Here is a 56,165-nt window from a genome sequence, read left to right as displayed (position 1 = left end):
GCAGATGCTCACCATCGCGCGCACGCTGATGGGCAATCCCTCGCTGGTGCTGCTCGACGAGCCTTCGGAGGGCCTGTCGCCGAAGATCGTGGAGCAGATGGTCGATGCCATCCTGACCATGAAGAAAGAGGGCGTCAGCATCGTCGTTTCCGAGCAGAACCTGCATTTCGCGCGATTGATCTCCGACCGCGCCTACATCATCGAGCGCGGCCGGATCTGCTTCGGTGGCACCATGGCCGAGCTCGACGCGCGTCCTGATATCCGCGACGCGCATCTGTCGTTGTGAGAGCGGGGAACGGATGGCGAGAAGCGTGACGGCGAAGAAGAACGTCAAACCGGCCAAAGCGTTTAACAGGCCGCCTTACGTGCTCGACGAGCAGGTCGGTTTCATCCTGCGCCAGGTCTGGCAGCGCCATAGCTCGATCTTCGCCCGCGACATCGGCACCAATCTGACGCCGACACAATGGGCGGCATTGTCGAAACTGGCCGAGACCGGGCCGTGCTCGCAGAACCAGCTCGGGCGGCTGACGGCGATGGACGTCGCCACCATCAAAGGCGTGATCGATCGTCTCACCGCGCGCGGCCTGACCGAGACCAGCCAGGATCCCGATGATGGGCGGCGGCTCCTGGTCAGCCTGACGCGCGCGGGTCAGCAGCTTGCGGAGAAGCTGGCGCCCAATGCGCTTGCGATCACGCGCGAGACGCTGGCACCGCTCGACGCGAAAGAGCGCGAGACGCTGATGGCACTATTGAACAAGCTGCGGTGATGTCGGTCTCGTAGGGTGGGCAAAGGCGCGCGAGCGCCGTGCCCACCATTTCTGCGGCTGGAGAAAGAATGGTGGGCACGCTTCGCTTTGCCCACCCTACAGGAGCGGTGAATTCTGCTCTCTCACCGTCACCCTGAGGTGGCCGCTTCTTCAGCGGCCCTCAAAGGGCGACGGCCCGGCTGCATCTTGGCCGTTCATCCTTCGAGGCTCGCACACGGCGCCATCGCGCCGCGTGCTCGCACCTCAGAATGACGGGTCTGGCTTTCGTCCAATCCTACTTCGCCACCACCTCCGGCACCTTCCCGGCCGGCGGGGTGTTGCGGCTGCGTTGCGTCCGCACGATGCCGTCGATGATGGTCATGCCGATGCCGGGGAGGTCGCCGAGCTGGACGCTCTCCAGGATGTTCTTGCCCGGCGAGTGCTGGGCCTTGTCCATGATGACGAAGTCGGCGGAACGGCCGACCTCGATCAGGCCGCAATCGAGCTGCCGCATCCGCGCAGTGTTGCCGGTGGCAAGGCAGAAGGCGAGTTCGGCCGGCAGATCGCCGAGCGAGGACAGCATCGAGACCATGCGCAGAATGCCGAGTGGCTGTACACCGGAGCCGGCGGGCGCATCGGTGCCGAGGATGACGCGATGCAGATCGCCCATCTCGCGCGCGGTGCGCAGCGTAAACAAGGCCGAGCGCTCATTGCCGTTGTGCACGAGCTCGAGCCCGCGCTTGCAGCCCTCGCAGATGCAACGGATCTGGTCATCGGGCAGGGCGGTGTGGCCGCCATTGATATGGCCGACAACGTCGGTGTCGGCTTCCAGCACCACGTCCTTGTCGATCAGGCCGGAGCCGGGGATCGAGGGACCACCGGTGTGGATCGTGCTCTGGATGCCGTATTTGCGCGCCCAGCCGACCATCTTCCGCGCTGTCGGGCCGTCCTTGACGCCGCCGAGGCCGACCTCGCCGAGCAGCTTGACGCCGTTGGCAGCCATCTCCTTGAAATCTTCCTCGACCATCTCGCATTCGATCACCGGCGCGCCGGCGTGAACCTTCACGCCGCCGGGACGCAAGGTCCAGAATGCGCGCTGGGCGAACACGGCCATGGCCTTCAGGCCGACGACGTCGCGGGGCCGGCCGGGCATGTGAACCTCGCCGGCGGAGATCATGGTGGTGACGCCGCCATGGAGGTAGCTGTCGATCCAATTGATCTGGTTCTGGCGCGGCGTCCAGTCGCCGGCGACGGGGTGGACGTGACTGTCGATCAGGCCCGGCGCCACCGTGGTGCCCTGGGCATCGACGATGGTGGTCGCGCCTTCGACGTTGCAGTCCTTGAAGCGGCCGATTGCGGTGATCTTGCCGTTCTCGGCGACGATGGTGTCGCCGTCCAGGATCGGCTTTTCCAAAGCGCCGGACAGGATCAGGCCGATGTTCCGGATCACGAGCTTGGATGGTCCGGTGGCCTGGGGTGCGTCATGCGCCATGGAAGGGGCTCCTTATTCCTAACTGCAACGCTTTCGATCTTGGGCAGCCTTGACCGCGGGATCAAGCAGGATTATTCATTAGTATACGAATGATCGTGTACAAATGACGCATAGCTGACCGCCTCGGGACCGCGAGCAAGCGACACGGAAGGGTGAGATGAGCAATTTCAATCAGGAAAGCGTTTTGAGCGTCCACCACTGGACCGACACGCTGTTCTCGTTCAAGACCACCCGCAGCCCGACCTTCCGCTTCCGCAACGGCGAATTCACCATGATCGGGCTCAAGGTCGGCGAGAAGCCGCTGCTGCGGGCCTACAGCGTCGCCAGTGCCAATTACGAGGACACGCTGGAGTTCTTCTCGATCAAGGTCCCGGACGGCCCGCTGACCTCGCGCCTCCAGCATTTGAAGGAAGGCGACGAGATCATCGTCAGCCGCAAGGCCACCGGCACGCTGGTGATCGACAATCTGGAAGCGGGACGCAACCTCTACCTCATCGGCACCGGCACGGGCCTCGCGCCTTTCCTGAGCGTGATCAAGGACCCCGAGACCTATGAGCGGTTCGAGAAGGTCGTGCTGCTGCACGGTTGCCGGCACGTGAAGGAGCTCGCCTATGGCGAGATGATCACCGAGCATCTGCCAAAGGACGAGCTGCTCGGCGAATACATTCGCAATCAGCTGATCTACTACCCGACCGTGACCCGCGATCCCTTCCGCAACCGTGGCCGCATCACGGACCTCATCACGTCAGGCAAGCTGTTCACCGATATCGGCCTGCCGGTGCTGGAAGCCGCGCATGACCGCGTCATGATCTGCGGCAGCCCTGCGCTGGTCGCGGACACCCGCGTGCTCCTGGGCGAACGCGGCTTCGCCGAGGGCAATCACGGCGAGCCGGCCCAATTCGTGGTCGAAAAGGCCTTCGCCGAGCGGTAATCTCGCAATTCCCGCGCGATAAGACCGTATTTTCGCCGCGTGGGGCCCGTTGCGGCGCCGATTCGGCGCTTGATACACTGTGGGAGCGAATCAGCGGAGTTCCCACATGGTTGCGGACAGCGACAGCAACATCGCCTGGCACCGGGTTCAGTTGAAGAAGAACCGCGCCGAGTTGAAGGCGCTGGAGACCGCGCGCTTCACGATGGGCGAGATCGCCTCATCGAAGCGGGACGGCCAGACCCCAAAGTCGATCGCGGAACTCAAGCGTAAGATCGCACAGTCGGAGCGCGCGATCGCCGATCACGACAAGCGCACGCGCCGTCCGCTCGCAACCGACCTGCAGAGCCTCAGCAATGGCAGCTGGAGCCATTGGGACGCCTACACCCAGCAGCGCAAGACTGGCCAGCGTTCGCCCGGGCGCGGATAGGGGCATCTCCCCCACGTGTGCGGTCGATGACAAGGCGCCCCTTGCGCCGGCCGCGCCGTGCACCATCTCGGTGATACGCTACCAATCGCTCCGGTGATCCCATGACAGCACGCCTCGATTTCACCAACGAGGCCTTCTTTCGCGATCCGCCCAAGGCCATCGCGACGTTGCGCATGTCCGGCCCGGTGGTTGCGACGCGATTCCCAATCGTCGGCGATGTCTGGATCACCACGACCCATGATGCGACAGCACAGGTGCTGAAGGACGGCACGACCTTCACGCTGCGCAAGGAGGACGGCGACGTCGCGGGTCTGCGCTGGTGGATGCCGAGATACGTCAGGACCATCGCCAACAACATGCTGACGATGGACGAGCCGGATCACACGCGGCTGCGCAGCATCGTGGACGAAGCGTTTCGCCGCCGCGCGATCGTTGCGATGGAGCCGCGCATCCGTGCCATCGCCGACACGCTTGCGGACGAGCTGTTCGCAGCGGGAAGCCCGGCCGATCTCGTCCAGCGCTATGCGCGCATCCTGCCGCTCGCGGTGATCTCGGAACTCCTGGGCCTGCCGCCGGCCGATCGCCCGAAGTTCATCGCCTGGGCCAACGAAATGTCCTCGCTGACGAATGTCGTCAGCTTCTTCCGCTTGCTGTTCGCGTTCCGCAAGATGCGAGTCTACCTCAGGCAACAGTTGCAGATCGCGCGCGTCAAGGGCGGCGAGGGCCTGATTGCCGAGCTGATCCAGGTCGAGCGCGAAGGCGGTCAGATCACGCCGGACGAGATGGTTTCGATGGTGTTTCTGCTGCTCGCGGCGGGATCCGAGACGACCACTCATCTCATTAGCGGTTCGGTGTATGAGCTTTTCAGGAATCCCGGCTTGCGTGACTGGCTGGAACAGGACTGGAGCCGCGTCGGGCTTGCGGTTGAGGAGTTCCTGCGCTTCGTGTCGCCGGTGCAATTCTCCAAGCCTCGCTATGTGCGCCGCGACGTCGAGGTCGGAGGCGTGCGCTTGAAGAAGGGCGATCGCGTCATGGTGATGCTCGCCGCCGCGAACATGGATTCCTCGGTGCACGATCGTCCCGAGAATCTCGATCTCGAGCGGAAGCCCAATCGACACGTCTCCTTTGGAACAGGAATCCATTTTTGCCTCGGCCATCAGCTTGCGCGCATCGAGGCGGCCTGCGCGCTGGAAGCGCTGTTCGTGCGATGGCCGAAACTCGGTCTTGCCGTCGATCCCGCCGAGGTCCATTGGCGCAGGCGGCCGGGCTTGCGCGCGATCGCGAACCTTCCTGTCACGGCTGAGAGCCGTGGAACACCGGAGCGCGCGGGAGCGCGCCTTGGGCGTTCCCTCACCGCGGCGAGTTGAGATCCGCGTCCCTTCGGAAAATCTTTGCCGCGCGCGATCAGTCAGGAACGGTGTGCCGCTGGACCTGTTGTCTCCTGGACGCGCGGCTACGAATTCTTGGCCGTGCCTGTCGCAGATCGACGTCTTAACGGGAGACAAGATCATGACCAGCAAGATGCCACCTGTTCCGCCGGACAATCAGAGCCGCAAGGGAACTGGCGACAGCAAGCAACCGTCCGCCGATCAGGCGCCACACGGCCAGCAACGTGCTGAGAATCCGGACCAGCAGGGACAGCAGGGCAACATCAAGCAGAACACGACCAATCAAGGCTACCAGCAGGGTCGTTGAGGAGAGCGACATTCCATTCGACATCCGCCGAGACCCCGAACAGCATCCGCCAGGGCGGACCAGGCGCATCGCATGAGAATGCCAAGGCGCCATTGGAGGATTAAGAAGCCGCCGGGAAAGCGATCACGACAAGCACAACGATCCCGGTCAGAGCGGGCACAAACCGAAACCGATGCCGGCGCAACAGAAGCACTAAGTCTTTGGAAGGTCACTGCAAGAGGAGAGACAAATGCCAGGTGGACATGGCAGCAAGACGCATTTCAGATCGGGCATGCATGGCAAGGGCGACGGCACCGGCGGACTGACCGACGTACCCAAGGATATGATCGGCGACAACATGGTGCTGTCCAACCGTGACAAGAAGCAGCATTCGGACATTCGTGGCATGGACGGAAAGTCCATTCAGACTGAACAATATCAGGACCACGCCGCGAACCGGCTCGACGGGACGCCGGAGGCTGACGAGACCTGAGATTGTTCCTCCCGCCAACTTGCGGACCGGTGTTCAGCCGGTCCGCTTTCTCGTGGGCGCAAGATCGCGCTCCCAGCCGAACACCGAACGGCCATCGAGATCCGGGGAGGCCGCGCGCTCGGTGGCAATGAGAGCCTCAACCGAAGGGCCGCGCGCGGTCCGCTCCAGCCGCCGCGCCTGGTCGTCCAGACGCTTGATCGCATGCATCTCTTCCTCGCGTCCGAGCTTCGCGTTCTGGATCGCGCCCTTCAGCACCCGGATGGTCTCGTCATAAACCTTGATCGGAACGGGGTAGGGATGTCGGTCCTTGCCGCCATGGGCGAGCGAGAAACGCGCGGGATCCCTGAAGCGATAGGGTGCGCCGTGCACGACCTCGGCGACCATCGCGAGCGAACGCACGGTGCGCGCGCCGACGCCCGGCGTCAGCAGCAGTTCCGGGAAATCGACCGGGCCCCGCTCGGCTGCGGCGGCCAGCGTACCATGCAGGCGGCGCGCGAATACGTCCTTGGGACGGACGTCGTGATGGGAGGGCATGATCAGATGCGGCAGCGTGCCTTGCGCCGGCGTGGACTCGGTCCCGATGAGCCGTTCGAATTCGGAGACGATGCGATCGGGGCCGAGATCGCAGAGTAGTTCGAGCTGCGCCGTCCGAGAAATGTCGGCGCGATGATCGGTGAGATTGACGATCTCCCCCTGCTGCGGCCCGTCGATTGCGCTGTGCGGCGCATCGACAAAGCTCTTCAGCGCCTCGGAATGCCAGTGATAGCGTCGCGCCTGCCGCTTGTCGCCGTTCATGCCCTGCTGCACCACCGTCCATTTGCCGTCGGCCGTCACGAAGAAGCCGTGCAGGTAGAGGTCGAAACCGTCCTGGACCGCGGCGCTGTCGACCTTGGCCACCAGGCGGCTGGCGCGCGTCAGCTTTGCGCCGTCGAATCCGACGCGGTCGCCGAGTTGCAACAACTCGTCCGGCGTCTTGCGCGAATGCTGACCTCGGCCGCCACAGACATAAATTCCGAGCTCGTCCTGAAGCGGTCCGAGCCCGCGCTTCAGCGCGCCGATCACGGAGGTGGTGATGCCGGAAGAGTGCCAGTCCATGCCGATCACGGCGCCGAACGACTGGAACCAGAACGGATGCGACAGCCGTTGGAGGAACGCATCGCGGCCGTAATGATGCACGATCGCCTGGGTGACGATCGCTCCCAGCGACGACATGCGACTTGCCAGCCACGGCGGAACCCGTCCGGTGTGAAGAGGGAGATCGGCGCTGCCGGTTCGTCGAGTCATGCGGTTCAATCTAGCGCAATTCGGCGACGGTTGCATCAGCGGGATGCTGCGTTGCACTGAACGGGGGAGCCAAGCCGGCCGGGAAGGCGTTGAGCGCGCTGGTGCGCATGCAATGACGGGGACAGCAATGAATTGGCAGGCCCTCATGGCCGACATCGACAGGATGTTCGGCTGGATACCCCAATGGTTCATTGGCCTCAGCCTCGTTGCCGGCGCGATCCTGCTCGCCTTGTTGGTCTATCGGGTCGCCATATGGCTGCTTGGCCGCGCATTCGGCACCCGCTTTCCCCTTCTGAGCGTGTTCATCGATCGGACCGCGGGCCCCGCCCAACTCGCTCTCTGTCTCGCCGCCGTCGCACTGGTGCTGCCGCTCGCGCCGCTGGACGACGCGATCCGCACGCCGCTGATGCGGCTGTTCGTCGTGGCCTTCATCGCGCTGATCGGCTGGATCTCGATCCGGATCGTCGACATGAGTGCTGCACGCTATCTCCAGAACTTTCGCGACGTCACCGAGAATTTCGTCGCACGCAAGCACGTCACGCAAGTGCGCGTGTTCAAGCGCGTCACCGATACCATCATCGTCGTCATCACGATCTCTGCCGCGCTGATGACGTTCGATTCGGTCCGGCAATACGGCGTCAGCCTGTTCGCCTCCGCGGGCGCGGCCGGTATCATCGTCGGTCTCGCCGCCCGCCCGCTGCTGAGCAATCTGATCGCGGGCCTGCAGATCGCGATCACCCAGCCGATCCGCATCGAGGACGCCGTGATCATCGAGAACGAATGGGGCTGGGTGGAGGACATCGCCTCGACCTATGTCGTGATCCGCCTGTGGGACTGGCGCCGCATGGTGGTGCCGCTGTCCTATTTCATCGAAAAACCGTTCCAGAATTGGACGCGCGACACCGCATCCCTCATCGGCGTGATCGCGCTTCATGTCGACTATCGTGCCGACGTCCAACGCATCAGGAACTGGCTGGAGCAGGCGGTAAAGCAGTCAAAACTGTGGGACGGCGAGGTGGTCAATCTCCAGGTGATCGATGCCGACGCGCGCACCATCGAGCTTCGGGCGCTGGTCAGCGCCAGGAATGCACCGCAGTCCTGGGACCTCCGCTGCGAGATCAGGGAGAAGCTGGTGGCCTTCATCCGGGACGAGATGCCGGAGGCGCTGCCGCGCGAACGCGCGATCCTGATCCCGTCTGGCGACGATGATGCTGATTTCGTGCGGCGCGTCACGCCGCCGGAGAAGATGCGGGCAAGCGGGCGCAATTGACTCCGCCATCAGCCGGCGCCGACCACGGCTGCGTCGGCCCGCCGATCCGCGCGCCGGCTCGGCTTGCGCAGCTTCCGCCGGGCCCAGATCAGGAGCCCCGTCGACAGCAGCGTCAGAAGGGCGATCGAGGTGATGACGTTGAGAGGCGAAGCGATCAGGGCCGACCAGTTTCCCTCATGGATCAGCCGTGGCCAGTTGCGCGGCAACGGCGCGACCCCGCTCGAATTGACGGCGTAAGCGCGCAGTTCTCCGTCCTCGTTGAGTCGCGCCATCACGCGACCGCCGCGCGTACCGATCGAGATCACATGCGAGAGGTCGTGCTGGTCTGCGACCATGCGAACCGCCTCCGGCAGGCCAACGGGACGTCTGCCGTCCGCCGGAGCGGCTCCGCCCTGCAGTGTCAGCCCAAAGGCCATGCACAGGCCCGTCAAAGGACTCAGCAGGATCAGCGGCAGCGCGAACCATGCGGTGCCCTTGTGCCATCCGGAGAGCGTGTTGCGCAGCCGCGGCAGTCCCATGAGAATGCCCAGCAGCATGATGACGACCAGGGCAACGGTCGACGTCGTCACCAGCCAGCCCTGGCCAAGCAACCGCTCGTGCGTGACGCGTGCCCAAAGGAAGATATCGGAGAGGGCGGAGCCGCTGATAGCAGCTTCGCCGGTCGCGAGGTCGATCGCCGGCACGCCTGCGCCTTGCAGCGTCATCCGCTGGAGGGATGCATCGAACGAGAGGCCGCGCGCCTTGTTGTCGGGATCGTACTGCTTCATCAGTCCGATGACGCGAGAAGACTCGATCGCCGGACCGCCGGTGCGACTGACTTGCACCATGGGCTCGAACGACAGGATCAAGCCGGTGACGATGATGACAAGCAGGGGCAGCGCGAAAACCAGGGTGATCCAGCGATGCAGAGTCAGCATTGCGGGCTTGCTCATTCGTCATCTCCTTCATCCTGCGATCGTGCTCGTGCAGCATGGCGAAGACAAATGACGCTTTGTCCATGTTGTTGCGTTGATTTACAGCAACCGCGGGCAAGCTGGCCGGATGTCATCTGACATCTCCAGCTACTGGTGGAGCATCTAGCGAATGCGACCTATTCGCGTTCTGCCTTGGTCAAGCCGGCCTGCTGTCCGCCGCCAGGAGCCTTGCTTCGCCGTCAGCGCGGGCGGGCGCAGCAAGCGAAGCAATGACTTAAGATGCAAGCAGGGCGGTGCGTGCGATGCACCTGGAAGTGTGCAGAGCCTCACTGCGCGCGGATGTTGGCGGCCTTCAGCACCGGCTCCCATTTGGTCGCCTCGGCGTGCATGTAGGCGTCGAACTCCTTGGCGGAGGAGCCGACCGGCGCTGCGCCGATTTTGCTGAGCGTCGATAGCACGCCGGGATCCTGCAGCGCGGCCTTCAGATCGGCTTCGAGCTTGGACACGATCTCCGGCGGCATGTTTGCCGGTCCAAGAACGCCCCACCAGACCGAGACGTCGTAGCTGGGCACGCCGGCCTCGGCGATGGTCGGAACATCCGGCAGCGCCTTCGAGCGTTCGGCGGAGGTCACCGCCAGCGCGCGCACCGGGCCGCCCTCGAGCTGGCCGATCGCTTCGGCGAGGGGATTGATGCTGAGCGGGATCTCGCCGGCGATCACGGCTGTCAGCGCCGGTGCGCCGCCCTTGTAGGGGATCGCGACGATCTTGGCGCCGGACATGTATTTCAGCAGCTCGCCCGCAAGATGCGCCGAGGTGCCGTTGCCGGACATGCCGTAGGAGAGCTTGTCCGGCTCCTTCTTGGCGGCGGCAAGGAGATCGCCGAGCGTCTTGTAAGGGCTGTCCTTGGCCACCACGATCGCGAGCGGGGACGAGGCGACTTCGGTGATCGCGGTGAAATCCTTGAAGGTGTCGTAAGGTACGCTTGGATAGATGAACTGGTTGAGCGGATGGCCGCTCGCGACCAGGATCAGCGTGTAACCGTCAGGCGCGGACTTGGTCAGCGTTTGCGAGGCGACGATGCCGCCCGCGCCGGGACGATTGTCGATCACGGGCTGCTGCCCCCAGGTCTTCGCCAGCGCCTGGCCCAGCGTGCGCGCGAGCACGTCGACTGCTCCGCCCGCTGCATAGGGCACCAGGATGTGGACCGGCTTGCTCGGATAGTTGTCGGCTTGAGCTGCGCCCGCTGCCAGCAGCAATGTGGCGCCCAGCAGCAGGCGGCCGATCTTCTTGTTCAAATCCAACATATTCCCAGCACTCCATAGGCGGTGTTCGCGTTCCAGCGGCGCTCTTTCCAGGCCGACTAAACCCTGCCATCGTTTTTGTTGACGAGACCTGATCTTTTGTACGATAGTACAAATCACATGATACGCAAGCCCACCAGCAGGGAAACAGCCCGCAAGCCGAACATGCGCGAGGCGATCCTCGCCGCGGCCGAGGAGCTGTTCGCCACCAACGGCTTCAATGCCGTGTCGGTGCGAGATATCGCGCATGCCGCCGGGGCCAATCCGGGTAGCGTGACCTATCATTTCAAGACCAAGGACGGGTTGCTGCTGGAGATCTACCGGCGCCATTGCGGGCCGATGAACCTGCGCCGTTCCGAGTTGCTTGCCGCTGCCAGGCGTGTGCGCGATCTCCAGGACCGACTGGAGGCGATCGTGCGCGCCTATGTGGTACCGGCCTTCACCTCGGGCAGCGATCTCGCTGGCGGCGGGGCGCGCTTCACGCGGCTTCGCGCGGTGATGTCGGCGGAGGGCAACGAGGTCGCGCGAAAAATCATCGCGCAGACCTTCGACGACACCAGCCACGCCTTCATCGACGCGATCCACGAGAGCCTGCCGCACATTCCGCGTACGGACATCGTCTGGCGCAGCCACTTTCTGCTCGGTGCGCTCTATTATTCGCTGGTGACGCCGGAGCGCGTTTCGCGCTTGTCGCGCGGCGAGGCCGACGGCAGCGATGCCGCAGGGGCCATCGAGCAATTGGTGCAGGCCATGGTCGCCGCATTCCAGGCACCCGCGCTCGATCAAGCTGCGCCGGCGCGGCGGCGGCCGGTCATCAGCAGCAAGCCTTGAAACAAGCGGTCTCGCTTCGGCGGGCTCACCTGACGACGATGATGTACACGCCAACCATTCCGCCGCCCGATCCAAACACGCGCACGCCGAAGTTCAAGCTGCCGAAGCTGTCTTGCGATGCGCATTGTCACATCTTCGGGCCCGGCGCGAAATATCCTTACGCGCCGGATCGCTCCTACACGCCGCCTGACGCGCCGCTGGAGGATTTTCGCGCGCTGCACGCCAAGCTCGGCGTCGAGCGCGCCGTCATCGTCAATGCCAGCGTGCACGGCACCGACAACACGGTGGCGCTCGATGCCATCGCGCAGAGCAGCGGCGCCTACCGTGCCGTCGCCAATATCGACGACACCATCACCGAACGCGGGCTCCGCGTGCTGCATGACGGCGGCTTCCGCGGCTGCCGCTTCAATTTCGTTCGCCATCTCGGCGGCGTGCCCGACAGACATGTGTTCGACCGCATCGTCGCGATGGTCACGCCGCTCGGCTGGCACATCGATCTGCACTTCGATGCGATCGACCTTCCGGAATACGCCGACATGCTGACAAAGCTGCCGCTGAGCTACACCATCGACCATATGGGGCGGGTGAAGGCTGCCGACGGGCTAGATCAGCTGCCGTTCAGGATCCTGATCGAGCTGATGCAGCGCGATGAGAAGTGCTGGGTCAAGATCTGCGGCTCGGAGCGGGTGTCCTCGGCCGGTCCGCCGTTCACGGATGCGGTGCCGTTCGCGCGAAAGATCGTCGAGACCGCGCCGGATCGCGTTATCTGGGGCACGGACTGGCCGCATCCCAACGTCAAGGTGATGCCGAATGATGGCGACCTCGTCGACCTGATTCCGCTGTTCGCACCCGAGCCCGAGTTCCAGAAGAAGATCCTGGTCGACAATCCCGCGCGCCTGTTTGGCTTCGACCAATGAAAGGGCTCCGATCAATATGATGCCTACAAACGAAAGAAGGGAGTTCGTCCCATGAAAACAGGTCTCGTGATCACCGCCCATCCCGGCGATTTCGTCTGGCGCGCCGGCGGCGCCATCGCGCTGCATGCGAAGAAGGGCTATCGCATGAAGATCGTCTGCCTGTCGTTCGGCGAGCGCGGCGAGAGCCAGTTCGCCTGGAAGGAGAAAGGCGCGACGCTTGAATCGGTCAAGGCCGGCCGCAAGGACGAGGCGGAGCGGGCCGCAAAGCTGTTGGGTGCCGAGATCGAGTTCTTCGACTGCGGTGATTATCCGCTCAAGCTCACCGAGGCGCATTTCGACCGCATGGTCGACATCTACCGCGAGCTCAATCCGAGCTTCGTGCTGACGCACGCGCTGGAAGATCCCTATAATTTCGACCATCCGAACGCGGCGCATTTCGCGCAGGAGACGCGCGTGGTCGCGCAGGCGATGGGCCACAAGCCCGGCGCGCAGTACAAATATTCCGCGCCGCCGGTGTTCCTGTTCGAGCCGCACCAGCCGGAGCAGTGCAACTACAAGCCGGACCTCCTCCTCAAGATCGACGAGGTCTGGAAGGAGAAGTACGAGGCGTTCCAGATCCTTGCCGCGCAGAAGCATCTATGGGGCTATTACGAGCGCGTCGCGCTCAACCGCGGCATCCAGGGCAGCCGCAACACCGGCGTGCCCATGACCTATGGCGAGGCCTATCAGCGCTTATTTCCGACCGTCGCCGAGGAATTGGCATGAAGCCAGTCGTCGTTTGCAACATCAAGCGCGCCGATCCCGCCGGGATGGCAGAATACGGTGTCTCAACCGTGCACGAGGCCTATGGCCGCATCGGCCTGATGAAGCCTTACTTGCGTCCGGTCTGGGCGGGCGCGTCGATCGCCGGACCGGCGGTGACGGTGCTGGCGCAGCCCGGCGACAACTGGATGATCCATGTCGCGGTCGAGCAATGCAGGAAGGGCGACATCCTCGTCGTCGGCTGCACCACCGACAACACCGACGGCATGTTCGGCGAGCTGCTTGCGACGTCGCTGCAGGCGCGGGGCGTCCAGGGATTGATCATCGACGCCGGCTGTCGCGACGTCAAAGCGCTGCACGAGATGCGCTTTCCAGTGTGGTCGCGCGCGGTATCGGCCAAGGGCACGGTGAAGGCCACGCTCGGCTCGGTCAACGTTCCCGTGGTCTGCGCCGGCGTCAATGTCGATCCCGGCGACATCGTCGTGGCCGATGACGACGGCGTGGTGGTGGTGCCGAAGCGCTATGCGGCCGAGGTCGCCGAGAGAGCGAAGAAGCGCAACGCGGAGGAGGGCGGCAAGCGCAAGCGGCTTGCCTCCGGCGAGCTCGGTCTCGACATGTACAGCATGCGCGAGGCGCTGACGAAGGCCGGACTGGTGTATGTCGACAATCCCGAGGACGTCTGAAGCGACGGAAAGCGGAGCGGGCGGATGGATCGTCTCAAGCTGAAAGCCGTTCTCGGCAGCCACCCTCATGTCCAGGCGGTGAAGAGCGGCGAGCTCCGCTCTGATCTGTTCGATTTGGACTTCATCACGTATACGCCGACCAACACGGCATTCAAACCGATGGTGCGCGAGCAGGCCTTCGACGTCTGCGAGATGGCGATCGTCACCTACCTGATGGCGAAAGCGCACGGCAAGCCGCTGGTATTGCTGCCGGCGACCATGCTCGGGCGCTTCCAGCATGCCTACGCGCTCTACAATCCTGAAAGGGGGACGCTCGGGCCGACCGATCTCGAAGGCAAGCGTGTCGGTATCCGCTCCTTCACGACCACGACGGGCGCCTGGATCAGGGGTATCCTCGCCAACGACTACGGCGTCGATCTCGACAGGGTCCACTGGGTGACCTTCGAGGATCCGCACGTGGCCGAATATGTCGACACCACCGAGCACGCGCCGAAGGACAAGAACATTCTCCAGATGCTGATCGACGGCGAGCTCGATGCCGTGCTCGGCGAGACTTCTGACAACCCCAAGCTGAAGCCGCTATTCCCTGATCCCGCCGCCGAGGCCGCCAAATGGTACGCCCGTCGCGGCGTCGTACCGGTCAACCATCTCGTGGTCGTGACCGAGCAGCTTGCCAAATCGCGTCCTGACGTGGTCGCGGGCGTCTATGATCTGCTCAAGCGGAGCAAGGAGCGGGCAGGGCCTGCGGCAACGCCGGACCTCGTTCCGTTCGGGATCGAAGCAAACAGGAAGCCGCTCGAGCTGATCATCGACTACGCATTCCAGCAGGCGCTGATCCCGCGCCGCTATGCGGTCGAAGAACTGTTCGACGAGACGACACGAGGATTGAACTGATGGCAGGTGATCCCAGGCGCTGGCAGATCGGGCTGGTCGGGTATGGCGAGGTCGGGCGGATTCTGGCCGAGGACTTGCGTCAGCAGGACATCAGGGTCTCCGCCTATGACATCAAGCTCGGTGGCGAGCAGGGTGCGCCGCTGAAGGAGCATGCGGCAAAATTCGGCGTGGTGCTCGCAGGGTCTCACGCCGAGCTGACCGCGAAATCCGATCTCATCATCTCCGCCGTCACCGCAAGCCAGGCCGTTCCGGTCGCAAAGGCCTGTGCCGCGGCGATCAATCAGGGCACCTGGTTCCTCGATTTCAACTCGGCTTCTCCGGGTGCCAAGCAGCGCGCCGCCGCCCTGATCGACGGCGCTGCCGGGCGCTATGTCGAGGGCGCGGTGATGACCTCGGTGCCGCCCTATCGCATCAAGGTGCTGCTGCTGCTCGGCGGGCCCGGTGCGAGGGAGCTGGAGCCGCTGTTGAACGCGATTGGTTTTGCCGCGAAGGTTGCGAGCGACAAGCTCGGCGTTTCCTCTGCGGTGAAGATGTGCCGCAGCATCATGATCAAGGGCCTGGAAGCGATGGTGATCGAAAGCTTCACCACCGCGCGCGCCTATGGTGTCGAGGACGCGGTGCTGGCCTCGCTCGCGGAAACGTTCCCTGGCATCGACTGGGAGAAACAGGGCGCCTATTGCTTCCAGCGCGTGATCGAGCACGGCCGTCGCCGCGCCGAGGAGGTGCGTGAGGTCGCCGAAACCGTGCGCGAGGCGGGTTTGACGCCATGGTCCGCGCAAGGCACTGCCGAACGGCAGGCCTGGGTGGCCGATCTCGCCGATGAAGGGCTGTTCGGCGCCAGGGGCACGAAAGAGTTCGCCCGCAGCGCGGATTGGCGGACTGAGGCGGACCGAATCCTCGCGAAGATCAACCGCACCAAGTAATCAGCTCAGGACCGCGCGGCTTTCCTGAAAGCGCACGACCTGATCGCGGGCGCGTTCAATCAGGTCGATCAGATTTCTGGATTTGCGGACCAGCTGTTCCGTGGCCGGCTGCGTGCGGAACTCCGCCAGCACGGCGCGAACGCACTTTGTGGCGGCGTCGAGCGTCCAGAGCGTGCGGTTCATGTCGTCCTGCGTCTGGATCGCCGAGATATCGAGACCCGAAAGAACGTGGCCGATGCCGTCGAGCCGCTTCACCGCCGTGTCGGTGGGCGTTTCACAATCGATGCTGCTGAATGAGCTGAACATACCGATACTTCCCCACTGAACGCAGATGGTCAGGGCGGATCGTAGTTATGGTCGGCGTCGCCGGCCTCGCAACGCGTTCGGCTACGGTCCGGGATTCTACCGGTCTCGGGCGGGCTCGGTCCGGCGGTAAAATAAAACTCCATGGCCAGGCAGGTGTCCGGACGTCGTGATGACCGACTCGGAACGCCCGCGTGCAGCATCGCGCGATGTTCGGGATATGAGCAGAACCGCTCTCAGCTCCTGCGAGTGAACAGGGTAGGCCGTTGCCGTGCAAATGTCTGTCGGCCGCCTTTGAAGCCCATCAGGACATCGGGCAACTCGGCGACAGCGAAGCGGCTGTCTTGCGTATCGAGCACGATGAGGTCGGCGGGATTGCCGACCTTGATGCCGTAATCGCCAAGGTTCATCAGCCGGGCCGGCAGCTCGGTCACCAGATCGAGGCAGGTGTCGAAATCGCTCACCGAGGCGTGTGCGACATTGGCGTAGAAATTCGCCATCCGCAGCAGCGAGGCGTCGCCGAACGGCGTGAAGGGATTGAGGACGTTGTTGGTCGCGACCGAGCACACGACGCCGTCGCCCGCAAGCTTGTGGGCGAGCGTCAGTCCGCGCGGCGCGTTGTGGGTGGCCTCGCGCCCCATCAGATAGAGATCGGTCGCGGGCAGCACGGTGACGGCAACGCCGGCCTTCGCCAGCTGCGCGGTGGCAGCTTTCAGCGGCTCCGGCGGCAAAGCCGACAGCTTCGTAGCGTGGCCGATCGCCACGCGTCCCCCGTAGTTGCGCCGCTCGGTCTGGCGGCAGACCTCGTCGAGATGCCACCAGGAGGGGTCGAGGTCGAAATCGAGATGGAGATCGACGTCGACGTCGAATTCCTCAGCGAGATCGAAGATGCGCGCGAGATGCGCGTTCGGGTCGGTGTCCATGTAGGGACAGCCGCCGATGGCCTCGCCGCCGTTGCGCAGCGCCTGGATCAGCAGTTCCTCGGCTCCGGGATCGTTGGTCAGGCCCTCCTGCGGAAAGACACAGAGTTCGAGATCGACCGCCCAGGCGTAGTCGCGCTTGAGCGATTTGATCGCCTCAAATCCGCGCAAGCCGATGCGCGGGTCAATCTCGACATGCGTGCGCATGCGCGTGGTGCCGTGCACGATGGCGCGTTCGAGCACTCTTGCGCCGCGCGCGTAGACGTCCTCGACGGTGAAATCCTTCTTCATCCCGGCGACGGCGCGGATCGCTTCCGAGACGCTGCCGTGATCGTGCCCGCAGCGGCCGAGCAGGCAGGCCTTGTCGAGATGGATGTGGGTATCGACAAAGCCGGGCAGGGCGAGGTGGCCGCCGACCTCGACCTCGACGGCCTCGCAGCCAAGCCCTTCGCAGGTCAGCTTCGGCTCGATCGCGGCGATGCGGCCGCCGTTCACGCCGATATCGACGGGTGCGGCGGATGAGCGCAACAGCGCGTTGCGGAAGATCAGGTCGAAGGCGGGCTCGGCGGTCATGGCGTCAAATTCAGCTTTGGCAAGCTAGCCGAAGCTGGCGGAGCAGGCAGCTCCAGATTGTGTGCACTTATGCCGCTCGAATGTTCAAAAAATGTGCATGCACTTTGGCCCATGGATCGTAAGATATCTCCCGCTTGGAGAACCCGCCATGTCCGCCCCCGCACAAGCCGAACGTCCGATGACCGACGCCGAGATCGTCGAAGCCTATCTTACGGCGTCGATGATTCCCGATCCCGATGCCGCGGCGGCCTATATGAAGCCGGGCACGGTGATCACGTTTACCGGCGGGCGCGAGTTCGATCATCCGCGCGGGCCGACCGGCTTCAACGCCAGGCGCTATCGCTGGGTGAAGAAGATGGACCGCTTCGATGTCTGCCCCGGTACGGACGAGACCGTCGTCTACAGCGTCGGCACGCTCTACGGCGAGTGGATGGATGGCACGCCATTCGAGGGCAATCGCTACGTCGATCGCTTCGTCGTCCGGGGTGGTCAGATCGTGAAGATGGACGTGTGGAACGACAGCGCCGAGCGCATCCTCGTTCAGCGCGGCATCGAGGCTTAGCCCCTCCGCGCGATTTTCGGCAGCTTGACGACGCGATCGCTGGTCACCTCGTCGGCATAGGGGGCGAGGATATCGAGCAGATCCCGGCCGCGCTGGGGGGTAGGGGCCACCAGCGCGCGATTGGCCACGGAATCCAGGTGATGATGCATCAGCTCCATCACCTTGGCCTCGTCGCCCTTGGCGAGCGCGGCGATGATGGCGCGGTGCTCGTTGATAGCACATTCGCTGGAATGCGGCCGGCTGTAGAGCGACAGCGTCAGGCAGCAGCGATAGGCGACCTCGCTGACATAGCGCACCAGGATCGGACTGTTCGTCATGTGCGCGAGCAGGATGTGGAATTCGGTGGCGAGCCGGATCGAGACCGCATCCGTGCCGCCGCGCGCGCGATCCTCGGCGTCGACATGGGCGTTTAACTCGGCGATCTGCGCCTTGGTCAGCTTGCCCGCGAGCTGGCGCACGACGAGCCGTTCGAGCTCGATGCGGATGTCGAAGGCATCGCGCGCCTCCTGCCAGCTCGGCGTTGCCACCACCGCGATCCGGTTGCGGCGCAGCTCGACGAGGCCTTCCGCTGCGAGCTGGCCCAGCGCATGGCGGGCAATGGTGCGGCTGACGCCGAAACGCTCGCCGAGTGCATCCTCCGGCAGCTTTGCGCCGGGCTCCAGCGCCTGCTCGATGATCGCGCGCCTGAGCGCGCGGCAGATCACGCTGACCTTGTCCGACGATTCAGAAGTCTTGCTGCTGTGGCGCGCCGCCATCGGCGAATCCTTGGGGTGGGTCGAAGCCTCTCTTTAGCACAGTCCTGCAGCGATCCGGCGCTCCAATTGCATGCAGTTTGATGCCGAGATTGCTTAAATGGAATCCGGCCGGGCACCGCGGACATTTGGCAAATCATTGAATTTGCGGGGACCGCAGACTGGCACCCAGCTTGCATGCACTTTTGCTGTGATGCGCATGCAACCCAACGCCCAGTTCGACGGCCAGCCCGTTCCCGAAGGCGCCACGGCCATCGAGCTGTCCGAGGCTTCCGTGACCTTTGGGCGCGGCGACCGCGCCGTGCCCGCCCTGTCCAAGACCACGCTGAAGATCGCCGACGGCGAGTTTGTCGCACTGGTGGGCCCATCAGGATGCGGCAAATCGACCATTCTGCGTCTCGTCAGCGGCCTCGTGCAGCCGACCAGCGGCGTCGTCATCGTGGGCGGCCGCGAAGTCGCGGCGCGCGCGATGCGGGTCGGCATGGCCTTCCAGAATCCGACCATGCTGCCGTGGATGACGATCGAGCGGAACATCATGCTGCCGCTGAAGATCGTCGAGCCGTTCCGCTCGAATTTCCGGAAGCTGCGCAGGACGGAATTCCGCGACAAGGCCAACGCGCTGCTGGAGCAGGTCGGCCTCAAGGGCTTTGGCAGCCGTTACCCCTGGCAGCTCTCCGGCGGCATGCTCCAGCGCGCCAATCTCTGCCGCGCCCTGATCCACGAGCCGCGCATGCTGCTGCTGGATGAGCCGTTCGGCGCGCTCGACCAGTTCACCCGCGAAGAGCTGTGGGCGATCCTGCAGAACCTCTGGATGACGCACAAGCCGACTGTGCTGCTGGTCACCCACGATCTGCGCGAGGCCGGCTTTCTCGCCAGTCGCATCTGCGTGATGAGCGCGCGTCCCGGCCGCATCCTCGACGACAGCCGCGTCGAATTTGCCCGGCCGCGCACGGTCGCCATGACCTTCGAGCCGGAATTCGTCGCGCTGAACCAGAAGCTGCGGACCTTCATCGAGGATGCGCGCAGCGCGGCTGAGCAGGGGACAGGCTGATGTTCGGGATCGATGTCAGGCAGAAGGCGTGGTCGGCGGGGCTGATCGTGTTGTTCTTCGTCGCCTGGGAGCTGTTCTGCCTGATGACCGGCATGTCGGATCTCGTGCTGCCGCGGCCTTCGCAGGTGTTCTTGACGTTGTACCAGCGCTTTCCGGTGCTTTGGCCGCACATCGTGCAGACGCTGGCGACCACGATGTTCGGCTTCGTCCTCGGTGTCGCGCTCGGCGTCGCCCTCGGCGCCATCATCGGCGTGTCGAAGACGGCCTATGACACCTGCTATCCGCTCTTGATCGGCTTCTCCTCGATCCCCAAGGTCGCGGTGGTGCCGATCTTCGTGCTGTGGTTCGGCTCCGGCACGGTGCCGGCGGTGCTGACCGCGCTGTCGATCTGCTTCTTCCCGATCGTCGTGAATATCGCCACGGGCCTTGCGACCACCGAGCCCGAACTCGAGGACGTCTTGAAGGCGCTCGGCGCCAGCAAGCTCGACATCCTCTGGAACGTCGGCCTGCCCAGGACCATGCCCTTCTTCTTTGCCTCGCTGAAGGTCGCGATCTCCTACGCTTTCGTCGGCGCGGTGCTGTCGGAGACCGTCGCCTCCAACCGCGGCATCGGCAACGTCATGATGACCGCGTCCTCCAATTTCAACGTGCCGCTGGTCTTCGCCGGCCTGTTCGTGCTCGCCGGGCTCGGCGTCGCACTCTACGTCGTGTTCTCGCTGATCGAGGGGCGGGTCACCGGCTGGGCCACGCGCAAGAACGACGTGATCGCAACCTGAAATTCCTGAACCGTCATGCAATGAAGCTGAGGAGGTCTCGATGTTGAGGAAGTTAAGTGCGGCGCTGGTGGGATTGGCGCTGTCCGCAGGAGCCGCCACGGCGGAAGAAACCACGATCAAGTTCACGCTGGGCTGGAAGACCCAGGGCAGCGACGCCGCGTTCTTCTATGCCAAGGACAACGGCTTCTTCAAGGAGGAAGGCCTCAACGTCATCATCGACCAGGGCGAGGGCTCCGGCGCCACCGTCACGCGTGTGATGTCCGGCGCCTATGACGCCGGCTTCGGCGACGTCAATGCCATCATCCAGAACGCCTCGACCAAGCCGCAGGAGGCGCCCGTCATGGTCTACATGATGTGGAACCAGCCGCCGTTCGCGATCGTCGCCAAGAAGACCAGCGGCATCAACACCATCAAGGATTTCGAAGGCCACACGCTGGGCGGCGCGCAGGGCACGCCGACGACGCGCCTCCTGCCGGTGTTCACCCGCAAGAACGGTCTCGACGGCGAGAAGATCAAGATCTCCAACATGGCGCCGAACCTGCAGGAGCCGATGCTGATCAAGGGCGACATCGATGCTGCGCTCGTCTTCAACATCACCAGCTATTTCAACCTGGTGCTCAATCGTCAGGATCCGGACAAGGATTTCAAATGGTTCTCGTTCGGTGAGTACGGCCTCGATCTCTATTCGAATGGTGTGATGGTCTCCCGCAAGCTGATCGCCTCGAACCCGAAGGCCGTCGCGGGCCTGGTTCGCGCCATCAACAAGGGTGCGATCGCGGTTGCCAAGGACCAGAATGCCGGCATGAAGGCGGCGATGAACTATGACAACCTCATCAACGCCGATGTCGAGAAGCGCCGGCTGCAATATTCCTTCGAGAAGCTGATCGTCTCGCCGGAGATGAAGGAGATAGGCATCGGCGACATCAAGGATGACCGCATGGCACGCGCCATCGGCATCGTGGTCGAGGGCTATCAGCTCGCCCGTGCGCCGACGCCGGCGGAGGTGTTCTCGCGCGAATTCCTGCCGCCCCGCGCGGAGCGGGAGCTGATGTATACGGCCAACTGATCCTGGAGCGACGGCCATGGCCACGGAGATTTCGGCAAGCTGCCTGTTTCGTGGCCTTGAACTCGGTGTCAGCGACAACGTCGTGCTGCGGCACGATGGCGGCGTCATCACCGAAATCGCGGAAGGAGCGGGTCCGGGACCTCGCTCCTTCGTCATCCCGGCCTTCGTCAACGCCCATGACCACGCCCGTGCCACCGCATCGTCCTTCGGCGCGGTCGGCATGCCCCTGGAAAGCTGGATCCTGCGCACCGCGCTGGGCACGCCTGTTGATCCCTATCTGACCGCGGCCTCCGCATTGGCGCGTTCCGCCAGGGCCGGCTGCGCGGCGATGATGGTCCACTACACGCGTCCGAGCGGGACGATGCCCCTGGTCGACGAGGCGAAAGCCATCGCGAAGGCTGCGTCAGACGTCGGCATCCGCATCGCGTTTGCGATGGCCGTGCGTGACCAGAATCCGATCGTCTACGGTGATGCCGAGCCGGTGCTCTCGGGTCTCTCCGGCCATGATCGCAAGACCGTCGAGGAGCTGTTCGTCCGCGCGCCGATGTCGCCAAAGGCGTACATTGAACTTACGGACGCCATTGCCGCGGCCATCGCCGGTCCGATGGTGGACGTGCAGCTCGGGCCTGCCGGCGTCCAATGGTGCTCGAAGCCGCTGCTGGAAGCGGTGGCGGAGAATTCGGCGCGGACCGGTCGCCGGATCCACATGCATCTGCTGGAGACCGTGTACCAGCGCGCCTGGGCCGATCAGAATTTTCCGGACATGGTGCGCTGGCTACGCGACATTGGCTTCCTCTCAGAGCGGCTGACGCTGGCGCACTGTATCCACGCCCGCGCGGATGAGCTGGAGATGATCGCGGCCTCCGGTACGCGCATCGTCACCAATTTCAGCTCGAACATGCATCTGCGTTCGGGGCTCGCTCCGATTGCCGCCGCGCACAAATGCGGCTGCGCCATCGCTGTCGGCGTCGACGGGCTGGCGCTGGACGAGGACGACGACATCCTGCGAGAAATGAGGCTAGTGCAGATGGCCCATGGCGGCCTCGGCTTCAAGCAGACGTGGACGCCGGCCGAGATGTTTTCGCTGGCCATCCGCAATGGGCGTCGCGCCACCGGCGCGCCCGGGAGCGGCGAGCTCGATACCGGAAGCCCGGCCGACTACGTCGTGATCGATCTCGAGCGGCTCGACCGCGACCGGATCATGCCGGTCGACCCCATGGCGCTGCTGTTCGCGCGCGGCAATGCGTCCCTGGTGAAGGAGGTCGTCGTCGCCGGCAAGACGATCGTGAGGGACGGAGTCTGTTCCGGCGTTGACCTGCCGGCCATCGAGCGGGAGTTGCGGGCGCTGTATCGGACCGGCGTGGGCAAGCTCGTGAACTTCCAGCGGATCTGGCCACCGCTGTCGGACCGCTTGAGCGGCTGGTTCGAACAGCAGCTGACATGTCAGTGAAGCGCCTCCCGTTCGGGCCATATCGAAAAGCGCGATAGCTGGTAGTCGCTGTCCCGTCTGGTGGACGCTGCATGTGTCGGTTATGACCTCCGCGATCTCGTCTCGACCCCGGTCGACGACCCATCCAGGAGCAGCCGATGCGTCTACCCACCCTTATCCTGGCCCTGACATGTCTTGCGGGCGCAGCGTCAGCCGAAGACCTCACGGGCACGCTCCAGAAGGTCAAGGAGAGCAAGAAGATCACGCTGGGCTACCAGGAGGCCTCGGTCCCCTTCAGTTATCTGGACGGCAACCAGAAGCCGGTCGGCTTTGCCATGGACATCTGTTTCAAGATCGTCGAGGCCGTGAAGAAGCAGCTCGGCATGCCCGACATCGCCGTCGACACTCTCGCCGTGACCTCGTCGAACCGGATCCCCTTGATGGTCAACGGCACGCTCGATCTGCATTGCTCGGCGACCACCAACAATGCCGACCGCCAGAAGCAGGTCGCCTTCACCAACACGCATTTCCTGAGCGCGACGCGGTTCGCGGCCAAGAAGGCCGCTAAGATCAACACCATCGACGATCTTAAGGGCAAGGCGGTCACGGCGGTGGCGGGATCGGTCAACCTGGCGCAGCTTGCCAAGGTCAACACCGAGCGCAATCTCGGTATCAATCTGATGCCGGCCAAGGACCAGGCCGAGGCCTTCCTGTTGCTGGAGACCGACCGCGCCCAGGCCTACGCGCTCGACGACGTGCAGCTCGCCGTCGCCATCGCGCGGTCGAAGGAGCCGCAAGCTTACATGATCAGCGAGGAGGCGTTCTCGAAGCCGGAGCCGTATGGCATCATGCTGCGGCGGGAGGACGCGCCATTCAAGGCGCTTGCCGACCGCGCAACAGCGGAGCTCTATGCAAGCCCGGAGATCGAGGTGCTCTACAAGAAGTGGCTGCAATCGCCGACCCCGCCGAACGGCCTCAATTACAACGTCCCGATGTCTCCGGCCTTGCGCAACGCCTTCAAGAAGCCGAGCTCGAGTGCCGACCCTGATGTGTATGTGGTGAATTGAGGCTGAGACGCTGCGCATTATTGCGCCCTCTCCCCTTGTGGGAGAGGGCAACTGCGCTCGTAGACAAAAGCTAACTCGGGTGAGGGGTATGTCTCCGCGCGCGAAACTCTAAATTCGTGCGTGCGGATGGATACCCCTCATCCGGCGCTTCGCGCCACCTTCTCCCACAAGGGGAGAAGGAAGAAAGTCGCCGCCGCCGGTTAGCGAAACAGACAATGCCCAGCTACGCGTTCGAATATTTCTTCAGCTCGAACCGTGCGATCTGGTTGCGGTGAACCTCATCCGGCCCATCGGCAAGCCGCAGCAGGCGGGCGGTGGCGTAGGCCTGGGTCAAGCCGAAATCATTTGAGGTGCCGCCGCCGCCGTGCGCCTGGATCGCCCAGTCGATGATCTGGCAGGCCATGTTGGGCACGGCGACCTTGATCATGGCGATTTCGGCTTTCGCCACCTTGTTGCCGACCGTGTCCATCGCGTAGGCGGCATTGAGCGTCAGCAGCCGGGCCTGCTCGATCATGATGCGGGCTTCCGCGATGCGCTCCTGCGTCACCGTCTGCTCCGAGACCGGCTTGCCGAAGGCGACCCGGCTGCGCACGCGGCGGCACATCTTCTCCAGCGTGCGTTCGGCCAGGCCGATCAGGCGCATGCAGTGATGGATGCGGCCGGGCCCGAGGCGGCCCTGTGCGATCTCGAAACCGCGGCCCTCGCCGAGCAGCATGTTTTCCCTGGGCACGCGCACATTGGTGAACACCACTTCGGAGGCGCGGTCGGGCACGCCGTAGAAGCCGAACACGGGCAGGGGACGTTTCACCTCGATGCCGGGCGTGTCCATCGGCACCAGGATCATGGATTGCTGCTTGTGGCGGTCAGGATTGTCGGGATCGGTCTTGCCCATGAAGATGCAGATCTTGCAGCGCGGGTCGGTCGCATTCGTCGTGTACCATTTGCGGCCGTTGATGACGTAATGGTCGCCGTCGCGCACGATCGAGCTCTCGATGTTGGTCGCATCCGACGAGGCGACCGCGGGCTCGGTCATGGCGAAGCAGGAGCGGATCTCGCCTGCAAGCAGCGGCTTCAGCCAACGCTCCTTGTCCTTCTCGGTGCCGTAGCGCTCCAGCACCTCCATGTTGCCGGTGTCGGGCGCCGAGCAGTTGAACACCTCGGGCGCGAGGTGCGAGCGCCCCATCACCTCGCAGAGCGGGGCATATTCGAGATTGGAAAGACCCGCGCCGTGGCCGGACTCCGGCAGGAACAGATTCCAGAGCCCCTCGGCGCGCGCCAGCGGCTTCAGCTCCTCGACGACGGGATAGACCTTCCACGGCCCGAGCTCCTCGGCCTCGCGATAGAAGCGCTCCTCGTTCGGATAGATGTGCCGGTCCATGAAGCTTTCGAGCTTGCGCTTGAGTTCGACGACTTTGGGCGACATCGGGTAGAGCATCTTTCGTCTCCTGGATCGAGGGGCGGCGCGGACTTCCGCGCGGTGATGCGTCGCGTCACGCGACGCGGTACTCCCTGAACTTCTCGCGCAGAGCCGACTTCAGCACCTTGCCGGTGCCGGTCATCGGGAATTCGTCCAGGAATTCCACCGCGTCCGGCATCCACCAGCTCGCGATCCTTGGACGCATATGGTCGAGCAGCGTCTTGCCGTCGACGGTCGCGCCCTTCTTGCGGACGACGAGGAGCAGGGGGCGCTCCTGCCATTTCTCGTGCGCGATCGCGACGACGGCAGCTTGCAGCACGTCGGGGTGAGACAAGGCAATGTCCTCGAGCTGGATCGACGAGATCCACTCGCCGCCGGACTTGATCACGTCCTTGGAGCGGTCGGTCAACGTGACGTGACCCTGCGGGTCGATCACCGCCATGTCGCCGGTGATCAGCCAGCCGTCGCGATCGAGGCCTTCCTCCAGCTTCATGTAGCCGGAAGCGACCCAGGGGCCACGGGCGCGCAGATGACCGACGGTCTTGCCGTCGCGCGGCAGCTCGTTGCCGGCATCGTCGACGATGCGCAAGGCGGTGCCGAAACAGGCCCGGCCCGAGACCTGGCGTCGGTCGAATTTCTCCGTCTCGCTGAGGTGCTCCGAGCCGGGCCGCAAGCCCGGCATCGAGCAGCCCAAAGCCTCGGTCATGCCCCAGGCCTGGATATAGTCGATGCCATATTCGCGCTTCAGCTTCTCGACCATCGCCCGCGGAGGCGCCGAGCCGGACGACAACGTTGCGCGCAGCGTGGAGAATTTGTTGCCGGTGCGGCCGAGCCAGTCGAGCAGGATCAGCCAGAAGCTGGGCACGCCCGCCGAGAGCGTGACCTTCTCGCCCTCGAGCAATTCATAGAGCTTGTCGGGCTCGTAGTTGCGGCCGGGCAGCACCAGCTTCGAGCCGGTATAGGGAGCCGTGAACGGCATGTTCCAGCCATTGCCGTGGAAGAGGGGCGCCATCGGCATCATCACCTCGCGCACGCCCTCGACATGGCCCGGCAGGAAGTCGAAATTGCAGCAGGTCATCGTCTGCAGGATCGCGGCGCGGTGCGAGTAGATCACGCCCTTGGGATTACCCGTCGTGCCCGACGTGTAGCAGATGGTCGAGGCGGACTTCTCGTCGAACTCCGGCCAGGCGAAGCCGGCCTCGTTCTCCTTCTCCAGAAGCTCTTCGTAACAATGGACGTTCGCGAGCTTCGTCTCGGGCATGCGCTCGCGCGAGGACATCACGACATAGGCCTCGATCGTCTTGAGCTGCGGCGCGATCGCCTCGACGAGCGGCAGCGTGGCACGGTCGATGAACAGCAGGCGGTCTTCGGCATGATTGATGATGTAGACGAGCTGTTCGGGAAACAGCCGCGGGTTGACGGTGTGGAGGACGTAGCCCATGCCCGGCGCCGCGTAGAACATCTCGAAATGGCGATGGGTATTCCAGGCCAGCGTGCCGACGCGGTCGCCGGGATTCATGCCGAGCCGCTTGAGCGCAAGCGCCATGCGCTTGATGCGTGGATGCGCGTCCGCATAGGTGTAGCGATGGATGTCGCCTTCGATCTCGCGTGCGACGATCTCCGCTTCGCCGTGATAGTCGGCTGCGTACTGGATCAGGCCGCTGATCAGAAGCGGCATGTCCATCATCAATCCCTGCATGGTCTCCTCCAGATCGCCGCGTCGTTGCATGGCGCAGGCTTGTGATTTTGCGCGCGAGGTTAGCGGAACGCCACGCGGCGTTCACGCAAAAAACAGCGAGCATGATTGCATGCGGCACTTTTTCAGAGCTAACGTGAGGTGAGCTGCCGGCGAAGCAGCGTTCGCGGTGGAGGAGATGAATGTCAGCGGAAAGACACAAGACCGGTACAACCGGCGCATCTACGGTCGATGTTTCCGCGCTCCGTGTCCGCTACCGCGACGAGCGTGACCGTCGTCTGCGCGCCGAGGGCAAGGCGCAGTATGTCGAGGTCACGGGCGAATTCGGCCGCTATCTCGACGACCCCTGGGCCGATCCCGGATTTGCGCGCGCCGCCGTCAGCGAAGCGACCGAAGTGCTCATCGTCGGTGGCGGCTTCGGCGGTCTGTTGTGTGGTGCGCGGTTGCGCGACGCCGGCATCGAGGATTTTCGTATCGTGGAAAAGGCCGCCGACTTCGGCGGCACCTGGTACTGGAATCGTTATCCCGGCGCCGCCTGCGATACCGAGAGCTACATCTATCTGCCGCTCCTGGAACAGACCGGCTACATGCCGGTGCGCAAATACGCGCGGGCGCCCGAGATCTATGAGCATTCGCGCCGCATCGGCCGTCATTTCGGGCTCTACGAGCGCGCGCTGTTTCAGACCGTCATCTCGCGGATGACATGGCAGGAGCAGGAGGCGCGCTGGCTGGTCGAGACCGATCGGGGCGATCGCATCCGCGCGCGCTTCGTCATTTTGGCCGGGGGGCCGCTGAGCCGCCCAAAGCTGCCGGGCATTCCCGGCATCGAGACGTTCAAAGGCCACAGCTTTCATACCAGCCGCTGGGACTACGGCTACACCGGTGGCAATGCGGACGGTGGCCTGACCGGTCTCGCCGACAAGCGCGTCGGCATCATCGGCACTGGCGCCACCGCGGTGCAATGTGTGCCGCATCTCGGCCGTTCGGCGAAGGAGCTCTATGTGTTCCAGCGCACGCCGTCTGCGATCGGCATTCGCGACGACCGTCCGACGGATCAGGCCTGGGCGCAGAGCCTCAAGCCAGGCTGGCAGCGCGAGCGCATGGACAATTTTACGGCCGTGATTTCAGGCGAGCCGTTCGAACAGGATCTGGTGCAGGACGGCTGGACCGGCCTGCTCGGCGAGATCCTGCTGGCGCCGCGTCGTCAGCCCCAGCCGGTAACCTCGATGGACGAGGCGCTGAAGGTGATCGAGCAGGCCGATTACCGCAAGATGGAGGAGATCCGCGCCCGCGTCGACGCGGTGGTCGAGGACGAGACGACCGCGGCTGCGCTCAAGCCCTGGTACAAGGCATTCTGCAAGCGGCCGTGCTTCCACGACGAATATCTCGATACCTTCAATCGCCCCAACGTGCATCTCGTCGACACCAAAGGGCAGGGCGTCGAGCGCATCACGGAGAATGCCGTCGTCGTCGACGGCAAGGCCTACGAGCTCGACTGCCTGATCTATGCCAGCGGCTTTGAGGTCGGCACCGATTACGCGCGCCGCATGGGCTTCGAGGTGTATGGCCGCGACGGCATGAGCCTGTCCGAGCGGTGGCGCGACGGCGTCAAGACGCTGCACGGCTTCTACAGCCGCGGTTTCCCGAACTGCTTCCTGATCGTCACGGTGCAGGCCGGACAGAGCGCCAATTTTCCGCACATTATCGACGAGCAATCGCAGCACATCGCCTATGTCATCAAGGAGGCCCGAGACCGTAAGGCGCGCACCCTGGAGCCGACGCTTGCCGCCGAGAACGCCTGGGTCGACGAGGTCGTCAGGGCCGCACTCGGCCGGCAGACCTATCTCGCCGAATGCACGCCGGGCTACTACAACAACGAAGGCGTGTTCGATCCGATCGCGGCAAGAAACAGCCAATATTGGCGCGGGCCGATGGCATTCCTGCGGCTGCTCGATAAATGGCGCAAGGAGGGCGATATGGAAGGCCTCGAATTGTCCTATGATCCGGCCATGGAGTCGGCGCGTTCCACCGGTTAAGATGGTGCCGCCGAGCGGTACAGGACGGAGATTGGTATGATCAGGGGCAGGGCTGTTGCGGGAGCGGTTTTTGGCGCAATGACGCTGCTCGGTTGCCTGGCCTCCTCGGCCGAGGCTGCGCAATGCGGCAGCTCGCCGGCGGGTTTCGAGGCCTGGAAACGCGAATTCAGCGCGGAGGCGCAGGGCAAGGGCGTCGGCCCAACCGCACTCTCGGCCCTGATGCAGACGAACTATGCCAGCGCCACGATCGCGGCCGACCGCGGCCAGCGCAGCTTTTCGCTGACGCTCGATCAGTTCCTCGCCAAGCGCGGCGCCACCACCATCGTTGCCAAGGGACGGCAGCTCAAGCAGTCGCATGCCGCCTTGTTCGCCTCGATCGAGCAGCGCTATGGCGTCCCGCCCGGACCCTTGATCGCGATCTGGGGCATGGAGACAGGCTTCGGCAGCCAGCGCGGCAATCAGAATATGCTGTCGTCGATCGCGACCCTTGCCTATGACTGCCGCCGGCCCGAATTCTTCACCGACCAGCTCTATGCTGCCTTGAAGCTGATCGACCGCGGTACGCTGTCGGGATCAACCCGCGGCTCCATGCATGGCGAGGTCGGTCAGACCCAGTTCATGCCCAAGAGCATTCTGGCCTACGGCACCGGCAACCTCGAAGTTGCCGCCAATGCGCTGAGCTCGACCGCGAATTTCCTCAAGGCCCATGGCTGGCGCGCGGGAGCCGGGTACCAGCCCGGCGAGCCGAATTTTGCCGCGATCGAGGCATGGAATGCTGCAGGCGTCTATCAGAAGGCAATCGCGCTGATGGGCCGGCAGATCGACGAGGGCGGAGGCGCCGCGGCCTCGCGCTAAAGCATGATCCGGAGGAGTGTGCAGCGGTTTTCCGAAAAGATCATGCTTAAACAACAGCCTAGAACGCGATGACAATCTCGTCTCGTTTTGGGCTGCTCAGCAAGGAGTGATGCGCCGGCGCGAGAAAGTTGTTGCCAACTGGAACTGACGGCATGACGTTTGCTTTGATCGAGTTCAGGGCTGGGCATGAGGAGACTCAACATGGCTACCCAGATCGTGATGGACCAAACTGGCGACACGCGCCACGAGTTTGATCCTGGCAATGCCGAAGCGCTGGCGCGAGCCGAACGGCGCTTTCGGGAGCTGACCGGAGCCGGCTTCACCGCCGCTCTTCGAACCGGGCCCGGCGAAGTTACCCGGATCCGATCGTTCGACCCGACCGCGCAGGAAACGCTGTTCTATCCCCGCCTGGTCGGCGGTTGATCTGAGCTGCCCATGATCGCGGCAGTTTGGCTCCGCGCGCCGGCGCGTGCGCGTCTGCATGCGCTGCGCGAACTCTATCGCCGCTTCTTCGGCGAGAACACGCCTGATGCGCGCGGCCGCCGGCTTTTGGCCGAATGGCTGTCGCCGGCACAGCGCGCGCAGTTCGAGCAGCACCGGTTTTTCGACGTTGTCGGCTGCGACACCGGCAGAACCTATCGCATCCACTATGGCACGGCCGCCAATGTGCACGAGATCGACGGCGAAGGGCGCGCCACGATGGGCTGGTGCTTCGTTCCGTCAGGCTTCCTGGTGCCGGGCGACGTGATGCTGGCGCAGAAGATCGCGCTCGAGACGGACGAGAAGGGAGCGCTTGCGCTCGCCAACCGGTTTCCGCCGGCTACGCATTCCGAGCATTTCTACCGGCGGCCCTTCTAGCGCCGGGAAGGCCGAGGCCGTCAGTATTGCGAGGAGCGGTAGGCGTCCAGCGCATGCGCCGCGAAGACGCCGATGCTGCAAAGGGTGAGCAGGGCTGAGATCAGCTCGATCATAGTTCGTCCTCCCGTAGCGGCTGGGCGACGAGGTTTTGGCAGCAGGAAGATTCGTAGATCAGGTCGAGGATGAATTGCATGGTGGCCGTCCCTGTACTTATTTTGACAACCACTTAACCCGCCATCTGTTTCACGCGTGTTTCGTCGCATCGGGAAAGGGGTTTCGCGCGGAACCCTGCGCTGGTTTACGCGCTGCGGGCCCGCTATATCCGGCTATTACCCAAGCCCTTTGGGCCGCCTCTTCGGGGCGGCGCACCATATTGCGAGGCAAAATCATGGCGCAGGTCGAGTGGTTCGACGATCTCACCGTCGGAATGCGGTTCAAGTCCCCCGAAGTTGTGGTCACCGAGGCCGACATCAAGCGCTTTGCCGCCGAGTTCGATCCGCAGCCGATGCATCTCGATCACGAGGCCGCCAAGACGACCCTGTTCAAGGGGCTCGCCGCCTCAGGATGGCACACCGCCGCGATCGCCATGAACCTCGCAATCCAGACCCGCCCGTTCGGCCCGCATCCGCTGATTGGCGCCGGTGTCGACGGCCTGCGCTGGACGATGCCGGTGCGCCCCGACGACCGTCTGCATCTGGTCGGTGAGGTCATGAGCCTGACGCCGTCCAAATCGAAGCCGCAGGGTATAGCGCTGGTGAAATGGACCATGTTCAACCAGAACGGCGAGGAGGTTTACACCTCTACTCCGATCGCAATCGTGCCGCGCCGGGGTTAGGCACTGGCGTGTTCCGTGCGGGCGACTGAAATCCTTGCGGGCCGCCGGCAGAGGTGGTCATCTCAGCACGGGGAGCGACGGCTGGAGGCCGATATGAGTCGATTCAGTCGCGGCGCTGCATTGCTTGCAGGCATCTTGAGCGCCGGCCCCTCCCTTGCGCAACAATCCAAAGTCGGCGACTGGACCATCGAGAGGCGCGCGCAGGACACGCATTGCAATGCGAGCCGCGGCTACAAGGACAAGGATGACGAGAACCGCGACTACGTCATCGTGATCACCTATTCCGAGCAGGCGATCGTGATCGTGATGATCTACGATGGTTGGGAATGGGATAGGGCCGGCGAGGTCCTCCGGGCCGACCTCGGCACCGATGACTCCGACATCATGAAGAAGGCCAAGTGGGAGGTCATGGACAAGACCACCGTGCGCGGCATCTTCGCCTACGATCAATCGATCATGGATCGGCTCGCCAAGGCCAAGCGCCTCGCGCTCGATTTCGAGGACGACGATGACGACAGCATCGAGATGCAGATCCCGCGTGCCGGCGAGGCGCTGGCGGCGCTGAAATTCTGCGAAGAGAACCGGAAATAATCGATCCGATCTTGTTGGTCCCGCCGGGGGCGCGCCGCGGCGGGACGCGGTTCACTCGGCAGGCCCCTGGACCGGCGCCGCGCTGATGTCGCTGCCGTGATGGATCAGCGGCTTCATGCCGGTGACGGTCCGCAGCAGCACGTAGAACACCGGCGTCAGGAACAGGCCGAACACCGTGACGCCGATCATGCCGGAGAACACGGCAACGCCCATGGCTCGCCGCATTTCCGAGCCGGCGCCGGTCGAGAGCACCAGCGGCAAGACGCCCATGATGAACGCCATCGACGTCATCAGAATCGGACGCAGCCGCAGCCGGCTCGCCTCGATCGCGGCCCGGATCGGCGTGCGGCCGGCGAACTCGAGCTCCCGCGCGAATTCGACGATCAGGATCGCGTTCTTGGCGGAGAGGCCGACCAGCACAATCAAGCCGATCTGGGTGAAGACGTTGTTGTCGCCCTTGGAGATCCAGACGCCGAACATCGCTGCCAGGAGGCCCATCGGCACGATCATGATGATCGAGAGCGGCAGGGTCAGGCTCTCATAGAGAGCGGCCAGCACCAGGAACACCAACAGGATCGCCAGCGGGAACACCCAGATGCCGGAATTGCCGGCGATGAACTCCTGGTAGGTCAGGTCGGTCCATTCGAAGGCAAAGCCCGGCGGCAGCACCTCCGCGGCAATCCGCGTCGCCGCCTCCTGCGCCTGGCCCGATGAGAAACCCGGCGCGGCTGCTGCGTTGATGTCCGAGGACAGGAAGCCGTTGTAGCGGATCGCGCGCTCCGGACCCGCGCTCTGGCGGATCGTGAGCAGCGCGGACAACGGCACCATGTCGCCCGAGGACGAGCGCACCTTCAACTGCCGGATGTCGTCGGCGCGCGCGCGGAACGGCGCGTCGGCTTGAACCCGGACGGAATAGGTGCGGCCGAACTTGTTGAAGTCGTTGACGTAATAGGAGCCCAGGTAGATCTGGAGCGTGTTGAAGACTTCCGTCACGGGTACGCCAAGCTGAAGCGCCTTGGTGCGGTCGATGTCGGCGAACAGCTGGGGCACGTTGACCTGAAAGCTCGAGAACACGCCGGCGATCTCCGGCGCCTTCTGCATCGCTGCCATGAATGCGTTCGTCGCTTCGTTCAAGGCGTCATAGCCGAGACCGGCGCGGTCCTCGATCTGCAGCTTGAAGCCGCCGATGGTACCGAGGCCGTTGACCGGCGGCGGCGGGAACATGGCAATGAAGGCTTCCTGGATGCCCGCGTACTTCTTGTTCAGTTCGGCCGCGATGGCGGGACCGCTGAGCGAGGGATCCTTGCGTTCGTCGAACGGCTTCAGCGTCGAGAACACGATGCCGGCGTTGGACGAGTTGGTGAAGCCGGAGATCGACAGGCCCGGGAATGCCACCGAGCTCTCGACACCAGGCTGGGTCAGCGCGATGTCGCTCATCTTGCGGATGACTTCCTCCGTCCGGTCGAGCGTCGCGCCATCGGGCAGGCGGGCGAAGCCGACGAGGTACTGCTTGTCCTGCCCCGGCACGAAGCCGCTCGGCACCTGCTGGAACAAGAGGGCCGTGATACCGACGAGGACCACGTAGAGGCCCATCACGGCGGCCTTTCCCGATATCACCTTGCCGACGCTGCCGCTGTAGTTCTCGGAGGAGCGCGTGAAGGCCTTGTTGAAGCCGCGGAAGAACCAGCCGAGGCTCTTTTCCATGACCAGCGTCAGCTTGTCCTTCGGCTCGTTGTGGCCCTTGAGCAGCAGCGCCGACAGCGCCGGCGACAGCGTCAGCGAGTTGACAGCCGAGATCACGGTCGAGATCGCGATCGTCAGCGCGAACTGCTTGTAGAACTGCCCGGTGAGGCCGGAGATGAAGGCGAGCGGGACGAACACCGCGATCAGCACCATGGCGATTGCGATGATCGGACCCGACACCTCGCGCATCGCCTGGTACGTTGCATCGCGCGGCGACAGGCCCGCCTCGATGTTGCGCTCGACATTCTCGACGACGACGATGGCATCGTCGACGACGATGCCGATCGCAAGCACCAGGCCGAACAGGCTCAGCGCGTTGATGGAGAAGCCGAACACGTGCATCACCGCGAACGTGCCGACGATCGACACCGGCACGGCCAGGAGCGGGATGATCGAGGCACGCCAGGTCTGGAGGAACAGGATCACCACCAGCACGACGAGGGCGATGGCCTCCAGCAGCGTGTGGATGACGGCTTCGATCGAGGAACGCACGAACTGTGTGGGGTCGTAGACGATCTGGTAGGACACGCCCTCGGGCATGTTCTTCTTGATCTCGGCCATGGTGGCGCGAACGTTGTCGGAGATCTGCAGCGCGTTGGAGCCGGGCGCCTGGAAGATCGGGATCGCCACCGCCTGCTTGTTGTCGAGCAGCGAGCGCAGGCCGTATTCGGAGGCGCCAAGCTCGACGCGCGCGACGTCGCGCAAGCGTACGACCTCGCCGCGTGTGCCGGTCTTGACCACGATGTCGCCGAATTGCTCCTCGTTCGCGAGCCGGCCTTCCGCATTGACCGACAATTGCAGGTCGATACCCCTGACGTTCGGGGAGGAGCCGACCACGCCGGCGGCGGCCTCGACGTTCTGCGCCTGAATTGCCCGTACGATGTCGCTCGCGGTCAGGCCGTGCTCGGCGGCCTTCTGAGGATCGACCCAGACCCGCATCGAATAGTCGCCGGCGCCATAAAGCTGGACGTCGCCGACGCCGTCGATCCGCGCCAGCCGGTCCTTGACGTTGAGCACCGCATAGTTGCGCAGATACGTCATGTCGTAGCGGCCGTTCGGCGACAGCAAGTGCACGACCATGGTGAGGTCGGGCGACGACTTCTTGGTGATGATGCCGAGCTGGCGTACCACGGCCGGCAGGCGCGGCTCGGCCTGCTGCACGCGGTTCTGCACCAGCTGCGTCGCCTTGTCGGGGTCGGTGCCGAGCCGGAACGTCACCGTCAGCGTCATCGCGCCGTCGGTGGTCGCCTGGCTCGACATGTAGAGCATGTTCTCGACGCCGTTGATCTGCTCCTCGATCGGGGTTGCCACCGTCTCCGCGATCACCTTGGGATTGGCGCCGGGATAGGTCGCTCGCACCACGACTGAGGGCGGCACCACGTCCGGATATTCCGAGATCGGCATCGCGAACAGCGAGATCAGGCCCGCCAGGAAGATCAGCACCGACAGCACGCCGGCGAAAATCGGACGGTCGATGAAAAACTTCGAGAGATTCATTGGCTTTGCCCCTGCGCAATATCTTCCCTACCTCCGACCGCTTCACCGTCATTCCGGGGCGCGCGCATCGCGCGCGAACCCGGAATCCAGAGGTGAGATGATCGGAGCTTCGTAATCTCGAGATTCCGGGTTCACGACTGCGTCGCGCCCCGGAATGACTTAGCGTTGCACCACGTCCTGGTTGCTGTGGTTGGAGGCGGCTTGCTGCGGACGCGCGCCCATTGCCGCGATCTCCGTCTTGAGCAGGACACCGGGACGCACACGCTGTAGTCCGTTTACGACGATGCGCTCGCCGGACTTCAGACCCGAGGTGACGATACGAAGCCCATCGACGGTGCCGCCGAGCGTGACTGGCCGGTAGACGGCGCGGTTGTCGTCGCCGACCGCCATCACGAACTTCTTGTCCTGGTCGGTGCCGATCGCGCGCTCGTCGATCATCACCAGTGCCTGCTGCTTCGGCTGGCCCATGCGCACGCGGGCGAACTGGCCGGGGATGAGGCGCCCGTCCTCGTTGCGGAATACGGCGCGGACACGGATGGTGCCGCTCTGGCCGTTGACCTGGTTATCGATGAGCTGGATGTGGCCCTTTGCGGACAGGCCGCCCGACGTGGTCATCTCGACCGGGATCTGGTCGAGCTCGCCGCGCCTGCCGGAGGCATCCGCGATCGAGTTCAGCGCGCGCAGCACGACCTCTTCGTCCGCATCGAACGAGGCGTAGATCGGATTGATCGAGACCAGCGAAGTCAAGACCGGGGACGCGGTGCCGGCGGCGACGAGATTGCCGACGGTGATCTCGATCTTGCCGACGCGGCCGTCCACGGGAGCGCGCACCTCGGTGTAGTCGAGATTGAGCTTTGCGGTCTGGAGCGTCGCCTCGGCCGCCTTCACATTGGCAATGGCTTCGCGGTTGGCGTTGTCGCGCTGGTCGTAGTCGCGGCGCGTCACCACGGCGTTGCCGACGAGCTGCGCACCGCGCTCGAGCTCGCTCTGGGTGAAGACGACGCGCGCTTTTGCAGCTTCGAGCTGCGCTGCAGCCTTGTCGACCTCGGCCGCATAAGGGGCGGGGTCAATCTTGAACAGCACGTCGCCGGCCTTCACCAGCGCCCCTTCGGTGAAGTTCGCCGACAGGATCGCACCCGCAACGCGCGGACGGAGCTCGACGCGGTGGATGGCCTCCAGCCGGCCCGAGAAGTCGTCCCACAGCACGGTCTGCCGTGGCTCGATCATCGCGACGGTGACGGAAACGGCTTGTTCGGCCGCGGCGGCCGGTGCCGTCGCTTGCGCCGCGTGAAAGTAGCGGCCGGTCGCCATCGAGCCGGCCACGGCGAGGGCGCCCACGATGGCGACGCCGCCCAGAAGGCGGCGGAAACGGCCGGTGCGAGAGGTGTTTTGGGAGGGGGGCATTTGCGCGCTCCAGATATGTAGTGTTCACTACAGATGTGGAGCTGGATACCGCAGTGCAAGATACTTATGTACCATTCACTAAGAAAATTGTAGCGGCATACCGCAAGAATTGGAAGACCCTAGGAAAGTAGAATTAGAACAAATAGTTAGGATTCGACGTTAAGCCTTCTGCAGAACGCGAATTCCGAGGAGACAGGCACATGGGCATGGGACGCCCCCGCGAATTCGACGCCGAAATGGCGTTGGACCAGGCGATGGAAGTGTTTTGGCGCCATGGCTATGAGGGCGCGACCATTGCCCAGCTCACCGAGGCCATGGGCATCAACCCGCCCAGTCTCTATGCCTGCTTCGGCAACAAGGAAGGCCTGCTGAAGGCCGCGCTCGACCGCTACACCAAGCTGCGGAACATCTGGATGGAGGAGGTGGTGGCAGCGCCCACCGCCCGCGCCGTCGCCGAGCGGATGTTGATGGGCATCGCCGACAAGCAGACCGATCCTGCCAATCCGCCCGGCTGCCTGCTGGTGCAAGGCGGCATCGCCTGCGGCACCGGCTCCGAGAACGTCCCCTTCGAATTGGCCACGCGCCGCGCCCAGAACGAGGACCAGCTCCGCGACCGTTTCATTCGCGCCAAGGCCGAAGGTGATCTCAAGCCAACGTCCGATCCCGCCGCGCTCGCGCGTTATGTCTCCGCGGTGTCGGTCGGCATGGGCGTGATGGCGTCCTCGGGCGCGGACCGCGAAGCCTTGCGGCAGGTCGCGAGCGTCGCCGTGCAGGCGGTGGAAGCGCAATCGACTGACAAGACGTAGCTATCTCTCGGATCGCATTGCAGATAGCGATGGCGGCGGGACGAAGCCGCCGAACTCGCGTTCGATCAGTTCGGCCAACGCAATCGTGGTGCGGTCCTCCAGATACGGCCCGATGATCTGAACGCCGATTGGCAAGCCTGACGGCGTGCGCTCGATCGGAGCCGCGGTCGCCGGCAATCCGCAGGTCGAGGCAGGATCGGCCCAGATGAAGCACGCATCGGAGTAATCGTAGAGCTTGCCATCAATGTCCAGTTGCCGTGCGTCGAACGGCTCCGATTGGTCATGCGGAAAGGCCGGCACGGCGGCGGCGGGATAGATCACCGCGTCGAACTCGCGGAAGAACTGATGCCATTTCTGTTGCAGCTGCAGGCGGGCGGCATCGGCCGCCAGCCAATCGCGATGGATCATGCCCCAGCCGCGGGCGCGCTCGGCCTGCAGGCTGCGATCGCTGGGTGAGAGCGTCGCGGCAACGCCTTGTGCCTCCGCAAGCGCGTCCGGTGTCAGGCGCGGGCTTCGCGCGGCGTTCAACAGCTTCATGTAGAGCCGTGCCGACTCGGCGAGATCGGGCAGCGACGTGTTTGAGCGCGCGACTTGCGCGCCTGACCGTTCGAGCCGTTCCGCCAGTCGTTCGATGGCAGAACGCACGGCGTCGCCCGTCGGCATCAGCGGGTGCGTGTCGATCACCAGAATCCTGAAGTCCCTGAGCTGCTCATGTCGCGGTGCCGGCAGCGCAAGGCGATAGGCGACCCCGTCGCGCGTCTCGTCGGGACCGGCAATCACGTCGAGCGCCAATGCGAGATCCGAGGCGGTGCGCGTCATCGGCCCGACCACCGCGAGATCGCCCTGGCCCGGTACGGGCGGTGCCGGCGGCAGGCTGTATCCGCGCAGCGGGACCAGGCCGAGGCTTGGCTTATGACCGAACACACCACAGAAATGCGCAGGCACCCGGATGGAGCCGCCGATATCGGAGCCGATCGAGAGTGGACCGAAGCCTGCGGCCAGCGCCGCACCCGATCCGCCCGAGGAGCCGCCGGGCGACCGGCCGAGGTCCCAGGGGTTGTTCGTTGTCCCGTAGATCTCGTTGTAGCTCTGGAAGTCCCTGAGGCCGATCGGGATGTTGGTCTTGCCGATGATGACAGCGCCCGCCGCCTTCAATCGCGAGACGACAAGGGCATCCTCCGCCGGTTGAAAATCCCTGAAATGCGGAAAGCCCCATGTGGTCGGCAGGCCGGCGACGTTGAACGGTTCTTTCAAGGTCACGGGGATCCCGAGGAGCGGCCGCCGCTCGCCGCGGCCAAGCGCGGCATCGGCGGCGCGGGCGGCGTTTCTGGCGCGATCGAAATCGCGAACGACGATCGCGTTGATCGGGCCGTCCAGCGCCTCGATCCGCGCAATCGTGTGTTCGAGCAGCTCCGAAGCAGACACCTTGCGCGCGTGCAGGTCGCCGAGGAGTGCGCCGATCGAGCCGTAGTCCAGGTCAGCGGAAGCCGGGGTCATCACGATCTCCATTGCATCTTCGTCTCGGCGAAACCGCTCGAGGCGTCGAAAATGCAATTTTGAGCGCGAGATGAGGAGGCGGCGCAACGGGAACCAGATCTGCCCATCGGTCGGGGTCGCAAGCTTGCCTGCGGCCCTATCCCTCGACGCACGCCTACGGAGGGTCCTGAGGATGAGGTGGCGTTTTGCGGCACGATCGGCCCTCGTGGTGAGGAGCCCGCCGAAGCGGGCGTCTCGAATATTGCAGGTCCTGCTCCTCCGGCTGCCCCTCAGGACGCCTCCTTGAGGACCGGCGCGGCAGTCTCTTCGGCCTTGAGTTCCTCGAGGCTGCGATGTCGGGGCTCGATGCCGAGTACCCAGACCGTGATGATCTGTACCACGAGCAAGCCGATCATCAGGGCCATGACGCCCGCCATGCCGCGCGACTCGAACAGCGACACGACCAGGAACGGCGTGACGATCGTGGCGCCGCGCCCCAGCGTATTGACGATGCCCGACGCACGCAGCCGGACCTCGGTCGGAAACAGCTCTGGAATGTAGATGCCGAACAGGAGTGCGACCAGGACGTAAATCGGCACCGTCAGCGCGAAGCCCACGGCCGGCAGCAGGATCGGATCCGAGATCATGGGATAGAGCATGCCCAGCGCCACCGAGATCAGCGACGCGCCGATGATCGTTGGCTTGCGTCCCCAGCGGTCGGCGGTCAATGCACCGATGGCCGCGCCGATCGGCGCGCCGAGCGCCATCAGCAGCGAATAGCCGAACGATGTCGCGACCGACAGGCCCTGCTTGACGAAGAACACGGGCAGCCAGGTCACGAAGCCATAGAGCAGGGTGTTGATCGTGATCAGGCAGATGGCGCCGACGATCATCCGCGACAGCAAGGGCGCAGTGAACAACGTGCCGAGATCGGGAGCGACCGGAGCGGGTGTCGTGGGCGCTGGAGCAGGCAAGGGTTGTCCTTGCGCCGCTTCCTTCTCGATCGCCTGCATCAATGCTTCCGCCTCGGCGGTGCGTCCCACGGCTTCGAGCCAGCGCGGGGATTCCGGCAGCGACTTGCGCATGTACCAGACGACGAGCGCGCCGATGCCGCCGAGCACGAACATCGAGCGCCAGCCGAATTGCGGAACGAGCACGGATGCGATCAAAAGTGCCGCTGGCAGGCCCGTCACGACGCATACGGCGGTGAGGCCGAGCCATTTGCCGCGGGTGCGGGCGGGCACGAACTCCGTCATCGTCGAATAGCCGACGACGTTCTCCGCGCCGAGCCCGACGCCCATTACGAAGCGGCAGGCGATCAGGAAGGCCATGTTCGGCGCGAATGCCGCGGCAAGGGAAGCGATGCCGAATAGGAGCAAATTGAACTGATAGGTGAAGCGGCGCCCATGGCGATCGCCGAGGAAGCCGGTGCCGAACGACCCCAGCATCATGCCGACGAACGTCGCGGAGATGAAGGCTGCGTTCTGAGCGAGCGTCGAAAAGCCTGATTTCAGCGTGACGCTGAGCACCGTTCCGGCAATGTAGATGTCGAAGCCGTCGAAGAACATTCCGATGCCGATCAGCAGCATGATGCGGCGGTGGAATGGACCGATCGGAAGCCGATCGAGACGGCTGCCCGCGTTCACCGATGTCGACATTGACGCTCTCCCTTGACTGTTGTTCTGGTTGATTCGGCCCGCCTTCTATGGGCGGTCGGCCCGGTGCAGCTCTGCTAGTTCAGCCGCTTCTGATTGGCCGTGTCGCGATACCAGTCGAACGGCTGCTCGTGGGTCGCGACCATCACGCTCTTGGTGTTGAAATGGTCGTTGAAGCTTTCAGCGCCGCATTCGCGGCCGATGCCGGAATCGTCGACGCCGCCCCAGGGCGAGGCCGGATCGAGCCGGTGATGATCGTTGATCCAGACGATGCCGGCCTTGACCGCGGCGGCGACACGGTGAGCGCGGGCGACGTCGCGGGTACGGATCGCTGCGGCGAGGCCAAACGGCGAGTCGTTGGCGAGCCGGAGCGCATCGGCCTCGTCCTTGAACGATGTCACCGAGGTGAAGGGACCGAACACTTCCTCCTGGAAGATGCGCATGTCGGATTTGACGTCGGCGAACACCGTCGGCTCGACGAAATATCCGTTGTCGTGGCCGGGCACCTTGGCGGCAACGCCGCCGGTGACGAGACGCGCGCCGTCGGCGTGACCATAGCCTGCATAGGTGAGAACGCGGTCGCGCTGCTTGGCCGAGATCACGGGGCCCATCTGGGTGCTGGGATCGAAGGGATCGCCGACGCGGATCGTGCGGGTCTTGGCCTGCAGCTTCTCCACGAACTCGTCGTAGATCGAGGCCTGGACGATGTGGCGCGAGGCGCAGACGCAGGTCTGTCCGGCGCCGATGAATGCGCCGAACGCGGCATAATTGACGGCGCGGTCCACGTCGAAATCATCGAACACCATCACCGGCGTCTTGCCGCCGAGTTCCATGGTCTGATGCGCGAACACCTTTGCGGCCGCGCTGCCGGCGATGCGGCCGGCCTCGGTGCCGCCGGTCAGGACCAGCTTGTTGATGTCGCCATGCTCGGCCAGCATCTTGCCGGCGCTGGGGCCGAGGCCCAGCACGATATTGAAGACGCCGGGCGGCAGGCCCGCGTCGGTGAAGATCTGCGCCAGCTTCAGGGTCGTGAGCGGCGTGTATTCGGACGGCTTCACCACGGTGACGCATCCGGTCGCCAGCACCACGGCGAGCGACTTGCACAGGATCATCAAGGGGTGATTGAACGGGGTGCAATTGGCGACGATGCCGATCGGCGTGCGGAGCGTGTAGTTCAGATAAGCGCCTTCGACGGGGATCACGGAGTCACGGCGCGACAAAGCGAGGCCTGCGAAGTAGCGGAAGAAATCGGGCAGGCGGGAGAGCTGGGCGCGGGTCTCGTTGACTGGGCGGCCGTTGTTGAGAGTCTCGAGCCGATACAGGCTGTCGAGATTGGCCTCGAACGCATCGGCGAGCTTGTTGACCAGCCTGGCCCTGGCCCGCGTGTCCATGCCGCCCCAGGCCTTGCCGTCGAACGCGGCGCGCGCGCTTTTCATGGCGCGGTCGATATCCTCAGCGGTTGAATTGGGAATGCGGGCAATGACATCGCCGGTCGCGGGATTGCGGACGTCCAGCATCGCGCCGTCTCCGGCTTCGACTTCCCGTCCATCAATGAAATTGCCGTGGGTTTCGACGTCGATCGACGCGGGTTTCGAGGGAACGTTCATGATGACCTCTCTTCGACGATGACGGCGTTGCGCTTGAGCGCCGGCAGAACGCGTTTTTCGGTGTCCCCGATGTGGGCCTTGATGATGCGCGCCGCGGTGCGCGTTTCGCGCTGCTGCATGGCGTCAATCAGTGCGACGTGCTCTGCGACGAGCTTTGCGGGGTCGTGGCCCTTCAGGTTGGAAATACTGACGCGGACCAGCCGGTCGGCCTGGCCGATCAGGTCGCACAGCGCCGTCGCCATGCGGCGATTGCCGGAGGCATGGGCCAGCGCAGTGTGGAAGCCGCGATTGTAGACGATGAAGTCCTCGTGGCTGCCCGAGAACCGGCGAAATTCGTCGAGCGATTTCAAAACGCTGTCCGGAGCGCTCTCGATCGCCTCGGTGACGCAGGCCGGCTCCAGCGCGAGGCGGAAGCGCAGGAGATCGCGGGCGTCCGAGAGCGAGATCGGCGTGACCCGATAACCCTGACGGGGTTGGACCGTGACGAGGTGCTCGCGCTGGAGCCGCAAAAGCGCGTCCCGGACCGGTTGCCGGCTCACCGAATAGCGTTCGGCCAGATCCTGCTCTCGCATTTCATCGCCCGGCGCAAAGCGACAAGCTAAAATATCAGCTCTGAGAAGATCGTAGATATTTTCGCGTAAAAGCATGGAAATTGGTGTCTCCTGTCGGATAATATCCTACTCGTGATATTTCACGTCAAGTGCCGAATGCTTGAATTCCCTGTCAATTGATTTATCAATCGGAGCTTCCAGGGCACGCGAGAGAGCGTGATCCGATCGATGCAGTTTGGGATAGGCCGGACATGGACAGGCTTCTTGCCGATGAGACCGTCAACGCCGCGCAGGCGGGCGAGGGGCCGCCGCTCTTTCTTTTCCATTCGCTGCTATCGGATCGAGCCACCTTCGATGCGATCGTGCCGGAGCTTGCGGGATCGTTTCGGACCATCGTGCCGGAGTTGCCCGGGTTCGGCCGTTCACGCACGGTCGAAGGCGGACTTGCTGCTGTCGCGGACCGGATGGCAGAGGCCGTGCGGGAGGCCGCAGGCGGCGCGCCGTCGATCGTGCTCGGCAATGGCTATGGCGGCTTCGTCGCCTTGCAGATGGCGATCAGCCATCCGGGAATTGCCAGCCGGCTCATTCTAGCTGATTGCGGCGCAGCTTTCTCCGAGCCGGGCCGCGAAGCGTTCCGCAACATGGCGAAGATATCGCGAGAGAAGGGGCTCGAGGCAATCAGTGACGTCGCGATGCGGCGCCTGTTCGCACCCGACTTTCAGGCGCAGCACCCCGACCTGATGCGCGGACGTCGTGAAGCCTTTCTGCGGACAGACCCCGATGTGTTCCGCGCCGCGTGCGATGCTCTGGCAAGCCTTGATCTTCGTGCCGAGCTCGCCGGCGTGAACGTGCCGGTGCTCGTCATGTGCGGCGAACAGGACGAGGCGACGCCGCCGCCGATGTCGCATGAGCTGGCTGCGGGATTGCCGCGCGCCGAACTCAAGATCATTCCAGGATGCGCGCACGTGCCACAGCTGCAATCGCCGCAACAGTTTCTTGGCGCTCTCAAGGGCTTCTTGCTTTGATCGCCGTTTGGGCATGCGTTTGAAGATGCCTTCCGAGCGGTTATTGGCGTCGGAGCGAGGGCAAAGCCAAAATCGGGGATCGCGCAATTCCGCGCCTGTTTTGCCTGACGTGTCAAGCGTTCCTGCTGACAGGGCTCGCACCAGGCGGCGCGAAATTCCTCAACGATTTGTACTGTGCATGGGGTTGTTTTCGCGTTTTTTGTTTTGAGCGCCCCGCTTGCAGCGAAGACCTGAACGTCGTCCGCCGGAATCCGTATCGATACGGAACGTCCTAAGGGTTTCTACATACAGTTCTGGCACTTTGCGCGCGTCAACACCTGCACCCCGCATCGGCGCATCTCATTGCGCGCACGAAAAGACGGGGCCGCGGGCATCGAGGGGGCGTAAGCCATGACTGCACTTGCTTCGGACGCAGGTCGCGCGAAGGGCGGGATCGTGCCGATCCTGCTGTGCGTCGTGCCGTTCAGCCAGATTCCACTCGATGCCTATACGCCAGGCCTGCCGCAGATGGTGGTGGATCTTGCCGCTGACGCGGCGTCGATGCAGAACACCGTCACCGCCTACATGCTTGGCATGAGTCTCGCGCTCGTGCCGGTCGGCATCGCCTCCGATATGCTCGGCCGCCGCAACGTCCTGCTCGCAGGGCTGTCGGTGCTGATCGCGATGAGCATCGCCTGTGCGCTGGCGACCAGCGCCTCGCTGCTGCTCGCGCTGCGCTTCCTGCAAGGCATCGGCGGCTGCACTTGTCTCGTCGTCGCCTATGCGGTCGCTGCAGACTGTTTTCGTGGACGTGAGCTCACTGCGATTTCGGGACTGCTAGGAGCCGCGTGGGGATTGGCGCCCGTGCTTGCGCCGGCAGCCGGCGGCTTCATCGTCGAGCTGACGTCCTGGCGCGGTGTCTTCGTGGTCATTGCCATCGCCGCGGCAATCGTTGCCACGATCGTCGTATTTCTTCTGCCTGAGACGTTGCCAGCGGAACGGCGTGCGCCGTTCGATCCGCGCCGCACCGTCGGTATCTTGCGCGAGGCACTCGTCCGTCGGGGCTTCCTGGCTTTCGTGCTGGTCTTCGCCGCTGCCGCCAGCGCGCAACTGGCGTTCGGCGTCGTCGCGCCGTTCTTCTACCAGACCGGCCTCGGCTATTCGGCGGCACTCTACGGCCTCGTCGCGCTCGGCCTTGGCGGCGTCAATCTCGCCGGCGAGCTCGGCTGCGCACATTTCGCGCGCTTCGTGCCGGCGCGTATGCTGGGGTTCGGCGCCTTCGCGCTGTTTCTCGCCGGCGCTGTGGTCTTGACCGCGACCGGCATGCTCTTCTACCTCGATTTTGCGTCGATCACGATCGGCGGCGCACTGGTGCTCGGCGGCTGCGGCGTGCTGTGCCCGATGATGTACGGCATGGCGCTCGGCCTGTTCGAACGCGACCACGGCCTGATCGGCGGCCTGATCAGCGCGCTCTGCTATCTCGCGGTGAGCGGTGCCATGGCGGTCGCGGCAGTGTTGCCCGAGGCGACGCAGGCGCCGATCGGATGGCTCTATCTCGGCCTCTGCGCCGTCGCCGGAACGTTGCTCGCGATCTCGCTGCCATCAGCGCGCCACTCGACACAGACTTGAGGAGGGAACCAATCATGGTCACCGTTGCTATTCGCGGCACGTTCTTCGACTTCGTCGACGATCCCTGGAAGCACGTCGGCAACGAGCAGGCCGCAGCGCGCTTTCACCAGGATGGCCTCATGGTCGTCACCGACGGCGTGATCAAGGCGTTCGGCCCTTATGACAAGATCTCCGCCGCTCATCCCGGCATCGAGGTCACTCATATCAAGGACCGCATCATCGTCCCGGGCTTCATCGACGGCCACATTCATTTGCCGCAGACCCGCGTGTTAGGGGCTTATGGCGAGCAGTTGCTGCCGTGGCTCCAGAAGTGGGTCTATCCGGAAGAGCTCAAATACCGGGATCGCAACTACGCGCGCGAGGGCGTGAAGCGTTTTCTTGACGCATTGCTCGCCGCCGGTACCACCACATGCCAAGCCTTTACCAGCTCCTCGCCGGTCTCGACCGAAGAGCTGTTCGAGGAAGCGAGCAGACGGAACATGCGGGTCATCGCGGGCCTGACCGGGATCGATCGCAACGCGCCAGCCGATTTCATCGATACCCCCGACCATTTCTATCGCGACAGCAAGCGGCTGATTGCGCAGTACCACAACAAGGGCCGCAACCTCTACGCCATCACGCCGCGCTTCGCCTTCGGTGCCTCGCCGGAACTGCTGAGAGCGTGTCAGCGCCTCAAGCACGAGCACCCGGACTGCTGGGTCAACACCCACATCTCCGAGAACCCGGCCGAATGCAGCGGCGTGCTGGTCGAGCATCCGGACTGCCAGGACTATCTCGGCGTCTACGAGAAGTTCGACCTGGTCGGTCCAAAGTTCTCGGGCGGCCACGGCGTTTATCTCTCGAACAACGAGTTCCGCCGCATGTCGAAGAAGGGCGCCGCGGTGGTGTTCTGCCCGTGCTCGAACCTGTTCCTCGGCAGCGGCCTGTTCCGGCTCGGCCGCGCCACCGATCCCGAGCATCGCGTCAAGATGTCGTTCGGCACCGACGTCGGCGGCGGCAACCGCTTCTCGATGATCTCCGTACTCGACGACGCCTACAAGGTCGGCATGTGCAACAACACGCTGCTCGACGGCAGCATCGATCCCACGCGGAAGGATCTCGCCGAGGCCGAGCGCAACAAGCTCTCGCCCTATCGCGGCTTCTGGTCGATCACGCTCGGCGGTGCCGAAGGCCTCTACATCGACGACAAACTCGGCAATTTCGAGCCAGGCAAGGAAGCCGATTTCGTGGCGCTCGATCCGAACGGCGGGCAGGCCGCGCAAGCGTGGCATCAGTCGCTGATCGCCGACGGCGCCGGCCCGCGTACGATGGATGAGGCCGCGAGCATGCTGTTCGCCGTCATGATGGTCGGCGACGATCGCTGCGTCGACGAGACCTGGGTGATGGGCAAGCGTCTCTACAAGAAGAGCTGAGACGGCAGCTCATGAGCGCATCCCCTGACACAGCCCACCAGCCGGTCGCCCTCGTGATCCAACGCCGCATCGCCGACGACGGCTTTGCCGCGTTCGCGCGATGGAACGGCGAGGTCGGCGAGGTGCTCAAGGCATGGCCCGGCTTTCTCGGCCAGGAGGTGGTGCCGCCGCAACCGCCGGCGCATGTGGACTGGGTGACGATCCTGCGTTTCGCCAGCCCCTCCGCTGCACGCGCCTGGCTCCAGAGCGATGTGCGGGCACGACTCATCGCGGAAGTGCAGCGCTTCTTCGTCGGTTCGGAGGACGTCCATATCCTGCCCGACACCGGCGTTCAGCGCGACAGCGCGGTCTCGGCCGTCATCTCGTTCAATGTCCCTGATGGGCTCGAGGATGCGTTCCTGAAATGGCAGCAGCGCATCCAGGCGGCGGAGGCCGAGTTCAAGGGGTTCCTGCGGCACAAGATCGAGCGGCCGATTCCGGGCCTGCACGACGAATGGATCATCATCCTGTCGTTCGACTCTGATGCCAATCTCAATGCGTGGCTCGACTCGCCCTTGCGGCAGACCCTTCTCAAGGAGGGCGAGCGCTTCAATGCCGGCATGAACGTGAAGCGGGCGAGCTACGGCTTCAATTTCTGGTTCCCGACCGGCAAGACGCCGGCTCCCGAGCAAGGGCCGGGATTAATCTTGAAGAGCAACCTGATCGTCCTCCTGGTGCTCTATCCCGTGGTCTATCTCTGGGGCTATTTCATCAGCACGCCCTTGATCGACAGAAACGGCGTGCCGGTCTGGCTGTCGCTTTTCGTCGGCAATCTCGTCAGCACGCAGCTGCTCGGCTGGTGGCTGGTGCCCGCCGCCTTCAGGGCGCTCGACTGGTGGGTGAGGCCGACGGCGACGCTCGGCCGCCAGTTCGCGGGCTACGCACTGCTTGCCGCGCTCTACGTCGCGTCGATGGCCCTGTACGCGCTGCTGCTCGCGTGGCATTGGGGACGGTGAGGCCGGCCGGACGGGCGGCCTCAACCACCTTCTGGGCTCGTGACGACCATGTTCGCCCTGACATTTCTCGGGACCTCCGCCAGCGTTCCCTCAGCGGAGCGCAACCATCCCGCGCTCTTGGTGGAGGCGTCGGGCACGCGCATCCTGATTGATTGCGGCGAGGGCACACAGCGCCAGCTGCTGCGCAGCGGCGCCGGCTTTCGCCGGCTCGACCGCATCCTGCTGACGCACGCTCATCTCGATCACGTGCTCGGCATTCCCGGCCTGTTCTCGACGCTGGGCCTGCGGCAGACCTCCGATGTCATGACAATTCACGGCGGGGAAGGAACGCTCGACATCGTCATCCGGATGCTCGCAGGCCTGTGGGGCGCGGGCAGGGCGCCGATCCCGGTCGCGTTCGCGCCGCTGGCCGAAGGACAGGTCATCGATGCCGGTGAATTCACCATCGACTGTTTTCCGGTTCGCCACCGCGACACCGACAGTTTTGGTTTCGTATTCCAGAGCCCCGCGCGCCGTCGTCTTCGGCCCGATCGGCTCATAGCGCTTGGTGTCCCCGACGGTCCCTTGCGCGGCGAATTGGCCGCGGGCCGCCCGGTCGTGCTTGCCGACCGAACCGTCGACCCGGAAGATATCCTTGGCCCGCCGAGCGGCGGCAGGAAGCTCGTCGTGATCGGCGACACCGAGACCACCGAGGGGCTGTCGCAATACGTTGCCGACGCCGACATGCTGGTGATCGAGGCGACGTTTCTCGATCGCGACGCGCCGACCGCGCGGAATTATGGCCACCTCACCGCGGCAGAAGCGGCTTCCTTTGCAGCCACGAACAACGTCGGGCAGCTCGTGCTGACGCATCTGTCGGGACGCTACGAAGACGAGGAGATTCTCGCCGAAGCCGCAAGGATCTTCCCGAGTACCCGGATCGCCGCGGACTTCGATCGTATCGTCGTCTGATCGGCCGACCGCGAGGTCATGAGACCGGCCGAAAAGGAGCAGCAAGACGCGTTTCGCTCTGGCGTGAACGCAGCGAGAACACGCGACGATGTCCACAGAAGGACTGGACCCCGAAGGTCAGCGCGGCTATATGAGCGGCCTGCGAGCGCTGATTTGCAGAACTTCAGCCAGCCTTGCAAAACTTCCGAAGAAAGCTTAGCGATTTCAAGCGCTTCGGTGGGGAATGGTGTAACGGTAGCACAACAGACTCTGACTCTGTTTGTCTTGGTTCGAATCCAGGTTCCCCAGCCACACTCAGCAACCCAATCAACCGCTTGATCCGAACGAGCTTTTCGCCGCAGACGACGGACCGTCAAGTTCACTTTGGACCACACTCGTGGACCATGCAAGCGGGCCTACAATTCGCTCATGGCGGCAACTGCCCACGCAGGGGCACCGCGGATTGCGACAGCTTCATTGTGCTAAGGCAGCGGAAGAGACGATAGCCGCACAAGTGCTGCGATCGCGGGAGCCGAGAGCTGGGCCGGCCAAGCCACGCAGCGACGGGTTTGGCTACCATGCACATCTTGATTGAGGTGGTGATACCCGATTGGACGGCTCAAAACAGGCGGCCTCCGATTCGGACCAAAAAAGCTCTAGTGCCAATGGTTAACGGAGGAGCAAGCTCTGTTTACCAACCTATGGGGCGCGATCAAAGCATCGATTGACACCCGAGCCATCGACCTACAAATCCAGCAGATGGAGACAATCGATGTCTGGCCTTCGGAGCGGCACTACGTCGTAGAGGTCGACCGACTGCCCAAGTTCGAGCAGTTCGCCCGCATTTTTGCGATTATCGCTTATCCAGAGTTCGAGAAGCGCAGAAAGCGAGAAGCTTTCGGGAACGCCCTTTGCATTTGGGCGATCGAAGCCACGATCAAACATCGCTGGTTGGACGAGCACCAACCCATTGCGCCGCGCCTGCTGCTACAGGACCAAGGGAGGCGACAGGAAGCACTTAAGGAAGGGATGGAGATCTTAACTTCGTCTCGCATGCTCGGCCTTCACGTCGGCGAAGAACGGTACGACAACTTCCAGACAGCGCTTCTGACTGATGAGACTGTCAACGACATCCCTCACTTGTCATTCCGCAAAGTAGAAGAAACCTACGCCATCTATTGCAGACGGCGTGGTATTCACGTGCAAGCGGACAAGTCGAACCTCTATACGCGCTGGTGGAAATCATCCGCTTTGGTCTTTCATCTGCTCATCGCGATGAGACCCTTTATTCGCAAAGACCAGAACGGGGACTATGACCTCGTTTTGGAGAATTTCATCGATGAGACTAAACTCAGAAGAATCCTACGGGAGGCCGCGGAGGATAGAGAGTACATTCGAGCGCTTTTCGGGCTGAAGCCTGAGTACCCGGTCCGAGTAGATTGGGAGAAATAATCCGGCCGCTAGTTGTCGTCAACGTCGCCGATCCTGACAACTGCGAGCAATCCGGGAGTCGTGCCAGTTTCGTCCTACCAGGACAGATCAGAACGGCACGATGGAAACCACGTCAACCAATTCGAAAGAGCGGAACCCAACTGCGTCATCGCACGTCTCGGTTCGGCGTATCGAGCTTGACCGCGTCAAGCTGCCGACCGACCGCGGCGAACACGACAGCACCGCTGTCGGCGCTCTGGCCAGTTCCATAAGCCTGATCGGGCTTCAGACGCCCATCTCCATAGATGCGGACTACACCATCGTCGCGGGCTGCAAGCGCTATTTGGCGGCGAAGCAGCTCGGCATGCCCGCGATCGACTGCTTTGTCATAGAGGATAAAGGAATCCACCAGCTCTGGAGGCTGTCAGAGAACCTCCACCGAAGCACCCTTACCGCACTTGAGCGTTCTACTGCCTTGATCCAATGGGCAGAAGCCACGGACAAAGATGCTCAACTTGAGCAGGTTTCCGGAGGCCGCGGAAAGCAAGGCGGCGCTGCGAAGGCTGCGCGTACGCTTGGGGTGGATCGCAATGCGCTCCGCCGGGCCGCCCAGATTGCCTCTATCCCGCCTGCAGCGCGCGCGGCAATCACCGCCGCTGGACTGGATGACAACCAGTCAGCCCTCCTCGCAATCGCTGCAGTCCCTCAAAGTGAACAGCTCGCAAAGGTCGAAGAGTTCGCAGCTTCTCGGGCAGATCGAGGATCCGTCACTCCAGCAGCCAATGAAGCCGAATTCCGGGCATTGGCTCGCGCCTGGGAAAAGGCAAACGATGACGCGCGGGCGCGCTTCATGGCTGAAATCGTGGACCCGTACCGAGCGTCGGCCAACAGCGCTTAGGCCGTCTAGGCGAACGCGCACGGCGCTTAACGAAGTGACGGCCGCGCCAGAGTGCAAGATTACAATAAGACGCTCTGATGAGAGGTGGGAATCAACTGAAGCGGTAACCCCCACAATTGTCCAACTAGCTGACGGGGTTGAAGGGCTTGTCAGTTCTGGCGGGGGTCAACCTTCGGCGCCAATAAGGGGTCAAATCGCGAGCCGAATCACAACTTATCCCACGATCGATCATTCTTTGGTCTATTGAAACACGGTACGCCGTTGAATTTTCTCGCAAAAGTTGTAGCGTTTTGGACGGGGGCCACAAGTAATCGGCGGCAATGAATGAATGGGTCCCCTAACCAAGGGGCGACTGTGGGAGATCGGGGAGAATTCAAGACTGCGTTTTACGGTTTGCTGGACGCCAAGGGTCTGGACTTTCCCGACGCTCGACCGCTGTATGCTTACCGATTCACGCGTACCGACTATGATCATCTCTGCAGCATCCTCAAGCAGGCTGGTCCATCTGCAGTTTTCGACCGGCATGGCGCCGCGCTCGTCGTCGCCTACGTGGCTGAATGGTTCCGGCGTGAGCGGAGCGGCGGTCATTGGGATTGGATTCGGCCCCTAAGGAGCATTGGATGCGAGTATGGGCCCCATGCTCGCATCCAATACCGAGACATCGAAAACCTGGTGAGTTCTGGTTTGACCGCGTGGCGGCGACCTGAACCAAGAGGCAGCGAACGGCTCCTTGCAATCGTAAGAGAGGCCGGTTTCCCCGTAGCCTCGGTTCGAGAAGATCCGCGGATTGCGTCATGGCTCAAGAATGCGGTGAGATGCGCGGAGAAAGGTTTTTCCGTTCGGGATTCAGTTGGCGCAGAAGCTTGGCGCGTGTCGGATCGGTTGGCCCAAGCCCTGTTCGAGCCAGCCGCTGAACTGTGCGAGAAGATCGTAGAGCTGCGCGCTTGCCTACCCGCACAGCAGGAGCGGGGAAGCGACCCGGTCGACTACCTCGATCAGACGAGACCTAACTGGCGCCATGAGCTTCCCTTCGACGTGGAAGGCGAAGACGTCCGTACGATGGTGGAGGAGATCGTTCGGCTGCGCGAAGATCCTGGAGCCGCCCTGGATGTAATTCGCACTCTCGTTCTGTCCGATGATGGATGGCATCCCCGAGCGTCACTTGGATTGTCCGGCAATGTTGACCTGAAGCGACTACCCCCTAGCGTTAGTGACGCCGTGCGAAATGGTCGTCGAGTTCGAATCTTTCCGCGGCCACCGTTCTGTGACGAACTCGTCGCCGTGGCGGCCATAGAAACGGTCGAGGCTGATGACGAGCCGGTGCACGAACTTCGGCGGTTCGTCACGACCTTTGAAGCTCCTCTTGCTTTGGCAAACGAAGCGCGTCTCCTCGTGCAATCCGGAAATAGTACGATCGGTGAGTTCATTGCGCCTGGCGGAGACTCGCTGCTTCACCCGATCATTGCTCTTCAGGTCGAGCAAGTGAGCGAGGACGGCGCGCCCAAGAGCCTGCGAGTGTTAGGAACTTCGCCGGCCCAAACAGGTCGTCCCGTGCTCGCACTTGCAATCCGAGAAGAATCTTTCCATTCGGTCTCATTCTCCGACGGCTTTACCGACCTTGGACGTTGCGTTGGATCCGACCATCGCGTCATCAGCTTCCAAGGAACCGCCAGCATCATGCTCGGTGGGACGCATTGGACATGGCGTACCGCCGCCGAACGTGAGGTCGACGGTCGCTTGGTCCTCGTCGGAGGCCTCGTGCCGAGCGTGCGAGAGCCGGTCTTTCTTGGCGTTCCCCAAGTGTGGATCGAGCGCGAAAACCATTTGTCGACCCCGCGCCGCCAGTCGCTTCATTGGCGCCCGCGCGGAAGAGGGATTTGGCATCCGATCGACAAGGGTAAACCTTGGGGTGACGTGGACCTGGCCGTCATCGAAGACGGCGAGCTGCGTTATGCGATAGGCGCATCTATCGTCTCGCCAAGTTTCACAATCGAAGTGGACCGCCGAAATCGCGCGCTCCGTATTGCAGACGTGCAGACTCGGATCGTTGCGGCTCGCGCCGAGGATAAGTTGAACGTCCGATTGGAAGGCGAGCACGCTGTCATTGCCCTCGGAGTACCCACAAAAGCAGCAACAATAACGCTTTACCTCAGATGGGATGCCGAACTCCAAGTGACTTTTGCAGACCCGAGCTATGAGCTGCGAATAGTCGATGAGAACGATTTCCTCATGCGGTCGAGGACGACATTATCGGTCGATGCGCTGAAAGGGCTCCGGCTGATAGCAACACGGGAGGTTTCTCTGTGCATGGAATTGCGCGCAAACGATATTCAGCGCATTTCAGTCTCCAGGACCATCTCGGGAGAAGTGCCGCTTTCAGCATTTGCCGACACCATTACTCAGTTGCTCGGTAGTTCGGAAAACCTGGATGCTCGAGTCCGTCTCTCCGCCCTCGGCGCGAGCGATCACATAGCAGATGTTCGCTGGTATGATGACGAGATCGATCCCTTCAATGCACCACCCCCAAATGCATTCGCCGCGCTCGGTATCCTGCACCGACTTGATGTCCATGCATTTTGTCTAACGCGCCCTGCGGCCGGCATAATCGACGTTGACGCTCCCGCGAGCCAGGCAGTCATGCGATCGGAGCTTACGACCAAACTGCCGCCCGGGCCGTGGTTGATTTTTGGGCGGCGGCGACAAGGACCCAAGATTAGGCCGAGGATTGTCCCGTCGGTAGGAAGGAGGTCAACGGCTGAGGCTGAGAGTACGGCCTTGGAGCGAGCGATCGAGATTGAGGCATCTGGTGTACGTCTGAACGCGCTTTTGCACGCGTATTCGAAGCCCGATCAGCTTTCCATGCGCGAGCTTCGAATGATCATGGATCTTCTCGTGCTCTCAAGGAAGGAGGGGCTGCCGATTTCCTCCGTTGACGCATTGAGATTACTCGGGCGTTGCCCCCGTCTCGCCGTCTCGCTGCTCGCCTCTTGCGAGTCGCTGGCAGAACGCGCCGCGCTGCTCGATCTGCAGCGGGAGCTGCCCTTTTTGTGGTGCTCCACCTCCGTTGGGGATTGGCTCGAAGCGTTTTCGCTTCGCCTGAAGCAGATAGGCGAGAAGCTCGCTGCTGTCGGAATCGAGAGCGCAGCCGGGATTAGAAGCATAAGTGGTGCCCTTGATGATATCGTCAATCTGAGGCCCGAGTTGTCGGCACATGCAAAATTCGTCTTTCTTATTTGTGTCGCTGCGGAAATGGCCAAACATAGAAAGACGATTGATGGAACAACGCTCAATTTCCGTCAGTCCCCTCGTCGCGATGGAATTCGGCGGGAAGTGGATCGACTTATTGGCCGGCATGATGACGATACATTGCCTCCGCAAAGCATATTCAGCTCGAAAACCCTGCTCTCTAGGCGACCGTACTTCGAGCCTTATAACTCGAATTTTTCCGAGGTTATCGCGGCGCCGCTGCTCGTCGCCGATCATGCGAGCGGAAGAGTTGAGCTTGAGCAAGACGAACTACGGCGTAGTCGTGACGTGTGGCTGTACGATCCTGAGTATTTCGAAACGGTCTTTCCAATGGGGCTAGACGAAGCGCTTCGCAGCTCTGCGAGCGCTGAGAAGGTGCGGGCATGATTGATCTCGATCGCATGATGACGCGGTTGCCGGAGCAGGCGGCTGACGCCATCATCGGAATGTTGCGTCCACGCTCTCGCACCCTGGCGAGTTACTTGCGTAGCGTTTGGGGGGCGTCGGCCGGTAGCCCCGGCTCCCTGATTGCCGAGCCGTTCGTGGAAGGTGCTTTCCCCTGGCTACCATTGAAGGGAGGATGGTCCGGACTTGACCAAGGGATATTCGATCGTCGAACGATCGACGTGCTCAATTCGGTATCGTATCCGCCATATGCTCACCAGGCGGACGCTTGGAAACGCCTGACGTCCGCCGATCCACGCTCGGTGATTGTGTCCAGCGGCACGGGTTCGGGTAAGACCGAATGCTTTCTCGCGCCGATTCTCGATCGGCTCATTAGGTTGTCCGATGGGGGCCAAAGGCAGCTGGAGGGCGTGCGCGCTCTGTTGCTTTATCCGCTCAACGCGTTGATCAGCAGCCAGGAGGAGCGGCTGGAACGCTGGTTCGCACCCTTCGGAGGCAGCCTGCGATATTGCCTCTACAATGGCGAAACGCCTGAAACGGCCCGAGCTTCTGTGAGAGCCGAACGGCCGTGGCGTGTTGGCGACCGCACCGCGCTGCGCGCCTCACCGCCACCAGTGCTCGTGACAAATGCCACGATGCTGGAATACATGCTGATCCGTCAAGTTGATGCGCCGATCCCGGCGCGGTCTCGGGGCACGCTGGACTTCATCGTTCTCGACGAGGCTCACTCGTACATGGGAGCGCAAGCCGCGGAGATTGCGCTTCTTCTGCGCCGCGTTGCGCTCGCATTTGGCCGAACGCCCGATCAGATTCGCTATGTGGCGACCTCCGCCACCATAGGCGGAGCCAATGCGAGGGCAGAGCTCCATGATTTTCTCTGCAATCTCTCTGGCGCGCCACGTGACGCCGTGGACGTTGTTGAAGGTTATCGCGCGCCCCTACCGCTGATGCCGACCTCTCAAGAGGGTGGTCAGATTCCGGTAAACGACCTCTCCGAGTTTGATCCGCTGGAGAGCGGTCGAATACTGGCCGAATCGAAGAGATTGCGAGCCGTGCGAGAAGAGCTTCGGTCCGGCCAAATCTATTCCTGGCGTGCTTGGGCTCGCGAAACGGCGGCGCTGGGTGTTGGACAGAGCGATGCGACAAG

Annotated in this window: 51 protein-coding genes and 1 tRNA gene (2 of these 52 cut by a window edge); 37 read left to right on the top strand and 15 right to left on the bottom strand. The window is 63.5% G+C overall.

What is annotated here, in order from left to right; all coding sequences use genetic code 11:
• Positions 1-286: the final stretch of an ABC transporter ATP-binding protein gene (locus tag ACM42_RS17460; RefSeq protein ID WP_028178546.1), read on the top strand. The gene continues 419 nt to the left of window position 1, outside the view; the window shows 286 of its 705 coding nt (coding positions 420-705); its start codon lies beyond the left edge, outside the window; its stop codon occupies positions 284-286.
• A gap of 13 nt (positions 287-299) precedes the next feature.
• A complete protein-coding gene (locus tag ACM42_RS17455; protein ID WP_271529113.1) occupies positions 300-767 on the top strand; it encodes a MarR family winged helix-turn-helix transcriptional regulator in 468 nt (155 codons plus the stop codon).
• Between the two features lie 274 nt (positions 768-1,041).
• Here the strand turns inward: ACM42_RS17455 and ACM42_RS17450 are convergent, their stop codons facing one another.
• Entirely contained in the window at positions 1,042-2,238 is a 1,197-nt protein-coding gene (locus tag ACM42_RS17450; RefSeq protein WP_271529112.1) for an amidohydrolase family protein, read from the bottom strand.
• A gap of 157 nt (positions 2,239-2,395) precedes the next feature.
• Here ACM42_RS17450 and ACM42_RS17445 point away from each other — a divergent pair, with 157 nt between their 5' ends.
• The 5 genes from ACM42_RS17445 (at position 2,396) to ACM42_RS17425 (ending at position 5,763) form a co-directional block, all read left to right on the top strand.
• Positions 2,396-3,169 (top strand): ferredoxin--NADP reductase, encoded by a 774-nt coding sequence (locus tag ACM42_RS17445; RefSeq protein WP_271529111.1) that lies wholly within the window; start codon positions 2,396-2,398, stop codon positions 3,167-3,169.
• A 106-nt stretch (positions 3,170-3,275) separates the two neighbouring features.
• Positions 3,276-3,596, top strand: coding sequence for a hypothetical protein (locus ACM42_RS17440; protein ID WP_028178542.1), 321 nt, complete (start codon positions 3,276-3,278; stop codon positions 3,594-3,596).
• 101 nt (positions 3,597-3,697) lie between these two features.
• Entirely contained in the window at positions 3,698-4,963 is a 1,266-nt protein-coding gene (locus tag ACM42_RS17435; protein WP_271529110.1) for a cytochrome P450, read from the top strand.
• 142 nt (positions 4,964-5,105) lie between these two features.
• Positions 5,106-5,291, top strand: coding sequence for a hypothetical protein (locus tag ACM42_RS17430; protein ID WP_271529109.1), 186 nt, complete (start codon positions 5,106-5,108; stop codon positions 5,289-5,291).
• 229 nt (positions 5,292-5,520) lie between these two features.
• Positions 5,521-5,763, top strand: a complete 243-nt coding sequence (locus tag ACM42_RS17425; RefSeq protein ID WP_271529108.1) for a hypothetical protein — start codon at positions 5,521-5,523, stop codon at positions 5,761-5,763.
• Between the two features lie 33 nt (positions 5,764-5,796).
• On the opposite strand, the gene ACM42_RS17420 is transcribed toward ACM42_RS17425, so the two are convergent.
• Entirely contained in the window at positions 5,797-7,047 is a 1,251-nt protein-coding gene (locus ACM42_RS17420) for a DUF763 domain-containing protein (RefSeq protein WP_271529107.1), read from the bottom strand.
• Positions 7,048-7,174: 127 nt separating this feature from the next.
• On the opposite strand from ACM42_RS17420, the gene ACM42_RS17415 reads away from it, so the two are divergent.
• A complete protein-coding gene (locus tag ACM42_RS17415) occupies positions 7,175-8,317 on the top strand; it encodes a mechanosensitive ion channel family protein (protein WP_271529273.1) in 1,143 nt (380 codons plus the stop codon).
• Positions 8,318-8,325: 8 nt separating this feature from the next.
• Here the strand turns inward: ACM42_RS17415 and ACM42_RS17410 are convergent, their stop codons facing one another.
• Together ACM42_RS17410 and ACM42_RS17405 are read right to left on the bottom strand one after the other, a co-directional pair.
• Positions 8,326-9,249 (bottom strand): PepSY-associated TM helix domain-containing protein, encoded by a 924-nt coding sequence (locus tag ACM42_RS17410; protein WP_271529106.1) that lies wholly within the window; start codon positions 9,247-9,249, stop codon positions 8,326-8,328.
• Between the two features lie 308 nt (positions 9,250-9,557).
• Positions 9,558-10,535, bottom strand: a complete 978-nt coding sequence (locus ACM42_RS17405) for a tripartite tricarboxylate transporter substrate binding protein (RefSeq protein ID WP_271529105.1) — start codon at positions 10,533-10,535, stop codon at positions 9,558-9,560.
• A 117-nt stretch (positions 10,536-10,652) separates the two neighbouring features.
• Here ACM42_RS17405 and ACM42_RS17400 point away from each other — a divergent pair, with 117 nt between their 5' ends.
• From ACM42_RS17400 to ACM42_RS17375, 6 genes are read left to right on the top strand one after another with little or no spacing between them, the layout of a single operon-like run.
• Positions 10,653-11,363, top strand: a complete 711-nt coding sequence (locus ACM42_RS17400; RefSeq protein ID WP_271529104.1) for a TetR/AcrR family transcriptional regulator — start codon at positions 10,653-10,655, stop codon at positions 11,361-11,363.
• A gap of 38 nt (positions 11,364-11,401) precedes the next feature.
• Positions 11,402-12,280 (top strand): amidohydrolase family protein, encoded by an 879-nt coding sequence (locus ACM42_RS17395; RefSeq protein ID WP_271529272.1) that lies wholly within the window; start codon positions 11,402-11,404, stop codon positions 12,278-12,280.
• Positions 12,281-12,331: 51 nt separating this feature from the next.
• The gene (locus ACM42_RS17390; protein ID WP_008552603.1) at positions 12,332-13,045 is read left to right on the top strand and encodes a PIG-L deacetylase family protein; all 714 of its coding nucleotides are present in this window, start codon (positions 12,332-12,334) and stop codon (positions 13,043-13,045) included.
• A complete protein-coding gene (locus ACM42_RS17385; protein ID WP_271529102.1) occupies positions 13,042-13,725 on the top strand; it encodes a 4-carboxy-4-hydroxy-2-oxoadipate aldolase/oxaloacetate decarboxylase in 684 nt (227 codons plus the stop codon). The genes ACM42_RS17390 and ACM42_RS17385 overlap by 4 nt, the downstream gene beginning before the upstream one ends.
• 24 nt (positions 13,726-13,749) lie before the next feature.
• The gene (locus ACM42_RS17380) at positions 13,750-14,619 is read left to right on the top strand and encodes an ABC transporter substrate-binding protein (RefSeq protein WP_271529101.1); all 870 of its coding nucleotides are present in this window, start codon (positions 13,750-13,752) and stop codon (positions 14,617-14,619) included.
• Positions 14,619-15,542, top strand: coding sequence for a DUF1932 domain-containing protein (locus tag ACM42_RS17375; protein ID WP_271529100.1), 924 nt, complete (start codon positions 14,619-14,621; stop codon positions 15,540-15,542). Before ACM42_RS17380 ends, ACM42_RS17375 begins: the two co-directional genes overlap by 1 nt.
• Here the strand turns inward: ACM42_RS17375 and ACM42_RS17370 are convergent, their stop codons facing one another.
• Both ACM42_RS17370 and ACM42_RS17365 read right to left on the bottom strand, forming a co-directional pair.
• Positions 15,543-15,848 carry a hypothetical protein gene (locus tag ACM42_RS17370; RefSeq protein ID WP_271529099.1) on the bottom strand — a complete coding sequence of 102 codons (306 nt, stop codon included), beginning with the start codon at positions 15,846-15,848 and terminating at the stop codon, positions 15,543-15,545.
• 233 nt (positions 15,849-16,081) lie between these two features.
• Complete coding sequence (locus ACM42_RS17365; protein ID WP_271529098.1) at positions 16,082-17,338, bottom strand: amidohydrolase family protein; 1,257 nt, start codon at positions 17,336-17,338, stop codon at positions 16,082-16,084.
• 148 nt (positions 17,339-17,486) lie between these two features.
• On the opposite strand from ACM42_RS17365, the gene ACM42_RS17360 reads away from it, so the two are divergent.
• Positions 17,487-17,900 (top strand): nuclear transport factor 2 family protein, encoded by a 414-nt coding sequence (locus ACM42_RS17360; RefSeq protein WP_271529097.1) that lies wholly within the window; start codon positions 17,487-17,489, stop codon positions 17,898-17,900.
• Here ACM42_RS17360 and ACM42_RS17355 read toward each other — a convergent pair.
• Entirely contained in the window at positions 17,897-18,655 is a 759-nt protein-coding gene (locus ACM42_RS17355; protein ID WP_271529096.1) for a GntR family transcriptional regulator, read from the bottom strand. The two genes, ACM42_RS17360 and ACM42_RS17355, sit on opposite strands and share 4 nt — an antisense overlap.
• A gap of 190 nt (positions 18,656-18,845) precedes the next feature.
• Between ACM42_RS17355 and ACM42_RS17350 the strand changes: the two genes are divergently transcribed.
• From ACM42_RS17350 to ACM42_RS17330, 5 genes are all read left to right on the top strand, one after another.
• Positions 18,846-19,703 (top strand): ABC transporter ATP-binding protein, encoded by an 858-nt coding sequence (locus ACM42_RS17350; RefSeq protein WP_271529095.1) that lies wholly within the window; start codon positions 18,846-18,848, stop codon positions 19,701-19,703.
• Positions 19,703-20,479, top strand: coding sequence for an ABC transporter permease (locus tag ACM42_RS17345; RefSeq protein WP_271529094.1), 777 nt, complete (start codon positions 19,703-19,705; stop codon positions 20,477-20,479). Before ACM42_RS17350 ends, ACM42_RS17345 begins: the two co-directional genes overlap by 1 nt.
• Before the next feature lie 40 nt (positions 20,480-20,519).
• On the top strand, positions 20,520-21,545 hold the full coding sequence (locus ACM42_RS17340) for an ABC transporter substrate-binding protein (RefSeq protein WP_271529093.1): 1,026 nt from the start codon (positions 20,520-20,522) through the stop codon (positions 21,543-21,545).
• 16 nt (positions 21,546-21,561) lie between these two features.
• Positions 21,562-22,995 carry an amidohydrolase family protein gene (locus ACM42_RS17335; protein ID WP_271529092.1) on the top strand — a complete coding sequence of 478 codons (1,434 nt, stop codon included), beginning with the start codon at positions 21,562-21,564 and terminating at the stop codon, positions 22,993-22,995.
• Positions 22,996-23,132: 137 nt separating this feature from the next.
• On the top strand, positions 23,133-24,041 hold the full coding sequence (locus ACM42_RS17330) for an amino acid ABC transporter substrate-binding protein (protein WP_271529091.1): 909 nt from the start codon (positions 23,133-23,135) through the stop codon (positions 24,039-24,041).
• Positions 24,042-24,264: 223 nt separating this feature from the next.
• Here ACM42_RS17330 and ACM42_RS17325 read toward each other — a convergent pair whose 3' ends face one another.
• Together ACM42_RS17325 and ACM42_RS17320 are read right to left on the bottom strand one after the other, a co-directional pair.
• A complete protein-coding gene (locus ACM42_RS17325) occupies positions 24,265-25,476 on the bottom strand; it encodes an acyl-CoA dehydrogenase family protein (RefSeq protein ID WP_271529090.1) in 1,212 nt (403 codons plus the stop codon).
• A gap of 55 nt (positions 25,477-25,531) precedes the next feature.
• Positions 25,532-27,157, bottom strand: a complete 1,626-nt coding sequence (locus tag ACM42_RS17320) for a long-chain fatty acid--CoA ligase (RefSeq protein WP_271529271.1) — start codon at positions 27,155-27,157, stop codon at positions 25,532-25,534.
• Positions 27,158-27,336: 179 nt separating this feature from the next.
• On the opposite strand from ACM42_RS17320, the gene ACM42_RS17315 reads away from it, so the two are divergent.
• From ACM42_RS17315 to ACM42_RS17290, 6 genes are all read left to right on the top strand, one after another.
• On the top strand, positions 27,337-29,190 hold the full coding sequence (locus tag ACM42_RS17315) for a flavin-containing monooxygenase (protein WP_271529089.1): 1,854 nt from the start codon (positions 27,337-27,339) through the stop codon (positions 29,188-29,190).
• 36 nt (positions 29,191-29,226) lie between these two features.
• Positions 29,227-30,045 (top strand): lytic murein transglycosylase, encoded by an 819-nt coding sequence (locus tag ACM42_RS17310; protein ID WP_271529088.1) that lies wholly within the window; start codon positions 29,227-29,229, stop codon positions 30,043-30,045.
• 201 nt (positions 30,046-30,246) lie between these two features.
• Positions 30,247-30,468, top strand: a complete 222-nt coding sequence (locus ACM42_RS17305; RefSeq protein ID WP_007592399.1) for a hypothetical protein — start codon at positions 30,247-30,249, stop codon at positions 30,466-30,468.
• A 12-nt stretch (positions 30,469-30,480) separates the two neighbouring features.
• The gene (locus ACM42_RS17300; protein WP_271529087.1) at positions 30,481-30,903 is read left to right on the top strand and encodes a hypothetical protein; all 423 of its coding nucleotides are present in this window, start codon (positions 30,481-30,483) and stop codon (positions 30,901-30,903) included.
• 388 nt (positions 30,904-31,291) lie between these two features.
• On the top strand, positions 31,292-31,738 hold the full coding sequence (locus ACM42_RS17295; protein WP_271529086.1) for a MaoC family dehydratase: 447 nt from the start codon (positions 31,292-31,294) through the stop codon (positions 31,736-31,738).
• A 93-nt stretch (positions 31,739-31,831) separates the two neighbouring features.
• Positions 31,832-32,329: a hypothetical protein gene (locus tag ACM42_RS17290; RefSeq protein ID WP_271529085.1), complete on the top strand. Its 498-nt coding sequence runs from the start codon at positions 31,832-31,834 to the stop codon at positions 32,327-32,329.
• Positions 32,330-32,380: 51 nt separating this feature from the next.
• Here ACM42_RS17290 and ACM42_RS17285 read toward each other — a convergent pair whose 3' ends face one another.
• Positions 32,381-35,569, bottom strand: coding sequence for an efflux RND transporter permease subunit (locus ACM42_RS17285; RefSeq protein ID WP_271529084.1), 3,189 nt, complete (start codon positions 35,567-35,569; stop codon positions 32,381-32,383).
• 159 nt (positions 35,570-35,728) lie between these two features.
• Positions 35,729-36,973 (bottom strand): efflux RND transporter periplasmic adaptor subunit, encoded by a 1,245-nt coding sequence (locus ACM42_RS17280; RefSeq protein WP_271529083.1) that lies wholly within the window; start codon positions 36,971-36,973, stop codon positions 35,729-35,731.
• A gap of 200 nt (positions 36,974-37,173) precedes the next feature.
• On the opposite strand from ACM42_RS17280, the gene ACM42_RS17275 reads away from it, so the two are divergent.
• A complete protein-coding gene (locus ACM42_RS17275) occupies positions 37,174-37,779 on the top strand; it encodes a TetR/AcrR family transcriptional regulator (RefSeq protein WP_271529082.1) in 606 nt (201 codons plus the stop codon).
• Here ACM42_RS17275 and ACM42_RS17270 read toward each other — a convergent pair whose 3' ends face one another.
• The 4 genes from ACM42_RS17270 to ACM42_RS17255 form a co-directional block, all read right to left on the bottom strand.
• Entirely contained in the window at positions 37,780-39,288 is a 1,509-nt protein-coding gene (locus ACM42_RS17270; RefSeq protein WP_271529080.1) for an amidase, read from the bottom strand.
• A 257-nt stretch (positions 39,289-39,545) separates the two neighbouring features.
• Positions 39,546-40,913 (bottom strand): MFS transporter, encoded by a 1,368-nt coding sequence (locus ACM42_RS17265; RefSeq protein ID WP_271529079.1) that lies wholly within the window; start codon positions 40,911-40,913, stop codon positions 39,546-39,548.
• A 74-nt stretch (positions 40,914-40,987) separates the two neighbouring features.
• A complete protein-coding gene (locus ACM42_RS17260; protein WP_271529078.1) occupies positions 40,988-42,517 on the bottom strand; it encodes an aldehyde dehydrogenase in 1,530 nt (509 codons plus the stop codon).
• Positions 42,514-43,164, bottom strand: coding sequence for a GntR family transcriptional regulator (locus ACM42_RS17255; RefSeq protein WP_271529077.1), 651 nt, complete (start codon positions 43,162-43,164; stop codon positions 42,514-42,516). Before ACM42_RS17255 ends, ACM42_RS17260 begins: the two co-directional genes overlap by 4 nt.
• 155 nt (positions 43,165-43,319) lie before the next feature.
• On the opposite strand from ACM42_RS17255, the gene ACM42_RS17250 reads away from it, so the two are divergent.
• From ACM42_RS17250 to ACM42_RS17205, 10 genes are all read left to right on the top strand, one after another.
• Positions 43,320-44,093, top strand: a complete 774-nt coding sequence (locus tag ACM42_RS17250; protein WP_271529076.1) for an alpha/beta fold hydrolase — start codon at positions 43,320-43,322, stop codon at positions 44,091-44,093.
• A gap of 390 nt (positions 44,094-44,483) precedes the next feature.
• Positions 44,484-45,701 (top strand): multidrug effflux MFS transporter, encoded by a 1,218-nt coding sequence (locus ACM42_RS17245; RefSeq protein ID WP_271529075.1) that lies wholly within the window; start codon positions 44,484-44,486, stop codon positions 45,699-45,701.
• Positions 45,702-45,715: 14 nt separating this feature from the next.
• Complete coding sequence (guaD, locus tag ACM42_RS17240) at positions 45,716-47,113, top strand: guanine deaminase (protein ID WP_271529074.1); 1,398 nt, start codon at positions 45,716-45,718, stop codon at positions 47,111-47,113.
• Positions 47,114-47,124: 11 nt separating this feature from the next.
• On the top strand, positions 47,125-48,108 hold the full coding sequence (locus ACM42_RS17235; RefSeq protein ID WP_271529073.1) for an antibiotic biosynthesis monooxygenase: 984 nt from the start codon (positions 47,125-47,127) through the stop codon (positions 48,106-48,108).
• Between the two features lie 48 nt (positions 48,109-48,156).
• Positions 48,157-49,059 (top strand): ribonuclease Z, encoded by a 903-nt coding sequence (gene rnz / locus ACM42_RS17230; protein WP_271529072.1) that lies wholly within the window; start codon positions 48,157-48,159, stop codon positions 49,057-49,059.
• Positions 49,060-49,276: 217 nt separating this feature from the next.
• Positions 49,277-49,350 (top strand) — tRNA-Gln (locus ACM42_RS17225).
• A 447-nt stretch (positions 49,351-49,797) separates the two neighbouring features.
• Positions 49,798-50,490: a hypothetical protein gene (locus tag ACM42_RS17220; RefSeq protein WP_271529071.1), complete on the top strand. Its 693-nt coding sequence runs from the start codon at positions 49,798-49,800 to the stop codon at positions 50,488-50,490.
• A gap of 100 nt (positions 50,491-50,590) precedes the next feature.
• Positions 50,591-51,367 (top strand): ParB/RepB/Spo0J family partition protein, encoded by a 777-nt coding sequence (locus ACM42_RS17215; protein ID WP_271529070.1) that lies wholly within the window; start codon positions 50,591-50,593, stop codon positions 51,365-51,367.
• Between the two features lie 393 nt (positions 51,368-51,760).
• The gene (locus tag ACM42_RS17210) at positions 51,761-55,000 is read left to right on the top strand and encodes an STY4851/ECs_5259 family protein (RefSeq protein ID WP_271529069.1); all 3,240 of its coding nucleotides are present in this window, start codon (positions 51,761-51,763) and stop codon (positions 54,998-55,000) included.
• Positions 54,997-56,165: the start of a DEAD/DEAH box helicase gene (locus tag ACM42_RS17205; protein ID WP_271529068.1), read on the top strand. It continues 4,939 nt past the right edge of the window; the window shows 1,169 of its 6,108 coding nt (coding positions 1-1,169); its start codon is at positions 54,997-54,999; its stop codon lies off the right edge, out of view. The genes ACM42_RS17210 and ACM42_RS17205 overlap by 4 nt, the downstream gene beginning before the upstream one ends.

This window comes from Bradyrhizobium sp. CCBAU 25338 (assembly GCF_028128965.1).
GTDB lineage: Bacteria > Pseudomonadota > Alphaproteobacteria > Rhizobiales > Xanthobacteraceae > Bradyrhizobium > Bradyrhizobium liaoningense.
The sequence above is the reverse complement of the archived record's forward strand: the minus strand, read 5'-3'. Positions and strand labels throughout refer to the sequence as shown.

Bases quoted from the DNA above. Each gene is read 5' to 3' on its own strand.
- ACM42_RS17425 (WP_271529108.1), top strand. From the start codon at position 5,521: ATGCCAGGTGGACATGGCAGCAAGACGCATTTCAGATCGGGCATGCAT.
- ACM42_RS17435 (WP_271529110.1), top strand. From the start codon at position 3,698: ATGACAGCACGCCTCGATTTCACCAACGAGGCCTTCTTTCGCGATCCG.
- ACM42_RS17270 (WP_271529080.1), bottom strand. From the start codon at position 39,288: ATGGAGATCGTGATGACCCCGGCTTCCGCTGACCTGGACTACGGCTCG.
- ACM42_RS17350 (WP_271529095.1), top strand. From the start codon at position 18,846: ATGCGCATGCAACCCAACGCCCAGTTCGACGGCCAGCCCGTTCCCGAA.
- ACM42_RS17455 (WP_271529113.1), top strand. From the start codon at position 300: ATGGCGAGAAGCGTGACGGCGAAGAAGAACGTCAAACCGGCCAAAGCG.
- ACM42_RS17360 (WP_271529097.1), top strand. From the start codon at position 17,487: ATGTCCGCCCCCGCACAAGCCGAACGTCCGATGACCGACGCCGAGATC.
- ACM42_RS17265 (WP_271529079.1), bottom strand. From the start codon at position 40,913: ATGTCGACATCGGTGAACGCGGGCAGCCGTCTCGATCGGCTTCCGATC.
- ACM42_RS17300 (WP_271529087.1), top strand. From the start codon at position 30,481: ATGATCGCGGCAGTTTGGCTCCGCGCGCCGGCGCGTGCGCGTCTGCAT.
- ACM42_RS17440 (WP_028178542.1), top strand. From the start codon at position 3,276: ATGGTTGCGGACAGCGACAGCAACATCGCCTGGCACCGGGTTCAGTTG.
- ACM42_RS17410 (WP_271529106.1), bottom strand. From the start codon at position 9,249: ATGAGCAAGCCCGCAATGCTGACTCTGCATCGCTGGATCACCCTGGTT.
- ACM42_RS17330 (WP_271529091.1), top strand. From the start codon at position 23,133: ATGCGTCTACCCACCCTTATCCTGGCCCTGACATGTCTTGCGGGCGCA.
- ACM42_RS17370 (WP_271529099.1), bottom strand. From the start codon at position 15,848: ATGTTCAGCTCATTCAGCAGCATCGATTGTGAAACGCCCACCGACACG.
- ACM42_RS17400 (WP_271529104.1), top strand. From the start codon at position 10,653: ATGATACGCAAGCCCACCAGCAGGGAAACAGCCCGCAAGCCGAACATG.
- ACM42_RS17405 (WP_271529105.1), bottom strand. From the start codon at position 10,535: ATGTTGGATTTGAACAAGAAGATCGGCCGCCTGCTGCTGGGCGCCACA.
- ACM42_RS17355 (WP_271529096.1), bottom strand. From the start codon at position 18,655: ATGGCGGCGCGCCACAGCAGCAAGACTTCTGAATCGTCGGACAAGGTC.
- ACM42_RS17320 (WP_271529271.1), bottom strand. From the start codon at position 27,157: ATGCAGGGATTGATGATGGACATGCCGCTTCTGATCAGCGGCCTGATC.
- ACM42_RS17375 (WP_271529100.1), top strand. From the start codon at position 14,619: ATGGCAGGTGATCCCAGGCGCTGGCAGATCGGGCTGGTCGGGTATGGC.
- ACM42_RS17380 (WP_271529101.1), top strand. From the start codon at position 13,750: ATGGATCGTCTCAAGCTGAAAGCCGTTCTCGGCAGCCACCCTCATGTC.
- ACM42_RS17430 (WP_271529109.1), top strand. From the start codon at position 5,106: ATGACCAGCAAGATGCCACCTGTTCCGCCGGACAATCAGAGCCGCAAG.
- ACM42_RS17235 (WP_271529073.1), top strand. From the start codon at position 47,125: ATGAGCGCATCCCCTGACACAGCCCACCAGCCGGTCGCCCTCGTGATC.
- ACM42_RS17325 (WP_271529090.1), bottom strand. From the start codon at position 25,476: ATGCTCTACCCGATGTCGCCCAAAGTCGTCGAACTCAAGCGCAAGCTC.
- ACM42_RS17450 (WP_271529112.1), bottom strand. From the start codon at position 2,238: ATGGCGCATGACGCACCCCAGGCCACCGGACCATCCAAGCTCGTGATC.
- ACM42_RS17255 (WP_271529077.1), bottom strand. From the start codon at position 43,164: ATGCTTTTACGCGAAAATATCTACGATCTTCTCAGAGCTGATATTTTA.
- ACM42_RS17395 (WP_271529272.1), top strand. From the start codon at position 11,402: ATGATGTACACGCCAACCATTCCGCCGCCCGATCCAAACACGCGCACG.
- ACM42_RS17335 (WP_271529092.1), top strand. From the start codon at position 21,562: ATGGCCACGGAGATTTCGGCAAGCTGCCTGTTTCGTGGCCTTGAACTC.
- ACM42_RS17385 (WP_271529102.1), top strand. From the start codon at position 13,042: ATGAAGCCAGTCGTCGTTTGCAACATCAAGCGCGCCGATCCCGCCGGG.
- ACM42_RS17215 (WP_271529070.1), top strand. From the start codon at position 50,591: ATGGAAACCACGTCAACCAATTCGAAAGAGCGGAACCCAACTGCGTCA.
- ACM42_RS17365 (WP_271529098.1), bottom strand. From the start codon at position 17,338: ATGACCGCCGAGCCCGCCTTCGACCTGATCTTCCGCAACGCGCTGTTG.
- ACM42_RS17260 (WP_271529078.1), bottom strand. From the start codon at position 42,517: ATGAACGTTCCCTCGAAACCCGCGTCGATCGACGTCGAAACCCACGGC.
- ACM42_RS17275 (WP_271529082.1), top strand. From the start codon at position 37,174: ATGGGCATGGGACGCCCCCGCGAATTCGACGCCGAAATGGCGTTGGAC.
- ACM42_RS17295 (WP_271529086.1), top strand. From the start codon at position 31,292: ATGGCGCAGGTCGAGTGGTTCGACGATCTCACCGTCGGAATGCGGTTC.
- guaD (WP_271529074.1), top strand. From the start codon at position 45,716: ATGGTCACCGTTGCTATTCGCGGCACGTTCTTCGACTTCGTCGACGAT.
- ACM42_RS17285 (WP_271529084.1), bottom strand. From the start codon at position 35,569: ATGAATCTCTCGAAGTTTTTCATCGACCGTCCGATTTTCGCCGGCGTG.
- ACM42_RS17280 (WP_271529083.1), bottom strand. From the start codon at position 36,973: ATGCCCCCCTCCCAAAACACCTCTCGCACCGGCCGTTTCCGCCGCCTT.
- ACM42_RS17250 (WP_271529076.1), top strand. From the start codon at position 43,320: ATGGACAGGCTTCTTGCCGATGAGACCGTCAACGCCGCGCAGGCGGGC.
- ACM42_RS17390 (WP_008552603.1), top strand. From the start codon at position 12,332: ATGAAAACAGGTCTCGTGATCACCGCCCATCCCGGCGATTTCGTCTGG.
- ACM42_RS17315 (WP_271529089.1), top strand. From the start codon at position 27,337: ATGTCAGCGGAAAGACACAAGACCGGTACAACCGGCGCATCTACGGTC.
- ACM42_RS17245 (WP_271529075.1), top strand. From the start codon at position 44,484: ATGACTGCACTTGCTTCGGACGCAGGTCGCGCGAAGGGCGGGATCGTG.
- ACM42_RS17290 (WP_271529085.1), top strand. From the start codon at position 31,832: ATGAGTCGATTCAGTCGCGGCGCTGCATTGCTTGCAGGCATCTTGAGC.
- ACM42_RS17305 (WP_007592399.1), top strand. From the start codon at position 30,247: ATGGCTACCCAGATCGTGATGGACCAAACTGGCGACACGCGCCACGAG.
- ACM42_RS17445 (WP_271529111.1), top strand. From the start codon at position 2,396: ATGAGCAATTTCAATCAGGAAAGCGTTTTGAGCGTCCACCACTGGACC.
- ACM42_RS17345 (WP_271529094.1), top strand. From the start codon at position 19,703: ATGTTCGGGATCGATGTCAGGCAGAAGGCGTGGTCGGCGGGGCTGATC.
- ACM42_RS17310 (WP_271529088.1), top strand. From the start codon at position 29,227: ATGATCAGGGGCAGGGCTGTTGCGGGAGCGGTTTTTGGCGCAATGACG.
- ACM42_RS17420 (WP_271529107.1), bottom strand. From the start codon at position 7,047: ATGACTCGACGAACCGGCAGCGCCGATCTCCCTCTTCACACCGGACGG.
- ACM42_RS17220 (WP_271529071.1), top strand. From the start codon at position 49,798: ATGGAGACAATCGATGTCTGGCCTTCGGAGCGGCACTACGTCGTAGAG.
- ACM42_RS17340 (WP_271529093.1), top strand. From the start codon at position 20,520: ATGTTGAGGAAGTTAAGTGCGGCGCTGGTGGGATTGGCGCTGTCCGCA.
- ACM42_RS17415 (WP_271529273.1), top strand. From the start codon at position 7,175: ATGAATTGGCAGGCCCTCATGGCCGACATCGACAGGATGTTCGGCTGG.
- rnz (WP_271529072.1), top strand. From the start codon at position 48,157: ATGTTCGCCCTGACATTTCTCGGGACCTCCGCCAGCGTTCCCTCAGCG.